Consider the following 57,671-nt stretch of genomic DNA (forward strand, 5'->3'; position numbering starts at 1 on the left):
TACTTGCGGAAGATTTTACTGAAGAAGACGCTGCGGAGTCACTAGAAGACACATCTGAACTAGATGAAGTAGCTGATGTTGAATTAGAAGCTGAGCCAGAGTCTGACATTGCTGCAGATTCAGATGAAGCAGAATTAGCTGATGAATTCACTGAAGAAAACGCAGAAAAACAAGCTCAAGAAACTGACGACGAGCTTTCAGTTGAGCTAGACGATGATTTACTTGCGGAAGATTTTACCGAAGAAGACGCAGAGCAGTCACTGGAAGAAACATCTGAAGCAGATGAATTAGCAGATGTTGAATTAGAGGTTGAACCAGAATTAGACGCAGTTGTAGACCTTGATGAAACTGAAACAACTGATGATTTGGACTGGGATAGTTTATTAAATGACGAAGATGAATCAGATATCGACTTATCAGTAGATGAAGATTTTGATATCGAGTCGCTGTTAGAAAGTGAACCAGAGCCATTCGATCAAGATGTTATCGCGCAAGACAATGCTCAAGATCAAGCAATTGAACTTGATGCTGATATGCAAGAAGTTGCGGACTTCGAAAATGCAAATTTTGATGAGTTATTAAATGAATTATCTTTAGATGAAAGTTCACCTTCATTAGAATCCACCGACGATTTAGACATGGATAGTTTACTGGCGGATGAATCAGTAGACGAAAACGATGTGCTTATTGAAGATGTTGCCGAGATTGATAGTAACTCTGACGATTGGGTCGATGTCGATTCACTGTTAGAAGAACTTGAAACTCAAGAAAGCAGCGAAGAGCCATATACCAAACCTATTGATGATGTTGGGTTAGACGATTTTATTGCCAAAGAAGACATTCAAAACGTCGATGTGGATCTTGAAAATGCCAATGGAATGCAGGCTAAACTCGATCTCGCGATTGCCTATATGGAGATTGACGATACAGATTCAGCGCAATCAGCGCTTGAAGAAGTGATTAAAGGCGGGGATGCAGAGCAACAAGCTGAAGCACAAATACTGCTGGATAAATTAACAACTTAAATTAGCATCTAACCTAGTATGGCAAGCAGACTAAAACCTGCCTGCCACTACTTTATATTTTTTCGCATCGCAGCCGTTAGGCTCGCCATATCATTATTTCTCATCGCATTTAAAATCAACCTATGCTCATCAACCAAGTGAGAAGATGATTTTATTCTTTTGTAATTCATGCGCATACGCATAACAATGGGATACCAAATGTTGGTTAGATCTTCACCGCCCGCCAACTCAACTAAATATTGATGGAACTCAATATCTGTTTTAGTTACCTCAGTAAATTCCTGCTTATCGAAATACATTTGCATACGATCAATAATTTCTTCAAGCTCAGCAAGTTGTCGCTCATTGATGCTTAGCATGGCTTGTTTAACTGCATACTCTTCAATTTTTCTTCTAAGATTGATGGCTAGCTTTTGCATTTCAGTGGGTAACGGACTATTGACCGAGGAACCAATATTACTACGGCTTACCAATAAACCTTCTTTGGTTAGTTTAAGCAACACATCTCTTATTGGCCCTCGAGAAACGCCAAAGCGTTCAGCTAAGCTTTGCTCATTCAATTTGGTATGCGGTTTTAACGCCCCAGAAATAATGTCAGAGCGAAGCGCATCAGCAATTTGCTCTCTAACAGGAATAATTTTATTTGCTCGCGTATTCATTTAAATCTCGCATTGGTTTTTGTTAACTGTTTACTTTTGTTTTTTAACTTGGTTTTAAAGTAATTTTCGCCATTCGTCAAATAAAATTAAACAATCTCTGGTAAAAACGAACAAATTTAATAGGTGAGGTTATGCAAGAAAATATGTTAATTATATGTTTCTGCAAACCAAGAGCTATCAACGTCTAACATGGGTTGAAAATATTTTATTGTTGATGGTTTAGATTGACTCTCCATGGTTAACTAAAAAATGACGGTAAATCAGTTTTTTAGATTCATTTTAAAAATTAAATGCAATAATTTATGTTGGTATATTTAGCTTTCTAATGAAGATCTATTCAAAACTTGCAATATAGCTAACTGCGACTAATTTAATAAAATGTTACTCAAAGTATAAATTTACTTTGAAATTTTGGTTGATTTGGTGGATTGTTGACAATATACTGTTTGTATGTATTTTGTTAACTCTATCGCTTAATACATATTACTTAAGTACACAATCAGAATAAATAAGCACCCAATTGGGCAGTTTATTTTTTGATAAACCCTCAGTGGAGAGTAAGAGATGTCAACAACAAGAGAACGATTCAAACTAAGTGCTCTTACGCTTGCCGTAATGACAAGCATGAGCATGCAAGCGGTCGCAGCAGAAGATGACTCAGCAGACAAAGAGCAAGAAGAAGATGTTGAAGTTATCGAAATTAAAGGTTTTAGAGGGAGCTTAGCTAAGTCAATTAATGACAAGCGTTTCTCGAAAAACATCGCAGATACTATTAATGCGGAAGACGTAGGTAAAAATGCCGACCAAAACATTGCTGATGCCTTAGGTCGTGTAACAGGTGTGTCTATTGTTAGCCGTGATGGTGAAGGCGCGCAGGTAACTATCCGTGGTGCATCATCTCAGCAAAACAACATTACCTTGAATGGTCAGCAACTAACTTCAACTGATTTTAGCCAAGCGGTTGATTTAAGTTCGTTCTCAGCAGATATTTTGTCTCGTTTAGAAGTTGTTAAAACCTCTAGCGCTGATCACGATGAAGGTTCACTGGGTGGTAGTGTTAACCTAGTGACAATACGTCCATTAAATCGTGATGCAACCCGCACCGGTGAAATTCAAGGTCGTTATAATGATTTAGCTGAAGAAACTGATCACAAAGTTCAGTTTACTATCACAGAAAAGTTCCTAGATGATACTTTAGGGGTTGCATTTACTGCCTATAACGAAACAAATACCATTCGCCGTGACCAATACCGTATTGATAATTTTGTTGAATCACTCGACTTTTTAGCAGCAACAGATCAAAACGGCAATGTATTAAATAATGTTCGTGGTATAACTCACTCCGCAACCATGTATGAGTTGATTCGCAATAATACCGACAGAACGGGCATGACTTTAGGTTTACAGTGGTTACCAGGTGATGCAACAGAGGTGATGTTTGATGTAACCTACAGTGAGCAAGATTATGAGCGCACACTTGATGGCTTACGCACCCGAACAAGCTCAAGTGCTGGGTTTGTTGAAGGTGAATTGAATGTACCAAACTATAGCAAGAATGCTGATTATACTTCGCCGTTTACCGACCCTTTTGCAGATTGGATTGGTATTGACACTGAAACTAATACATTAACTAAGAATGTGGGTCGTTTTGGTCAAGGTGACATCACACGTTCAGACGGTGGTGACAAACAAAGTAATTTAAGTACAACTTTAGACATCAAACATTCTTTGACTGATGATTTAGAAATGAGCGTGAAGCTAGGTTATTCACGCAGCAAATCAAATAGTATTCCAGATAATGCATATACAAATATGCAAAACTTCCATCAAGTACCGGGTCCTTTATTGTATCGTGCAGGTAAAAATGTGGTTCCTGTGGGTTACGACTGTACTATGGGTGACTGCCAAATTATTGCTGGCAGTAACATTAGTAATTTAGGCACGCATGTTAGTTCAGAAGGTTTTGTTGACGAAGAAGGGATCGCACGTGCAGGTTGGTGGGACAATGAAAACGTATTAACAGGCTTTAATCCTGCGGATTCAAAAACTTTCCATTTAGGTTTTATTTCGACCAGTGATGTAACTGTACAAGATGAACTTGCGAATGCACAGTTAGATTTCGACTGGTATGTAGATCTTGGCCCAATTACTACTTTAGAGTTTGGTGTTAAATTAAGTGAACGTGAAAAGTTTGTCGATAATCAAAACTATCGTTTCTCTTCTTCAAATCAAACCGCGGTATTTGAAGACCCACAATCGGGCGAAAAATTTATCATTCAAGCAGGTGGCCTAGCGGATATTCGTGCAAACTTAATTGCTCGTGACGACGGTTTGGGTGTTGACGATTTTATGCAAACTCTAGGGTATGAATCAAACAATATTACCAATGGGTTTGTACCAATTGACATTAAAAAAGCACGAGATCTTATCTTAAGTGCAGAAGACACTGTGTATAACGTTGATGATACCGAAACGCGTAAAACCAACTTAGATACACAAGCGTTATACCTAAAAACCAACTTTGAACTACTGGATGGCAGATTAACGGGTGACTTAGGTGTACGTTATGTGAAAACCGAAGTTGAAACTCAAGGTTTTGCTGGTATGTCTAAATTCAGTCACCGTGATTTTAATTTAGCTCGTGAGTTTGAATTTAAAGATTTAATCGACCTGCGCGATACCTCTTTACCAGAGTGTTATGATGTCGGTGAACGTGACCAAGGTTACGAGAAAAAATTCAGCCGTGTAGATGGGTTGGGTTGGGATACCTCTTCTGGGCCAGAACCATCACAGTGGACAAAAATTCCAGATCAAGGACCATGTCACGACCCGTTATACGCCGACTGGTATGCCGTTAAATCTTCCGACCCTAGTGCAACTGTTTATCCAGATGACTGGGCTGATGAAAGTTTGCGTGGTGCAGATTTACCAGCAATGGGTTGGGATTACATGTGGCGTTATGCTCGAATTGACGGCACACACTTTAATGAATTTGGTGATGCTAGCTTGACTAGTGCCCCTTGGACATTAGATCCAAATGCAGCAATTGCAGCGAACGACACTGTTGCATTTGTTCCAAATGAAGTGAGAGACACAAGTGTACTTTCTCTGCCAGCTACAGGCTCTCATTCTTATACAAACTTATTACCAAGCATTAATTTGAACTTTGCATTTACCGATGACTTAGTTGGTCGTTTTGCAATGTCTAAAACCATGACTCGACCTGAGATTGATCAATTACGACCTGGTTTCTCAATGAAACAAAACACCTATTGGTCGGGAACAGATTCAAACGTCGGCAGTAGCTTAACCATGTTTAACACTAAGCTAGAGCCACTTGAATCTAACAATATTGACCTTTCATTAGAGTGGTACTTCAACCCAACGTCAATGTTGAGTGTTGCTATTTATCAAAAAGACATGAAAAACTTTACTGATACAGTAAACGACTTGTACTACATTCGTGACTTCACTCAAGATGAAGGCGCAGTTGATGCAAGCACACTTAAGTTGGCGAGAGCGACTCTGGCCGATGAAGATGATGAGTTATTGAAAGACTGTTTATCATTGATTGGTGTTGCTGACTACGCATTTAACTCGGCAAATGAAAACGCGTTGACCAATAACTACGACTTACTTTGTGACACCTATAATGTTGCGGAATATGTCAATGGTGATGGTGCAACCATTACAGGTATAGAGTTTGGTTACTCACAAACTTATGACTTCTTACCAGGGTTCTTAAGTGGTTTAGGCGTTTCAGCCAACTATACTTACCAAAAATCTCAGTATGACACTGATTATGCTGATGAAGAAAAAACCATCAAGTTGCCTGAGTATCCGGTAGCGGACACACCAGAGCATACTTATAACTTTACAACATTTTGGGAACAAGACGGCAATCAAGTTCGTTTAAGTTACCGTGGTACAACTGACACGCTTGTGGGTATTGATTGGAATACTGGCTTGCGTGGCCGAACTTGGAACCAAGGTAGTTTATGGAACGAAGGTCGAGATTCATTAGATTTATCTGCAACTTACAAAGTTAATGACAATGTATCGATTAGTTTCCAAGCAGTTAACTTATTAGATTCAGAATATCGCCAGTACTTCACCAGTCGTACTTTACCTGTTGAGAAAGTCGCTGCTGATAACGAAATGGGTTACACCTATGTTGAGTATAACGAAGGTAACCCATTAGAAGGTGATGCGCCTAAGTCTCGTACTTATGTCAATTACAAAACAGGTACGACTTATCGTTTAGGTGTTCGAGTTAACTTTTAAGAATTAATAGTGTGAGCTTTGAATGCTCACATGTTAAACAATGGTGTAAAGCATATGAATATGATGAAAAAAACACTTTTAGTAAGCGCTGTATTAACTGCACTTACAGGTTGTGAAGAAGATTACAAAGGTAAACCAGCTGCGGGCGAAAATGTGGCGCCAACTCACTCGGGCAATATTTCAGCGACTTTCCACGAGAAAGACTCGGTTAAGCGTGTGTATTTATTGGGTACTACGCAAGGCTTAGCGACAGGCAAAGATGATAATGGTACTTTGGTTGCGACCGACGCCAATGGTGACTATTTACAAATTAAAAACTTACAAGCAAGCACTGAAGACTTAACCGGTTTTGCCATTAATGATGGCATTATTGTTGTTCGTCCGTCAGAGCTGGTTGATAGCTTAGATACGGGTGAAACTAAATCAGTCACATTTACTTACGAGATTTCTGATGGTGACTTGTCAGTTGCACGTACTGCTACAATCAATGTAGAAGGCGAAGATTTTGCGCCCGAGGTCAGTGCAATACCACTGGTTGCGAACTATACCAAGGATGTGACCAGCGGAAACGTAGACTTGTTGTTGGGTGTTACTGATGCAGATAACGAGCCATTAACTGCTAGCAATATTCAAGCAGACTCAAATAATCCATTTGACATCCCTGTATCGATTGATAACAACCAAGCGAGCTTTGATATTGCGAGTGTAAAAAATCAGATACCAGATGGTCAGAAGTTAACTTTTTCATTTAGTTACGATATTAAAGATCACAACCATACGGTTAGCCGGAACTTTACCGTTAATTTGTTAGGTGTATCTGATGTACCAGGCGCGCCGCTAGTTGGTAATTATTTTATCAATGACACGTTGGACGAAACTGCAGAAATAAAAACTTACGATTTAATTGAAGGGGCGATTGATCGAGAAGGTGATGCTATTGTTGTTCAAGACTTTACGGTAAACGGTGACGCAGGATTGGTTTACGGTTTTGAATTAAATGGCACCGACTTAACCTTTAATCCTAGAGCCTTCTTATCAGAGGTTGCAGCCGGTGAATCTAAGCAATTACTGGTTAAATACAAGGTTGCAGATGATAAAGGTAATATCTCTGATGGCGAAAAAGAACTTGCGATTACCTTGAATGGGGTAGAAAGTAATATCTTTGCACAAAATGGTTTTGACTATAATTTTGAGTCATCAAAATCTCTGAGCGAAGATGGAACGGGTTGGCAAGTTCAAGGTTGGCCTGGCGGAGCTGTCCAGAAATTGGCGGCGTCGGCAAGGAGTGGGAGCTTTGGACTAAGCTTTGCCCAAGAATCGGCTGTTAAGTTACCAATGAAGTTAGAGCCTCAACGCCAATATTATTTGTCTACATGGTACAAAAAATCGAGTACCGCTAAACCAGATTTTTTCTTGGTTCAGCCTGAAGGCGCAATATTGTGGAATAATGGGACTCGTCCATGGTTAGCTGCAGCTGATTCATGGCAGGAGGTGATTATTCCAGTCGATAGCACAGATAGCAAATATTCAGACATGACACTTGAAGCTGGTGGGTTTTTATACATCCTAAATGGTTCTGGGGTAGAGTGGACCGACGCTCCTTCCGATATAGATGATGTGAGTTTTGTGGATATTACCAACTTTGGTGGCGAAGCTTATACTGCGTTGGAAACTGGTGTCGGCTCATTTGAAGACCCAGCCGCTACAATTGCCACAAATGGTGAAGGTACAGTTGAAATAAAAGCGTCAGCAAAAAATTCAGGCGAATATGGATTATTTGTGGATACTTCCGGTAAAACTGAATATGCGGTAAATGTTGAACTACCAATTAAAGCGGGCGCTATTAAAGCTGGTGGTCGATATATGCTTGAATTTGATATGCATCATATCAATGGTCCTGAGGCTGCATCTACTGCTTATGATGTAACGATCAGTACTGCAAATGGCCAAGTATTAGCTTATGGTAGCACCTGGGGTAACTGGTATCAGACAACTCGGGTTAATATCAATACTGAAGCAGCAACCGGCTCACCTGATTGGGCCAATGAAGAAGTTAAGTTAACAATTTTGTTAAAAGCAGCAGATGCGCAGTTTAATATCGACAATGTCAGATTGTATGATATTCCGTAAGCTTGTGCATATATGTTAAAACTGTTAAAAGGCTTCGGTTTTATCGACTGAAGCCTTTTTTATTTGGCAAGTAGATTGATTATGGCGATAGTTAAAAGTATTACAATTGTGGGTGGTGGCTCTGCAGGTTGGTTGACTGCAGCTATTATCGCAGCCGCGCACAAACACCGTGTTGAAACTGGTTCTTTGAAAATAACCCTATGCGAATCACCGAATATCCCAAACATAGGCGTCGGCGAGGGTACCTGGCCAACTATGCCTAATACTTTGCAGCAAATTGGTATTTCAGAATCTGAATTTATTCAACGCTGTGATGTATCGTTTAAACAAGGCTCTAAATTTGTTGGTTGGGGTCAAGATGATGGCCAAGGCTTTTACTACAATCCTTTCGATTTACCCCATGGTTTTGCTGAAGGTTTATCTGTTGAGTATTGGCACCACAACAAACTAACTGATTCACTTGCTAATGTGTTTTCTGCTCAGCAATCAATATGTGAGTTAAACAAAGCGCCAAAACTTATCACTCATCCAGAATATGCACACGCTTTAACCTATGGTTATCATTTAAACGCGGGTGCTTTTGTTGAACTATTGAAAGAGCATTCTCTTAACAAATTGGGTGTTAAGCATATATTGGCAAATGTTGAACATGTAGAGCTGGCAACTAACGGCGAAATAAGCCAGCTTCAGCTTGACAATGGTGCAACACTATCGGCGGATTTATTTATTGATTGCACTGGCTTTAAACGCCTACTAATTGCCCAAGCATTGCAGGTTGATTTTAGCCCTTTAAAAAGCTGTTTATTTGCAGATACAGCGCTTGCGACACAAGTTGATTATGCAAGTACGAATGATCCTATCAAGTCTTATACCCAATCAACCGCGCAAACAGCTGGTTGGGTTTGGGATATAGGTTTACCCAGCCGTCGAGGTGTCGGTCATGTATTTTCAAGTGACTTTCAAACAGATGATGCAGCCGAACAAGCTTTAGTTAAATACATTCAGAATACTGGTGGTCAGCCAGCTAACTGTAATATACGAAAAATCAGCTTTACCGCTGGCCATATGAAGAAATTTTGGCATAACAACTGTGTCGCAGTCGGTTTATCTGCTGGCTTTTTAGAGCCTTTAGAGGCATCAGCATTGGTACTGATTGAACTGTCAGCTGCGAAAATAGCAGAAGTTTTGCCCGCTACAACGGAAGTGATGCATATCGCGGAAAATCGTTTTAATCAAACCTTTAAATATCATTGGCAGACGGCGGTCGATTTTTTAAAACTACATTATTTAATGAGCGCTCGAACTGATGAATTTTGGCGAGAGAATAGAAATTCGGAAACTGTGTCTCCACATTTGCAAGCGTTACTGAACCTGTGGAAACATTCGGTACCAAAGATGCTCGACTTTCCAGCCAAAAATGAATTGTTTCATGCGGCAAGTTATCAGTTTGTCTTGTATGGACATAACTACAAGAGTGAATTATTGTTTGAGCTACCCGAACATGAAAAAGCTTATGTGCAGCAAATTATACAACATAATAAACAGCGAATAGCGCAATTAACCAGTGCACTACCAAGCAACCGAGAATTAATAAACAATATTAAAAAATATGGCCTTTCTAGGGCATAATTAAGCAAAATAAAAGCAGGCATAAACTTAGGAAACACAATGACAGATAAAAACGTACAGTTATTAGATAAAACAGTTCACCGCACTTTAACCATAGATACCACTATGGTGGATTTTCCAGAAAACCACATGAATATGGCAATGGTTGTGGTAAATGAACTCAGTACAATAGTGCATGAATACCCTGTTTTTATCGCCAAAAATCCACAGACAGGCCAGTTTATGTTGGGCGCTTTGCTTGGTTTAAAATCTGGGCAGAACTTATTTATCCAAGATGGTAAATGGCAAGCAACTTATTTGCCGCTAGAAGTGTTGCGCCGTCCGTTTCAAGCTATGTTTGACCCAGAAAAACCACAAGAAGGTGGCCGCATTGCAATTGATCTTAATCACCCTCAGGTAGTCAAAGATGGTCAAAAAGTATTTGATGACAAAGGCGAAGCAACAGAGTACTTAAAACGCATTCAGCAAACCTTTGCTGCGTTAATGGCCGGTACTCAGCAAACAACTGAAATACTCACTCAAGCGGATAAAATGGGGTTAATTGAAGGCATTAATATCAATGTTGATTTGCCTGATGGCGAAAAAGCAGCATTAAATGGATTATTTGCTTTTAATCAAGAAGCCATTAGTAAATTGTCAGGGGATGATTTAGAACTAGCGCATAAGTCGGGTATCCTGCAAGTGTGTCACTTAGTTTTGAGCTCAGGTCTTCATTTAGAAAAATTGGTTAAGTGGGCAAGTTAAACAAGGTTTTTACTTTTTCTTAAATTGATATTGTGTATACTGTTGACAATGTTGTTTTCGGGTTTACAGTATGCACAAAGTTCTTTTACCTCTAATTACCGTCACTGTTTTAGTCGCTTGTGTTATACCAAACAAGCATTCGAAAACACCTCTCTTTAGCCACTCAATCGCACTTTTACAAAAGTATTACAACCCAGTTATTTTAGGCTCAGGTAAGCAGCGCTTAATTGTAGTTCCAGAGTTGCAAGGTCGAGTGATGCAAAGTACTAACAACATAGATAAAGATCACGCTTTTGGTTGGATAAACCTAGAATATTTATCTAAACCACATACTAATGCAAATGCGGCTATCGGCGGGGCAGAGCGTTTATGGTTTGGCCCAGAAACAGGTCAATATTCGGTATTTTTTGAGCCTGGAAAGCGACGAATCGCGGATAACATTCGTTTGCAGCCAGCCATGTCTACTCAAGCTTTTAATGTTGTTGAGCAAACTCATAAGAAGGTCATAATGCAAGCTGATATTCAGCTGGTGAACCACAGCAACTTTATATTTAATGCGAAGGTTTTACGCCAAATTGAGTTACTAGATGAACAGCAAATAGAGCATCAATTAAGTTTGCAGCTGCCGAGCAACATTGAATACGTGGCTTTTGCTGCTGAAACGCAATTGACCAATATTGGTGATACAGCATGGGCTCAATCAAACGGGTTATTATCTATTTGGCATTTAAGTGCATTTGAACCAAGCGATAGCACAGTGGTTGTTGTGCCCTTAAAACAAGCAATTGAAAGTGCTACAGAATACTTTTCGCCAATAAAACACAGCCACACAAGGCTAACTGACAATTATTTATTTTACAAAGCGGATGCTGAATATATGAATAAAACCGGTATTGCAGCAGATGCGACTCTACCAGTTATGCTCAGCTACGACCCAACTCGAAACCTTGTTACCCTGATCACCTTTAATATTGATGCTTCGGCCGATGCAACTTATGTCAACTCCACTTGGGTTGGCAATAAGGGCGATTACGAAGGTGAAATCATCAATATCTTTAACGACGGCCCTGATGATTTTGGCAATTATTTTGGCCCATTCTATGAGTTGGAAACTTCGTCAGCAGCTTGGCCGCTTAAACCTAACCAAAGCCAACAGCATTGGCAGCGCACTTATCACTTTCAAGGAGCGACTGCCGAGTTGGACAAAATTACTTTGCGTTTGGTTGGGCTAACGACAGCGCAAATAAAATCAGCTTTTAAACATTAGCCAATACCAGCAGTGACGCAGCAACGACAAACATGCAAGCAAAACAGCGATTCACCTTGATTTGTTGCTGTGGAGAGCTCAGCAGTTTGAGTGAGGTAGCTGCTAAACCTGTATAGCCGCCCATCACCACTAAATCGACAGAGACCATAGTCAAAAGCAAAATTACATATTGAGTGGAAATTGGCAATTGCATGTCAATGAATTGTGGGATTATCGCCAGTAAAAAAACAATGGCTTTAGGGTTTGTCATATTAACCAAAAAGCCTTGTAACACCAACTTGTTGATCCCAACTTTTGCTTGGTTGTTAGTGTTGTCAAACTGAATGGACTGAGGTTGAACTCGCCACTGTATGTAAGCTAGATAAATTAAATAAGCAGCACCAAACCATTTTATCGCTTCAAACAAAGTAGGGGAGTTGGCAACTATGCTCCCTATACCCGCCGCAACTATTAGCATTTGCACTATTATGGCCAGCTGCATGCCGATTACATTCCAATAAGCCGTTTTAAAGCCGTATTTTAGCCCACTAGACATGCAAGCTACAGCACCTGCGCCAGGCGATAAACTGATAAATATGCAACTAATCAAATAAGCTAGCCAGATATCTATATTCATAAAATTTGAAAACCTTTAACGCCAGAAGATAAGCTTGTTGGTCCACGACTAACAAATGTCGCTATAGCGACATTGTGTGGCGATTGTAGCAGAAAAGCGCCATTGTGTTGATGGTGTCGGCTACAACACAATGACGATATAAGAGGGGAGCTATTGTTTTTTACAACCCGTATTGCCTTGTGGCAATCCAACTAAATAAGTCGCAGCAATATCAAATTCCATTTTGCCCTGTGTTGAAATCATAAATATGTCGGTTAGGTTTTTAAAATCAAATTGACCATCTTGATTAAAACAGTTCAGTGGAATGGTTAAATTACTCCACTCATCTTTGGGTAAATTTTTGATTAATGCATTTAATGGTAATTCACTTTTACACTCATTTTTCCAATTACAACGCATACCGATTTTAGCAATAGAGTTTGGATATCTATGCACGCGAACTTCAAGGTTTAATGCGGCTTGATCTTCAACTGAAGAAATATCTACTTTGTGCCCATTTAATGTCAAAATTGAGAACCAAGCTGAATCGGCGTATTTACCACGCCACTTTACGTTTATCGCATCACCTTGTTTATTTCGCTTGGTTGGGGTAACACTTAGGTTACCTTTTTTAGTTTTACCTTGTTGGTTTTCAACTTTTTCACTCCAACTAAACGCGTTACCTAACCCGAGTTTCCATGGGGACACTGGATTCCCTTCCACAATGTAATCTGTTAATGGATTATTTGCGTAACTGATACTTGCGACAGCGAGTGATGATGTTATAAGTAAAAAGTTAACAATGTTTTTGGATTGTCGCATGATTGCGGAAAGGTATAGCATGTTAAACTCCATAAGCATGAGTTGGTTGTCGATTGTAGAATGTATGAAGCTACATTTACTTTTAGAATTATGTAAGTTTTCGCTGATAATGCAAGCCTTACTGACTTGATGTCATTTTATTTCTGGACTTTTATAGCAAAAACTTTAAATTTATTTAAAAATTAGCAAAAAATACCATTGCATTTTGCCGTGAGGTCTTATAGATTGGGCGCTCTCGAAAAAATCAGATGTTAATAACTGAGGAATAATAATGAATAAATCGGAACTCGTTAAAAAAATCGCCGATGGTGCTGAATTATCTCAAGCTCAAGCAGGTAAAGCGTTAAACGTATTAATGGATACAGTAACCGAAGAATTAGCTGCGGGTAACCGTGTTGAGTTAATCGGCTTTGGTACTTTTAGTGTTAAACACCGCGCGGCACGTACAGGTCGCAACCCTTCAACTGGTCAACCAATTGAAATCGCCGCTGCAAATGTACCTTCTTTTAAAGCGGGTAAAAACTTAAAAGACGTTTGTAACGCCTAATTAAGTGATTGGGTCGTTTACTGGAATACGGTGTCGGCCCACTGATTGACTCCTTGCCTGCCTTTATCTATTTCCGTTGTTTTAAAAAATCTTATTTCCGCTAGAATAGTCACATTTAAGTTTGTGGAATCTGTCTTTTGTTATTTCAGCAGTTTTCTTTTGAAAATTATCAATACTTAGCCGAACAACAGCAAATTATTCTAAATTATCGTGCGGATGATTATCAGTTTGCTGAGACTTTAACGTTTGATTTCGCCCAGCAATCTTTTCCTGTATTGGATGATAATATCGATAAGCTGCTAAATTACCTGTTAATTGCGGCTGGTGTTAGTTATTTTAAGCTGAGCCCGTATGCACAAGTTCAGCACGACACAATACCACTTTCAACATTAGCCCAGCAATTTTTTACTCAATTATATCGTTTGGGTTTAGCTGAATTTGCTTATCGAAATAAGTTAGACTTAAGCCACAAGTGCTGTTTTGGCACAGCTGACAAAAACGTTTCAAAACCACGGGCAGAAAAAAAGCGCTCTCGAGCCGTAACACAACAGCATAAAGCACTGGTACTGGTTGGTGGTGGCAAAGATTCGTTGGTTTCTATTGAGGCACTTAAAAAACAGGATGTAGAGGTAATTTTATTCGCAGTCAATCCTGCTCAGCCAATTATTGATTGCGCTAAAGCTGCAGGATTGCCTTTGATACAAGTTAAACGCCAGTTAGACGAGCAACTGTTTTACCTCAATGAGCAGGGAGGATTAAATGGTCATGTGCCCATTACCGCGATTATTAGTTTTATAGCCAGCTTTGTTGCTATCGCATTAGGTTGCGATTATGTTGTGACTAGTAACGAAGCATCCGCTAATGAGGCGACTGTCGTTCACAACGGTATAGAGGTTAATCACCAGTACAGTAAGTCATTAGCGTTTGAGCGGGATTTCAGCCAATTGCTTGCAAGCGAATTAAGTGTGCCATTTCGGTATTTTTCATTACTGCGTCAACAAACAGAAATGCGCATTGTCCAACAGTTTTGCCAAACGGACAAATATGACACTGTATTTACCTCATGCAACAAAGCATTTAAATTACGTGAGAAAAAATCCGATCAGCGTTGGTGTTTGGCATGCCCTAAATGCCAGTTTGTGCATTTAATGTTTGCTGTAACTGATATTTCTGAGCAACGTATGATGGCGATTTTTTCTGGCAACCCACTGTTAAACATAGATTTTATTCCCGATTATCAGTCGCTTGTTGGTTTAACTGCTGAAAAGCCATGGGAATGTGTTGGTGAAAAACTTGAATCTGCCGTGGCTATTTATTTATTGTCTAAACGAACCAACACGAAAAATTGGCCTGTAGTTAAAAACCTTGCACCTCAGGTAATACAAAACTATGGGGAACAACACTTACAGCAGAGTGCAATTGAGTTGATGGCACTACGTGACTCACATTTTATTCCTGAACAATGGGCACATATATTTGCATAGCAAGGACAATTTAATGAGCGAATATTTAATTTGGGGTTTTGGCGTTGAAGGAAAAAGTGCGGCTGATTACCTAGTTAAACAGCAGCAAACTTTTAGCTTATTAACGGATAATTTTGACCAAACCACAGATAATTATGCCAAGCAAAATGCAATCAAATACTTTTATGGTGAAGAGGGTATTCAGCAGGCAATAAATCAGCGATTTAAGTATGTAATTAAAAGTCCTGGTATCAGTTTGTATCGTCCAGAGGTTCAGGCGTTTAAACAAGCGGGCAGCAAAATTACCTCAACGACCCAAATGTGGTTTGAAGCGCACCCAAATGCCAAAACCATTGTAGTGACTGGCACTAAAGGCAAAAGCACCACGGCGAGTTTACTGCATTACTTGTTTAATTTATTCGATGTGGACAATGAGCTTGCGGGTAACTTAGGTCGGGCTATATTAGAAGTTACCCCTGTTGCGAATAGTTGGACTATTTTAGAGTTGTCGTCTTATCAATTGGCTGATTTACATAGTCAAGTAGATGTATTTTTATTGCTTAATTTATTTCAAGAGCATGTACCTTGGCATCAAACAGCCGAACAATATTATTTAGATAAAACCCAGCTAGCACGTGATAGTTTGGCTGATGTCGTGGTATATAACGCCCAATCCAATTTATCTGCTCAATATCTGGGGCTGGATGAGTTATCACATGGTGTAAGTAAAGTTGCGTTTGCAGATGAGTCAGGATTTTATATTAAAGATGACGCGCTCTATTTCAAAGGTGAAGAATTAACGCATAACTTTAGGCTTAAAGGTCAGCATAATTTGAAAAATTTAGCCGCCTGCTTAGCCATTGTGAATTCTCTAAAACTTGATTGGCGACCGGTATTAACTCACCTGAGTGGTTTCACAGCACTTGAGCATAGGTTACAAGAGGTACAGGGCACGAATTCTGTATTGTATGTAAACGATAGTATTTCCACCACACCAGACTCCACTTTATGTGCGCTTGATTGTTATAAAAATCAAGAGATCAATTTAATTTTAGGTGGGGCTGAGCGCAGCCAAAATTATGCCGAGTTAGTTGCAGCGCTAGATAACTATCAACTGAATAAAATTCTATTGTTAGGCGAAACAGGTAAACGCATATATCGCCAATTGCCCTCAAATTTAGCCTGCAAAGCGCAATATTTTGACCATATGGCTGTCGGCATGGCATGGATCAATCAGCATGCTAAAGCAGGTCAGGTGGTTTTGTTGTCGCCTGCAGCGCCTAGCTTTGGTGAATTTGTTAACTTTGCCGAACGCGGCAATTTGTTTTTGTCGTTCTCTCGTTAATTGGACTTCGGATTTTTAGTGGGAACGACAAATATGCAGCTAAAAGAGCCTTATCCTAGCTCGTGGATGGGGGCTTGGTGTTTGAGATATTCGACAATACCCGACGGATAGAGTATTTTTTTACCATTGAGAAAGTCTTCTATGTTAACCCATTTAGCAATAAAACTCGTACCCTCTTCGTTGCACTGAATGTTATCCTGTTGGTAAATTTGTTTGTCTTTAAATTTAGCAGACAACAATAAAACGATTTGATGGCCAGCTATGCCATTAAAAGTGAATAAATTCTCAAAGGTTGTCAGGTAGCTGCCGACTTCAATCTCTGTTTGCATTTCTTCTTGAAACTCGCGAATAACAGTTTGTTGCGCTGTTTCTCCAAATTCAATACCGCCACCGAGTGGGCGATAAAAAGTTTCATTTTTAACTTCGTCTACACCTTCAGCAACAAAAATTTTCCCTTGGTGTTCAATTAGGCAAATTGCGATATTTCTTATATTCATTATTGTCTTATTTTTATAGGGTCAATTAAGCTGTTTTAAACAGTTCTAATAAACCGTCTGCGGTTAAATCTTTCACTGAATCCACTTGTTCTTTTGCAAACATACTTTGATTTAGGTGCTTTTTATTTTCTTGCATCAGTAGCACTTTTTCTTCAATGGTATTTTCGCAAATTAGCTTATATACAAACACTGGTTTTTTCTGGCCGATACGATAGGCTCGATCACTCGCTTGCGCTTCTGCTGCTGGGTTCCACCATGGGTCGTAATGAATAACTGTATCAGCAGCGGTTAAGTTTAAGCCAGTCCCACCCGCTTTGAGCGAGATTAAAAACACTGAAACTTCACCATTTTGAAAAGCGTCGATTTGTGTTTGGCGATCGCGCGTTTCACCAGTCAGTTTAGAATGCTCTATACCTAGTTCTGTGAGTTTGCCTGAGATAATATGCAGCATTTTGGCAAACTGCGAGAATATTAATATCTTGCGGCCTTCTTCTAACATTTCTGGCACAACATCAATTAAATACTCAAGTTTGGCGCTTTGCTCAATTTGCTGAGTGCTTTCTAAATCTAATAACTGTGGTGCACAACATATCTGCCTAAGTTTTAATAGTGCATCTAGGCACTCTAGGTGGCTCTTCGCCAAACCTTTAATTTTAAGAATATTGCGTACTTTATCTTCCATGCTGGCACGGATTGCTTCGTATAAAACGCGTTGCTCATTTTCAAGCGAAATGTGTTTAATGATTTCTGTTTTTTTCGGCAGCTCTTTCGCCACTTCTTCTTTTTTACGCCGTAATACAAACGGATGAATTTTACTGTGTAATCGGTTTTGCGTTTCTTTATCTCTCAATTGCTCGATGGGTTTTCGATACTCTTTGCTAAATTTATTTAGAGTACCTAAGAAACCCGGCATTAAGAAATCAAATAATGACCACAATTCGCCTAAGTGGTTCTCGATTGGGGTGCCGCTCAAACATAGCCTTTGATGAGACACGAGCTGTTTAATGTTTTGGGTCATTTGCGCGCGCGGATTCTTAATATTTTGTGCTTCATCTAACACTATCAAGCTGTACTCGTGCGCGAGCAAATATTCAAAATCTCGATTGACCAAAGGGTAGGTGGTTATAACCACTTGGTATGATTCAATGTCGTCCAAGACTTTTTGTCGGTTTTGCCCGTAAGCCGCTGTTACGTTTAGCTCTGGTGTAAACTTATTTGCTTCGTTTAGCCAGTTACCGACTAAACTTGTTGGGCATATCACAAGTGTGGGCTTATCTAGCTTATTTTGTAGCCGCATAGACTCCAGCAGACATAATGTTTGTAAGGTTTTTCCCAAACCCATGTCATCGGCCAATATTCCACCAAAATTATATTCAAATAAAAAGCTTAACCAATTTAACCCTTGTTGCTGGTATGGGCGTAATTGGGCATTAACCGTTGTAGGGACTTGTATATCTTTAATACCGTCAAAACTTTCCAACAACTGTGCGAGCTTGCGTACGTGTTGCCCACCAATACAGGAATTAATTTCAGGAATTTGGTTAAGAATATGCGCTTGACGATTAGAAAATTTAGCCTGTTTATTGTTGGCTTCTTGTAAAATTGCCAGCACAGGCTTGAGTGATTCGATGTCTACCTTAATAAACTGATGGCGATTCAAGGCGATTTTAACTCTACCTGTTTGATTCTTCCAATTCTCAGTTTGTTTCAGCCAATTAATCAGCACTGGAATTAAATCAATTTTTTGCCCATCAAAATCAATTTTTAAACCCAGCTTAAACCAATCGTGGCTTTCACTAATTTGATATTCAAAGCTTGGGTCTTGGATAACATTAATTGGCTGAACACCTGGTTCAAATTCTATTTTCCACCCTTGAGACAACAATAGTGGGAACACCTCTTCAAATATGTTCAACCAAAATTGGTCGTAACGAACGCCAATTTCACTGTTGTAGAAAAATTCAAAGTCTTGGCTGGTTGAGCTCCCTTTAGTATGAGCAAAACCATAGGACTCTAATAAGTAAAATGCTTTGCGTTCAATTGAAGGGGTACGTTGAATTTGAATAATTTTATCTTGGCGTTGCAATTGCACAAATGGCGCACTGATTAAGCTCATCGGAATTTCATGGTCACCATATTGCAGACGCAATTTAGCAATATAGCCAGCTTCATTTAAACCGATTCTTAAGATAGGTGTCAGTTTTTCTTCTACAACTTCAATCTCTTGTTGCAAAGGTAAAACAATCGAGCATTCAGGCCAGTATGTATTCTGCCATACTGAGAAATCTAATAACTCACTTTTGTCTAGCTCTGGCAGGTGTGCCAATGCAGATAAATTAAACCCAGTAAGGTTGTGTTCTATAATGCCCATGGTGCCTTTTTGGGGGTCAATATACCAAGGGGTTTCGCTGGCAATTAAAAACCAGCGTTCACATTTATCCAGTTGCATTTGCAACTTATGTTTGCCGTCTGGCTGTTTTTTCCACTGCAAATTGAGCTTGCGTGGCGCACCATATTGCAAAGGCTTTGATTTATGGCTTTGCCAATAACAGCGCTTTGATTCGAGTAGCAGTGGTAATGCATCGCTTGCATTTTTACCAATTAATAACCTTTGCGTAGAGGTTTTTTCTCCAACTTGGTGGTTGAGCACTTTTAATATTTCAGCATCTTCAGCATTTGCTTTGCCATTGATGGATTGTAGTTGCAATTGAATTTGGGTAAAGCCACTGTTTGGTTCAACAATTGGCGCGAGAACAAAGTTCAACAAAGCATCAGAATGCGCGATTAATTTTGCAAAATAACCATTGTTCCAATCGGGTTGTTTATGCAATTTTTCTTGCCACTGTAAAAATGCGCTAACGGGCGAACGGCTAATCAAGTTTGCAGCTTCAGCGGCTATCAATACCGCGACCGCGTGCTCGCAACTACCACTGTTGTCACATGAACACAGTGACGACAGGTCTGCTTTATCTATCGCGACTCTATACAACTGGCTGCGTGTTTCTACTACACCAGTTACAGTATTTAGTGAGGAAATAGGTTTAAGTTTTTTAACCTGATCTTGCAGATAAAAATTTAATCCCTTTTGATAGGTGGTTTCTCCAAACTGTTCAACCAACTCTGCGTCATATACATTCATCAATACTAAACCTGCTTGTCCGGGTTAAAATTATGCGCCATCAGCCAGTCTACCAAACAAATCTAATAATTTGACCTATTTAATGATAAATTCATTTAAAAAAATCACCTTTACTTTACTTAAGGGTCGGAAGGGTTAGAATGTGCAGCCCTATGTGACTGTGGATGATAATTGTGAATTTTGCTGATTTAGAACTAGACCAAAGCCTATTAACGGCGATTGAACAACAGGGTTATGCTCGTCCCACCGTTATTCAAACTCTAGCGATAGAGCCTGCACTTGAAGGTAAAGATATTTTAGCCAGTGCCCCGACAGGCACAGGTAAAACCGCGGCTTTTGTTTTGCCAGCTCTTCAGCACATACTAGATTTTCCCCGCCAACGGCAAAATAATGGCGTTCGAATATTAATCCTCTCGCCAACACGTGAATTAGCTGAGCAAACCTTTAAAGTTGTGCGTCAGTTAAGCCAATTTACTGAAGTGACTAGCCGTTTAATTACCGGTGGTATTAATTATGGTAAACATAAAGAAATATCCGAAGGTAGCGTAGATATTGTGGTCGCAACACCAGGTCGATTGCTTGAATATATTGAGGATGAATCGTTCGATTGTCGAGATATCGAATGGTTAGTATTGGATGAAGCTGATCGCATGCTAGATATGGGGTTTGGCCCGACTATGATGCGCGTCAGCGGAGAAGCTCGTTGGCGTAAACAAAGTTTGTTATTTTCAGCAACTCTAGAAGGTGAAGGGGTTGAGCGCTTTGCTAAGCAGGTTTTGAAAGATCCTGTGATGGTCGAAGCCGATTCACCGCGCCGTGAAAAAGCAAAAATTCATCAATGGATTCATTTAGCTGACTCTCGACCTCATAAGTTAGAATTGTTGGTTCATTGGTTGGCTAGAGAAGAAGTCACAAAGTCTGTTGTATTTGTAAAGACGCGCGAGCGAGTAGCCGAACTAAGCGGACAACTCACAACAGCTCAATTACCTTGTTGTTGGTTACAGGGCGAAATGCCGCAAGACAAGCGACAAAAAGCGATAAAAGCATTTTCATCTGGACATAAAAAAATATTGGTAGCGACTGATGTTGCGGCACGAGGTTTAGATGTAGCAGATGTTAGCCATGTATTTAACTTTGATATGCCTCGTACAGCCGATGTGTATGTGCACAGAATCGGGCGTACAGGACGTGCGGGTAAAAAAGGCACGGCGATTAGCTTAGTAGAAGCGCATGATATGGAAATATTGGGCAAGGTTGAAAGGTATATTCAAGAGAAGTTACCGCGTCGTGTTGTTGAAGGTTTAGAGCCTCAAAACCGTGAAGCTAAGATACCGTCAAAGAAACCCAAGAAAAAAGTACGTGGTTTGTTGAAGAAAAAACAACAGAAAGCTAAACAGAAGAAGCGGGCTAAAAAAGCTTAGTGACTTACATAAGCGCTAAACAAGGATAAACAGGCCCTAGGTAAACGATCCGGAGAGACGGGGAGTACTCACCGGACCGTTCTGGCTAAATTTATAGATTGTACCCACGCTCTTCGTGGCTGGTAATATCTAGACCTTGAACCTCTTTTTCATGATCCACACGTATACCTTTGGTAATCATGCTAACCACTTTGAGTAAAACAAAACTAACCACTGCAGTGTAAGCAAGCGTTGCAAGTATACCAATGGTTTGAACACCAAGCTGCTGGCCTATGCTAGTATTGTCACCACCAAAACCATAACCACTAAATATTCCTAATTCGGTCGAACAGAAAATACCAGCCAAGAAAGTACCTAAAATACCGCCTACGCCATGCACTGGGAACACATCTAAAGAATCATCAATTTTCCACTTTTGCTTAATTAAATTTGTAGCATAAAAACAAACAATACCTGCGGTTATACCAATGACCAATGATGCCGCAGGGCCGACATAACCTGAAGCAGGTGTAATAGTACCTAAACCGGCAACCATACCAGTAACAATACCCAAGACTGACGGTTTACCGTATTTAGCCCATTCTAAACCTGCCCAAGTTAACGCACCTGCAGCTGCAGAAATATGGGTAACTAAAATGGCCATAGCAGCATCACCACTTGCAGTTAAAGCACTACCACCATTAAAGCCGTACCAGCCAACCCATAGCATGCCAGCGCCTGCGACAGTCATGGTTAAGTTATGTGGGATCATAGAAGCGCTGCCGTATCCATGACGGTTTTTAATAACAAGTGCGGCCACTAGAGCGCCGACACCAGCTGTGATATGAACAACGGTACCACCGGCAAAGTCGAGCAAGCCCATTTGTGCTAACCAGCCGCCGCCCCATACCCAATGGCAAACGGGTAAATAAACCAATATTAACCATGCGATAGAAAATAATAATACAGATGAAAACTTCATACGCTCGGCAAAACCGCCGACCATAAGGGCAGGGGTAATAATGGCGAAAGTCATTTGGAAGACGAAAAACAGGGGTTCAGGGATTGAGCCACTCAGGGTTTCTTTTCCAACACCTGATAAGAAGCTTTTAGAAAAATCGCCAATAAAGGCATTGCCTTCACCAAATGCTAGGCTATAACCAAAAGCTAACCAGACGATAGAAGCCAAACAGCCAATTGCAAAACATTGCATTAAAACCGATAAGACGTTTTTGCTGCGAACTAGTCCAGCATAAAAGAAAGATAGTCCAGGCAAGGTCATAAATAAAACTAATGCTGAGGCAGTTAAGATCCAGGCTGTGTCACCTGTGTCTAACCCTTCAGCAGAAGCAGTCAGAGGGAGTAAGAGCAAAAGTGCAATAATCGCTCGCATAATTAAAGTTTCCTAAGTGTTATTCCAACTAGGTTGGGGTCAGTGCTAAATAGCGTCAGGACCTTGTTCGCCTGTGCGGATGCGAACAACTTGGTTTACTGACGTAATAAAAATCTTGCCGTCGCCAATTTTGTTTGTCTTCGCAGCTTCAATAATCGTATCCACTACATTATCAACTCGCTCATCATCAATGACGATTTCTAGTTTGCATTTAACAACAAACTCAATTGAATATTCTGTACCACGGTAGAGCTCAACATGGCCTTTTTGTCGACCAAAACCTTTGACTTCACTAACCGTCATGCCTTTTACGTCGATTTCACTCAAGGCTGCTCTAACTTCTTCAAGTCTATGGGGTTTAATTATTGCTGTGATCTTTTTCATTTAACTATCCCAATTTTCTGCATTATTTTGCATTGGTTGTTCACTAAATCGGGGCGAAGGATAACAGAAAAAGCACCTTTGTGGATCAATTGTTACAAAAAAAGTGATGGGTTTGAACTCTTATGGGGCAAGTTTGGCTAAGAGTTTTTGAGTATGCTTTTTAATGGGGAGAAATGAATTGCAGTCGGCCATTTTGGTGTGTTACCAAGGGACACAAGTTCGGGTATTAACACTGTTCGAGTTAACAATGCCCCTGTTAAACTTTTTAAAAAAACGTTAAATTATAACTAAAACTATGACTACGGAGCTGATATGGATCAAAGTTACTTTGCGGTAGAATCGCAGTTTGCCGAAAACTGTTTGGTAGATAACGACAAATATCTGGAGATGTACCAATCTTCGATAGAAAATCCTCAACAATTTTGGGCGGAGCAAGGAAAAAGGTTAGATTGGATTAAACCTTATACTCAGATTAAAAATACCAGTTATGCGCCTGGTGATATTTCAATTAAATGGTATGAAGATGGCCAGTTAAATGCTTGTTATAATTGTATCGATCGACATTTACCTGAAAAAGCCAATCAAATAGCGCTGATATTCGAAGGTGATGAACCGTCGCAAAGCTATTCAATTACTTATCAACAATTACATGACAATGTTGCACGATTAGCCAATGGTTTAAAATCTTTGGGGGTAAGCAAAGGCGATAGCGTTGCTATTTATATGCCTATGGTATGTGAAGCTGTGTATGCCATGTTAGCTTGTGCACGAATCGGCGCGGTGCACTCTGTTATTTTTGGTGGCTTTTCGCCTAAAGCAATTGCAGATCGAATCGTAAACTGTAACGCCAAAGTCATTATAACTGCTGATGAAGCCAGAAGAGGCGGTAAAACCGTGCCGTTGAAAGCGAATGTCGACGAGGCGCTTAGCCGTGATGATGTCACTAGCATCACTAATTGTCTTGTATTCAAGAACACGGGGGCTCAAGTTGCGGTTAATTCATCTGTTGACGTGTGTGCTGAAGAACTGATGGCAAAAGTACCAGCTGACTGCCCACCAGAAGTCATGAACGCTGAAGATCCTTTATTTATTTTATATACCTCTGGGTCGACCGGCCAACCAAAAGGTGTCATGCATACAACAGGTGGTTATTTAGTTTATGCGTCTATGACGCATGAATATATATTTGACTATAAAGCTGGTGATGTTTATTGGTGTGCCGCGGATGTTGGTTGGATCACTGGGCATAGTTATGTGGTGTATGGTCCTTTAGCAAATGGCGCTACTCAAGTGATCTTTGAAGGGGTCCCAACTTACCCATCGGCTTCGCGTATCGGTGATGTAGTGGATAAACACCAAGTGAATATTTTATATACTGCACCAACTGCAATTCGTGCGTTAATGGCAAAAGGTGATAAGGCATATGCCACAAATAATCGTAATAGCTTGCGTATTTTAGGCAGTGTTGGTGAACCTATTAACCCGGAAGCTTGGGCTTGGTACTATCAGAATATAGGTAACGGCCAGTGCCCAATTATGGATACTTGGTGGCAAACGGAAACAGGCGGCATCATGATTACGCCATTACCAGGCGCCACAGGATTAAAACCAGGCTCTGCAACCCGACCATTTTTTGGTGTTAAACCTGCTTTAGTGGATTCTGAAGGTCAAATTTTGTCGGGCGCAGCCAGCGGGAATTTAGTTATCCTAGACTCATGGCCCGGGCAAGCACGTACCATTTATGGCGATCACCAGCGTTTCGAGCAAACCTACTTTAGTGCATATAAAAATATGTATTTCACCGGGGATGGTGCTCGCAGAGACGAAGATGGCTATTATTGGATTACTGGTCGTGTCGACGATGTATTAAATATCTCTGGCCATCGTTTGGGTACCGCTGAAATTGAAAGTGCTTTAGTGGCCCATCCAAGTGTCGCTGAAGCCGCAGTGGTTGGTTTCCCGCATGATATCAAAGGCCAAGCAATTTATGCTTATGTGACTCCAGTTGAAGGCACTGAGTTGTCCGAGACGTTAACAACAGAATTACGCAATTGGGTCAGAACAGACTTAAGCCCAATTGCTACGCCAGAGCTCATTCATTGGACTGCAGGTTTGCCAAAAACTCGTTCAGGTAAAATTATGCGTCGTATCTTACGTAAAATTGCGGCAAACGAGTTTGAGCAACTCGGTGATACCTCTACGCTTGCAGATCCAAGCGTGGTCGATGCTTTAATTGAAAATAGGCTGAACAAGTAGTCGAACATATAGCTTGCTGAGCAACTAAGCCAAACTCGCTGTTTGGCTTAGCGTTTGCTTAATGCTGTTAACATTAATACCCAGAAACACAACACCAAATTAAACAAAGGGATTTGTAAATTAGCAGGCATGGTATAGATAATGGAAACAGCAGGGATCCAAACCAACCAATTTGAAATTATCACGCTTGGCAATGTGGTGGTAAAGAATGTTTTGTTGGCGGCGATTAGTGTCTTTTTATAACTAAAGTTATTTTCCAACCATAAATAGCAGATTGTGATACTTGGCGCAGCCCACATTGCACTGTAAACAAATTGGTCCATAGCTGTTTTCTTAGCAATCGTTGCAAACGTATTGTCATAGCCAAACCAATATCCTTGTAGTTGGTAAAAGAAATCGACTTCAACGCCTTTAATACCCCAAAACAACAGATAGAAAGCGACCAGTTTACTGATGGGTAGCTGAGGCAGGGCTCGAATGCGGTACAGGTATAAAAAAGGGATCAATCCACCAAATAGCGCTGTTGCGACAAAAGTGTATCGCCAACCATATTGCACCTTTAATTGAGCGATTGTTTCAAACATAACTTGGCTACTAGGTTGATAAAAGTATAGCCATACAATGGCTAGCGCGAAAAGCTGCAGTATGATGCCTGGCAGCAAATTCTGTTTTAAAGCATGTTTGATTTCTCGAAATAGGGCGGGGCTGTTCATATTTATACGGCACTTTAATCGAATTGAGCACAGTTTATGTGTGTAGAGATAAATCTCAAGTATAGGAAGTGCTTATCAAGGTGAAATTTTATTGATACGATTTGGTTGAAAATTAATCTGTTTTAAGTCGTTTGCTGGGATATTAAACAAAAACTGTACAAAACTTGATGGTTCAGTAAAAAAACTTAAATTATTGCAGAAAAAGGTTTGACAATATTTTGAGAATCATTAATATGCGCCCCACGAAAACGGTGAGATGGCCGAGAGGCCGAAGGCGCTCCCCTGCTAAGGGAGTATAGGGTTTGTAGCCCTATCGAGGGTTCGAATCCCTCTCTCACCGCCATTTCGTAAATTTGAAAATGCGCGCGTGTAGCTCAGCTGGATAGAGTACCTGGCTACGAACCAGATGGTCGGAGGTTCGAATCCTTCCACGCGCGCCACTTTTCAAATATGCTTTCAAGATAAGCGCGTGTAGCTCAGCTGGATAGAGTACCTGGCTACGAACCAGATGGTCGGAGGTTCGAATCCTTCCACGCGCGCCACTTTTCAAATATGCTTTCAAGATAAGCGCGTGTAGCTCAGCTGGATAGAGTACCTGGCTACGAACCAGATGGTCGGAGGTTCGAATCCTTCCACGCGCGCCACTTCTCATGTTTCTTCATCCGGTTGATGTCATTAAATGAGCAGTGTTGAATAGATTGTGTAGGTGATAAGTTTATTTATACACCTTAGAACTGATTTAGAGTCAGTTCCAATTAAAAAACGCTGAATTTGTTTACAACCGAATCTGATATATTCCCAAACAAATTTAGCCTTGTACGAATTATAACCCGCGGATAAGTGTATCTTTTGCCCGTGATTATTGGGGTTGAGGCGGAAAATAAACAAAAAGTACTAAAAAAGTGGCTATGTTATGCTACTTTCAATTAAAATGGCGACAAAAGCTGTGCTTTTTGTTTATTTTCTTAACTTTAAACAACCCGTTTGACCAGCTTAAATAATTATGCTGGTTGAATATTGTACGGTAACTCGTTACCGTTGGGTTTAACTTAACTAACTTGAGACGATATATGGAAAACAATTTAAGCTCTGTATTGCTTGAAGCTGCAAACCTATTATTTATCGGTATGAGTGTTGTCTTCGTTTTTTTGGGGATTTTGATTTTTTTAATCAAATTGATGTCACATCTGTTCGCAGGTGAAATTCCAGCCCCTAACAAAGTGAATGTTCCTAACCGACCTTCAGTAAAGTCAACCGGCGCAAACCAAGACAAAAAAGTGGTTGCTGCTATTTCAGCTGCTGTCCACCAGTATCGTCAAGACAATAAACAGTAACCAGGAGAACCAACATGGCAAAACCACTTGCAATTACGGATGTGGTACTAAGAGATGCACACCAATCATTATTGGCGACGCGTTTTCGTTTAGACGACATGCTGCCTATCGCTGAAAAGCTGGATAAATTAGGCTACTGGTCGATTGAAAGTTGGGGTGGCGCAACTTTTGATTCTTGTATTCGTTACTTAGGTGAAGATCCATGGGATCGTATTCGCGAATTGAAAAAAGCGATGCCTAACACTAAACAACAAATGTTGTTACGTGGCCAAAACTTACTTGGTTACCGTCATTATGCTGATGATGTTGTCGAAAAATTTATTGAAAGAGCACACACCAATGGTGTTGATGTATTCAGAATCTTTGACGCAATGAACGATGTGCGTAATTTGCAAACAGCAATCAAATCAGCTATTCAAGTTGGTGCTCACGCTCAAGGTACACTTTCTTATACCGTTAGCCCTGTCCATACCATGGATATGTGGATTGATATGGCTCGTCAGTTAGAAGATATGGGTGTGCACTCAATCTTTATTAAAGATATGGCAGGCTTGTTGAAACCTTATGTTGTAGAAGAATTGGTTACACGTTTAAAAGAAACGGTTGATGTGCCAATTGCAATGCAATGTCATGCAACAACTGGTTTAAGTACTGCGACATATATGAAAGCAATTGATGCTGGTATCGATATGTTAGATACCGCTGTATCTTCTATGAGTATGACTTACGGTCACACCGCAACAGAAACCATAGTTTCTATTGTTGAAGGCACAGACCGTGATACAGGGATCGATTTAGCTGCAATGGAAGAAGTTGCAACTTACTTCCGTGAAGTTCGTAAAAAGTACGCTAAATTCGAAGGTGCACTTAAAGGTGTTGACGCTCGTATCTTAACCGCTCAAGTGCCTGGTGGCATGTTAACTAACATGGAAAACCAGTTAAAAGAGCAAGGTGCTGCAGACAAGTTAGATGACGTATTAAAAGAAATTCCGCGTGTTCGTGAAGATTTAGGTTTCATTCCTTTGGTTACACCAACTTCACAAATTGTTGGTACTCAAGCAGTATTAAATGTGTTAACTGGTGAACGCTACAAGTCGATTACTAAAGAGACTGCAGGTGTTTTAAAAGGCGAATACGGTGCAACCGCTGCGCCTGTAAATAAAGAACTACTTGAGCGAGTATTAGAAGGTGGTGAGGCAATTACTTGCCGTCCAGCTGATTTAATTGAGCCTGAGTTAGATAAGTTAACTGCAGAGTTAGATGGTTTAGCTAAAGAGAAATCTCTAAAATTGGCGGATGAAAAAATTGATGATGTATTAACTTACGCGTTGTTCCCGCAAATTGGCTTAAAATTCATTGAGAATCGTAATAACCCTGATGCTTTTGAGCCAGTGCCTACAGCTGAAGAAACTAAATCTGCAAAACCAACGCCTGCTGTTGCACAAACAGGTCCAGCTTCATACAGCGTGCGTGTTGACGGTAAGGTATATGAAGTAGACGTTGCTCCAAGCGGAGAGATTAAAGACATTAAATCTGTTGGTGGCAGTGACGAATCTGTTCCTCAGTCAACTTCTGTTTCTGGTGCTGAAACGTTAAATGCTCCATTATCAGGTAATATTTTCAAAGTGAATGTAAATCCAGGCGATCAAGTTGCGGCAGGCGATGTAGTTATCGTTATGGAAGCGATGAAAATGGAAACTGAAATCCGTGCAGCAAAAGACGGTGAAGTTGTTTCTGTTCATGTTAAAACGGGCGACTCAGTTCAATCTGGCGACCCAATGATTAGCCTTGCATAAGGAATTACGATGGAAGGTTTAGCGACTCTTTGGGCTTCAACTGGTATTGCCAATTTCCATTGGCAACAGTTGATTATGATTGCAGTTGGCTTTGGTCTATTGTACCTAGCTATTTCTAAAAAGTTTGAGCCGTTATTATTGTTGCCGATTGGTTTTGGTGCAGTATTAACCAATATCCCTGTAGCTGGATTTAGTGATCCAGGTGGGGTGTTGTACTATGTTTATAAAATTGGTATCGATACTGGTGTATTCCCACTGCTGATATTTATGGGCGTAGGTGCAATGACAGATTTTGGTGCGCTAATAGCAAACCCTAAAATGTTATTGCTAGGTGCGGCGGCACAAGCTGGTATTTTTGCAACTTTATTTGGTGCAATCTTACTCAACGTAATTCCTGGTTTTGATTTTACTTTGGCGGATGCGTCAGCTATCGCGATTATTGGCGGTGCGGATGGCCCTACGGCGATATTCTTAGCATCGCGGCTTGCACCAGATTTACTCGGTGCAATTGCAGTGGCAGCGTATTCTTATATGGCTTTAGTGCCAATTATTCAGCCGCCTATTATGAAAGCATTAACCAACAAAGAAGAACGTAAGATTGTGATGGAGCAGTTACGTCCTGTATCACAACGTGAAAAGATTATTTTCCCGTTAATGGTATTAACCATTGGTTTATTGTTACTTCCTGAAGCAACCCCATTAGTTGGTATGTTCTGTTTAGGTAACTTGATGCGTGAATGTGGTGTAGTTGACCGCTTAAGCAAAACTGCTCAAAACGAATTGATTAATATCGTGACCATTTTCTTAGGTCTAGCAGTTGGTTCTAAATTATCTGCAGAAGCTTTCTTAACCGTAGAAACTCTCGGTATTTTAGCGCTTGGTGCGGTTGCATTTGGTATTGGTACCGCTTGTGGTGTACTTATGGCTAAATTGATGAGCAAATTATCTGGCGGTAAGATTAATCCATTAATCGGTGCAGCTGGGGTATCTGCTGTACCTATGGCGGCTCGTGTAGTTAATAAAGTAGGTTTAGAATCTAATCCGCATAACTTCTTGCTAATGCATGCAATGGGGCCTAATGTGGCTGGTGTACTAGGTTCAGCAGTCGCTGCTGGTATCTTGTTAGCCCTAGTTGGTGGTTAATCACGTAATGGTTAGATAAGATTTAAAAAACCCGCTTCGGCGGGTTTTTTGTTAGTGAGAAAAATATCCTTAAATAGAAGGTACAAACTTAATACACATGATTGTGAATGAACTGCAGTGCACGTTGTTCCATCCAGTAATTGCCTTTAAATAACTTATTCCCACCGACGTAGCCAACATGGCCACCTTTGTTGCTTACTTCGACCGTTACCTTATGTGACAAGTCATTCGTTGTGGGTATGCATGAATCACACAAGAAAGGATCATCTTTGGCTTGTAAGATTAATAAAGGCCTCTCAACATCTTTTAAAAATTGCATGCCAGCTGAGCGCCTGTAGTAATCTTCTGCATCTTTAAATCCGTGCAAGGGCGCTGTAATTAAATCATCAAATTGCCATAAGGTTTTTATATTCCGAAAGCTATGTGCGTCAATTTTAAGGTACTGGCTGATATCGACTCGTTGCATTTTCCGCGCAATATTATCCATCATCATATCTAATAGATATTTTTGATAGATTTTTGATGTGCCTTTCATAATGTATTGGCAACTGGCAGACAAATTAAGTGGCGGACAAATGGCGACACTTGCTTTGAACGGATTATAGCTACCTTGCTCACCCGCATATTTGCACAAGACGTTTCCACCTAAGGAAAAGCCAATTGCAAATAAAGCACTGTTTGGGTATTGAGTATGCAAATAATTGGCAATATAGCTTAGATCAGAAGTTTCTCCAGAGTGGTAAGCTCGTGGTAGACGATTTGCTATACCACCACAGGAACGAAAATGGAGCAAAACACCTAGGTCACCTTTATCTCGTATCGCGTTGAGCATACCTCTGGCATAAGTGCTGTTAATCGAGCCTTCAAGGCCATGCAGGACTAAAACGATATTTCTGTTTTCATCTGCTTTTGGCAATTCGGTCCAGTGCAGATCTAAGAAGTCACCATCTGGTAATTCAAGTCTTTGTGTGCTGGTTGGACACTTGAGTTTGCGTCTTTCTATTTTTTGCCATATCGTTTGCATATGACGGTTGCGCAACCACCAAGCGGGTTTAAAATGGCTTTCAATTATCATAAGGCTTAGTCTTCACTGATAAAGTTTAACCAAGCCTTCAATGCTTGTTTAAAGTCAACTAAACCACAGCCACACAACAGCGCATCATCACTTAATGTTGGCACATTTTGTTCTGGCGTTTCATCGTCTTCGCTATCATCAGCAACGGCATGGTTTGGGTAAGCTTGAGCGTTTAACGGCTTTGCGTTATCCATTAGTTGGACTTCAGATTGCTCTAAAATTAATTGATGGGTTTTACCTTGAACAAGATGTTGCTGAATTTCCTTTCGCTCTAGTCGAATAATAATGTTGAGTACTTCAGCAATTTTATGCTTGTTAGTTGAAAATTCGTCGGTAAACCAATAACCAAAACTTTCTTGTTCACTTGAAAACTCGGCTGTGTAAACGCCGTTTGCATCTCTAAAAAAGTCGAATTCCACTTAACTTCACCTCAATAATATCTCCGGAAGTGGAATTTACCACAACCGGAACATTATTGTCGCGAAATTAGTAAAGACTTATTCTATGGGTGGCTTGGCATTTTTGATATTTGTGACAATAAGCCAGACATAATAGCTGCACAGGCCTAAAACCACAGCTAGACCAAGTAAAGAACCCCACACGACTGGATCACTCATTATATTGTTCATAATAACCTCCGACTCTTAATACACTTTTAGTATAGGAACAAGTTGAGTTGGGTTATTTGCTGTAGATCAATAAATAGGGCAAATTGACCTTTTTGGTATATTTTTGCAGAAATTTGTATGCTCCAACCCAAACGGCTATCGACAAAGCTCAACAGGCTTAGACTTTTTTCGAAGAGTGTGTTTGTTGCCAGCCATTATGTAGTTTGACGAGTAGTTTTTGACAAGCTGAGTAATTTGATTGTTCGGCTAAACCAAGCAGTTGGCTATAGAATTTTGTAGACTGTTCGGCAAACTCGGGCCAAATAGTTTTATCTATTGAGTTGTGGAGTAACAAGATGACCTTGATTAACTTGGGCTGATTGTGTTGTTGGCAAGCTTGAATGCCATTTTCGATCGTCACGAGCAACCGTTTGACTGCAGGATCTGCAGTCAATTGGTTGAGTTGGTATGCATTAATAGCATGCGGTTTTTCCACCAAAGTGAACCCTGTAAATTATAGACCAACTACTTCTTGAGCAGACTGATTAGCTTGTGTTTGCTGAGCTAACGCAGGCTCTGAGTTAACTTGCTCTAGCACTCTATCAAGCTCTTGTTGAGCTGCCTGCTCGTTGGCATTTTCCTCGGCCGACAATTGCTCACTGGTGGATACCTGAGTGTTTTCAACATTAGGGGAGGTCGCTAATTCAGCTTGCTCCGCTTCAGCTAATGCAACTTCTTCACTTTGCAGTTGGCGCAATAACTCAGCACTGCTGGATTGCACTTGTTGCGAATTATCTACTTCAGCCATAACAAAGCCTCCTTATATTGTTTGCAAGGATAACTAAAATATAGCTGTTATTTTGTACAAATAAAAGGCAATCATTGCATTTTTTGCTCAGTGCTTGTTATGCAAACCTGACCTGTTCAAAGCTATCGACAACTGCTGTCGCGTTATTCGCAATGTTCTGCTCTATTGGCAGGTAATCAGGAATAATAATGGTTTGGCAACCAGCGCGGATAGCGGATAACGCCCCCGGGTTTGAGTCTTCAAACGCAAGGGTGTCGATTGGCTCGACATTTAGTGCTGCACAAGCTTTTAGATAGCACTCAGGATCGGGTTTAGCAAGTGTAACGTCTTCAGCACAGACTAAAGTATCGAAGTAAGGCAGATAATCGGTATTGCTAAAATTTTTAATCGCTACTTCGCGTCGGGTAGAGGTAACTAAAGCAATAGGCAAGTTCTTATCAATACATTGCTGGAAGAATTTATCAAAGCCTAACTTGACTTGTAAGTTGTGCATTTTTAATTGTGCAACAGAGTTTTGGTGTGCGGCAATAAAATGCGTCATATCAACGCCGGTGTCAAACATTTCACTGGCGATTTGATAACATTCTGCCGAGCGCACACCTGCAAATTTATCGTACATTTTTGCGGTGAAATATTGATTAAATTTAGCCGCTGTATCCACCCACGCTTGGCAATATATAGTTTCACTATCAAATATAGTACCGTCCATATCAAACAGTAGCGCTTTTGCATTAGGTAAAATTAATGGCGTCATAAAAAGTTAGTCTCGAATAACTTTTTGTTTATTGCCATCATCGTCTATTGCGACATATGTGAATTCACCCTCACACACTTTAAAGCTATCTTTATTCTCCATGTCACGTAATACTGGCTCTACCCATACTTCTAAACGTATTTTCATTGAGGTATTGCCTATTTTGCTTACAGTGCCGTAACAGCTAAAAATATCACCTACATGTACAGGGCTAATAAATAAAATATTGTTTACAGCTACTGTAACTGTCCGGCTTTTTGCAACCGCTTTTGCAAGCATGCCGCCTGCTATATCCATTTGCGACATTATCCAGCCACCAAAAATATCGCCGTTTGCATTGGTATCAGCCGGCATTGCTTGTGTTCTTAAAATTAATTCGCCTTCAGCGCAGGATTTTGTATCGCCCATTATTCACTCTCTAGCATCTTGGAATGGTTCAATTACTTCTAAGTTTATTTTGTAAACCTATGAAAATAATCTAGTCTGATAAAAGTATACGTTATTTATTAAGAATTGTGCGCAGTGATGCAATTTAGTCTTAAAAAAGTTTATTACTCTCTACAGTCATCTAACTTATAACGTGTGCTGGGCTTTCAAGTCAAAGAATTGCAGGGTTAAAAATAGCGTACATCGAGGAACAAAATTTGAAATATTCTGAACAAGTTCTACAACAATCAAAAGAACAAAGAAATTAATCAGCTGTCTGAAAGGCTAATCAGTGCGATAGGTAGATTTAAAATAAACAACCAAGAGAATGTTTATGAATTGATAACCAAAAAAATTGGTTGCGGGAGCTGGATTTGAACCAACGACCTTCGGGTTATGAGCCCGACGAGCTACCAAACTGCTCCATCCCGCGACACTTTAAACAGAAGTAACAGCTCTTTCTTGTGTAATAAGAAATTGGTTGCGGGAGCTGGATTTGAACCAACGACCTTCGGGTTATGAGCCCGACGAGCTACCAAACTGCTCCATCCCGCGACACTGTTACTTGCTAGCAGTATCAGCTGCTAACGAGGCGTGCATACTAATGTATTTTTATTTTAATGCAAGCCTTTATGTAAAATTTATGACTGTTCGGTTGAAATCTGTACGATTGTACTTGTTTGCAACAAAAAACAAGCGAAATGTTTAATATGTTTAACATCTGTCTAATGTTTGATGGTAAAAATGATAGATAAACTAATAGCAAAGAAAGTGTTTGGCTTTTAACCAATAATAGGTGTTTGAAATATATCTGCTTTGTAGATGGATATATAACTGGTAAGACCATTGAAGTGTGTTAATATTATGTAAGAAATTAATAAGCAAGTTTGGTGGACTGCTCTATAGTTATCAAAACTGTTTTGTAAATTGACATTAGAGGATGATGAATTTAAGAATTTCAATTCAATTCCTCTAGGCACAGTGGAGTGTTTATGCTGATTAAATCCAATAACTTAAAATATAGCGCCATATGCTGCGCGCTTGCTGTGAGTTCTGTCTCATCGGTCAATGCTGCTCGTTTTAATCTAGGTGATTTTGAGGTCAACTTTGATTCGCAATTTACACTTGGTACGAGCTATAGGGTAGAAAACAGGGATTGGTCTCGGATAGGTAAAAATAACCAAACAGGGGTTAATTGGTCAAATGCTAATGGACCGTATAATACAGCAGTCAATAATGTTTACACTGCACAAGATATATGGGATTTACCCGGTTCATATTCCGCCAATGGAGATTTAGCGAGCCTAAATCACGATCCTGGTGAAGCGTTTTCTCGTGTTTTTTCAGGTACGCATGAATTGAGTATCAGTCAAAACAATTGGGGTGTTTTCAGTCGATTTATGTATTTTTATGATGATGCAGCTCATGACTCCAAAGCATGGAAACATCCCCTTACTGGTGAATCATACGATTTGTGCCGCGATAAACGTGCCAAAGAACGGTTGTGTGAAGACATTAGATTATTGGATGCATTCGTTTATTTAGATTTTGATGTTGGTGATGTACCTGTATCGCTTCGTGTGGGTGATCAAGTTGTGAGCTGGGGTGAAAGTACATTAATTTCTCACGGGATAAACTCGATCAATCCGGTCGACATCACCCGTTTACGCGCCCCAGGTGCTGAACTAAAAGAAGCTTTCATTCCTGTCGGTATGGTTTGGACGTCGGTCGGCTTGACTGAAAATCTGTCTATTGATGCTTATTATCAATATGAATGGGAAAAAACCATATTGCCAGCAGCAGGCAGCTACTTCTCAACGAATGATTTTGCAGGTAATGGTGGCTATTATAATGCAGTACAGATTGGCTTTACCCAAAACCCTGATATTAATGCACCTTATTTAGCAGAACAGTTAAACACTTGGGTAAAACAATCGTTGGCGGCCAATAAAAACGATATCGATGCGCAAATGGCAATTTTAGCCAATCCAGCAAGTGCAGAACAAGCTCAAGCTGCAGCCGCAGAGTTTTACGATTTAACCTCTGCCTATTATGTTAATGCGACAAAAGTGGCTATTATGGCGCAGCCACACGAAAACCGCTATCCAAAAGATTCGGGTCAGTATGGCTTGAAATTCACTTATTATTCACCTGAGTTAAATGATTCTGAGTTTGGATTGTATTATCTGAATTATCATAGCCGCAGACCAGTTATTTCCGGCCGAGCATCAAACTTTGAAATATCATCTGTTTATTCTGATGTACAATATATTTTAGGCAATGACATTTCACTTGAAAACACCAGTCAACTAAAAGCATTTACTCAAGCATTTTTAGAGTATCCAGAAGATATACAGCTTTATGGATTTAGCTTTAATACCAGTATTAATGAAACTGCATTGGCAGGTGAAATAGCTTATCGTAAAGACGAGCCATTCCAAGTCGATGATGTAGAATTATTGTATATGGGGATGCCCGAACAGTTAGCGAATGCTGGGCTGAGAGCTGATTTGTCTGGGATATCTCAGCTAGAGCATGTGGAGTCTGGTGGCATAGCACAGGGGTACATTCGCTTAGATTCAGTTCAAGCGCAAGCAACTTTAACCCATTTATTTGGTCCTAATTTAGGTGCAGATGCAATTGCAGTTGTATTTGAAATGGGGGGAGTACAGGTTAAAGATATGCCAGACCCAGATGTGTTGCGTCTGAATGGCCCTGGCACAGCGCGCGCGGGTAGCTCGACCAGCAAACAAGGTCTGCAACTAGCACTATCGAATGGAGCGGAAACAACGCCTTTCCCAACCGAAACGGCTTGGGGCTATCGAGCTTTGGCGCGTTTTACCTTTAACAATGTTTTTTCAGGCGTGAATGTATCTCCAAGAGTCGTTTTCTCTCATGATGTTAAGGGGATCACCCCGGACCCAATGTACTTGTTTGTTGAAGATCGCCAATCAGCAGCATTAAGTGTTAACTTTGATTATCAGAATAAAATTCAGTTTGATATGGGTTACAACGCATTTTGGGGTGGCGTAGGTCAAAGCAACAGCTTTGCTGACCGAGACTATGTATCATTCAGCGTCAAATATTCAATTTAGGGTGTAGATTATGAAGTTTTGTAAATCAATTCTAACGACCGCTATGGTTCTTTCTATGTGTGGCTACAATGTCCATGCAAAGGTATCAGAACAAGAAGCAAAACAGTTGGGGACCAGTTTAACCCCTATCGGTGCTGAAAAATCTGCCAATAAAGATGGCAGTATTCCTGCGTGGACTGGCGGGATAACTCAAGCTCCCGCTGGTTATTCAGTTGGTGATCACCACCCAGATCCGTTTTCACAAGACACAGTTAAATTTGTTATTACCTCGGCGAATTACCAACAATACGCAGATAGTTTAACACCTGGTCAAGTTGCGTTATTCAAAGCGTACCCTGAAAGTTTTAAAATGCCGGTTTACCAAACACGTAGGTCGGCGTCTTTACCTCAGTTCGTTTATGATGCAACGGTAAAAAACGCCACTACAGCTCAATTGGTTTCAGATGGTGAAGGTGTTGAAAATGCAATCATTGGTGTTCCTTTCCCCATTCCAAAAAATGGCTTAGAAGCTATTTGGAATCATATTTTGCGTTATCGTGGTGAAGGTGTTGCGCGCTGGGGTGGTCAAGCTGGGCCAACCGCCAGTGGTGATTATACTATGATTGGCTTTGATGAGCGGGTGATGTTTTTATATTCGCAACAAGATATGACTTCTGAGAAGATAGCGCAAGACAATATTATTTCAATGTTTAAACAGGAAGTTACATCACCAGCACGTTTAAAGGGAACTGCCTTGTTGGTGCACGAAACATTAGATCAAGTTAAGCAGCCTCGCCAAGCATGGACATATAACACAGGTCAACGCCGTGTTCGTAAAGCACCCAATATTGCATTTGATGCACCAGGAACTGCGTCTGATGGCTTAAGGACAACAGATGATTTTGATATGTTCAATGGCTCACCAGGTCGTTACAACTGGAAGTTAGTTGGTAAAAAAGAGTTATATATTCCGTACAACAATTATGCATTGCATGCTGAAGGTGTGGATTATGATGAGATTTTAAAACCTGGGCATATTAACCCTGAGCTAACACGTTATGAAAAGCATAGAGTTTGGGTTGTTGAAGCAACTCTGAAAAATGGCATGCGCCATATATACAAAAAACGTGTGTTTTATATAGATGAAGATAGTTGGCAGATTGCTGTTGCGGATGCATACGACGCGCGTGATGAACTTTATCGAGTTAACATGACCTATGCGGTTAATTATTACGAAGTGCCTGCAACTTGGACCACTCTTGATGTATATCACGATTTAAACTCTCGTCGTTATTTAGCTTTAGGTTTAGACAACAACGAAAAAATGTATGACTTTGATGTTGAGTTAAATAAACGTGACTTCACGCCGCAAGCATTACGTAGGCAAGGGTTAAGATAATACATATATGCTAACTCTACTTCGTATCGCGAGTTTATGTATCGGCCTATTCAGTTGCTCGTTGTTGGCTAGACCGATACTTATGTTGGATGTTGTACAGCATAACCATTACCTTTTAGCCGCGGCTGAACGTGGATATGTGGCAAAGCTGAATATTCAAGAAAATGATAAAGTCACCTTAGTCAAAACACCAACTGATGCCATGTTGACGGCAATTACCCTAGCAAAGGATGATACTCTGTGGGCGGTTGGGCATGAAGGTGTTGTATTACGTAGTGTTGATTCAGGCAACTCTTGGCAGTTAGTTTATCAACATCCAAATGGCGGTGTTTTGTTTGATGTTCAATTTATTAATGAACAACATGGTGTGGCAATTGGTGCGTATGGTTTATTTCTACGAACAATGGATGGCGGCAAAACATGGCAGCAAGAGTTCCATGATGGATTATTACCGCCGGAAGATAGAGAGTATTTACAAGCTTTAAGAGCTCAATCTGAAGAAGATTATCAGTTTGAGCTTGCGAGTATCTTGCCTCACCTGAACCGAATCACCTTAGTCGAAGATAAGTTATTTGTGGTTGGAGAGCTTGGTTTGCTTGCGGTTTCAACTGATAGCGGTAAATCTTGGCACAGATTAAACTTTAGCTACCAAGGTTCGCTATATGATGTGACTGCTACTCGTCAAGGTATTTGGGTTTCAGGAATGCGCGGCAATTTATATTATATCGAGCAACAACAGCTAACAAAAGCTACGTCAGATCCAGCTGCAAGGATTAAGGACAAAAAAATAAATTTCCCTGAGCCCGTTAATATCAACACAATTGCATGTAATCAAGGTGCTTGTTTGCTTATAGGCAATAGTCAAACAGTATGGAAACTAGACAACAGCGAAGTGATTGTGGTGGATAAGTTTAAAAGCAAGAGTTTTGTATCAGCGCTTATTGTTGATAACAAGTTTGCTTATCTCGTTGGTGAAAATGGATTTCAAAAACTGCAGTATGCGAATTAGTTGAGGAAAATGTGTTAAGTAAGTTAGTTGATTTTTTACAAAAGTGGATATTTGCCAATCGTGTACTGATTATTGCAGTGTTTACTGTGCTTACGTTCTTGCTCGGTTACTTCGCTAGTCAAATAAAGCTGGATGCGGCCTTCACCAAAAATATTCCGCTTGAACACCCATATATGCAAACCTACCTAGAGTACGCAGATGATTTTGGCGGCGCAAATAATATTTTGATCTCAGTTTGTGATGCTTCGGGTGATCTCTATAATCCTGAATTTTTTGACAAACTAAAAAAGGTCCACGACCAACTCTTTTTTATTTCTGGCGTAGACAGATCAACGGTTAAATCATTGTTTTCTCCTGCAGTTAGGTACACAGAAATTGTTGAAGAGGGCTTTATCGGTGGCCCAGTTATACCAGCTGATTATGCAAATACTAAAAGCGACCTAGCAAAGGTTCGCCGCAACATTGAAAAGTCAGGCCAAGTAGGTCGACTTGTTTCTGGCGATTATGCTTGCGCAATGGTGACAGCGCAGTTGCTTGATGTTGACCCTACTACGAAAAAACCAATTGACACGATTAACTTTGCAAAAACGTTAGAGCAAGAACTTAGGCAGAAATTGCAAACTGAACAACACTCTATCCATATCATCGGGTTTGCTAAAATGGTGGGGGATGTGGCTGCAGGTGCAAAAAATGTACTGATGTTTTTTGTAGTCGCAATGGTGATTACTTGTGTCTTAGTTTATTTATTCTGCCACTCAATTTTGCTAACCGCGTTACCAATTTTGTGTTCAGTTATCGCTATGGTCTGGAAAATTGGCTTGTTATCTTTACTTGGTTTTGGTTTAGACCCTATGTCGATCCTGTTACCATTTTTGATATTTGCGATTGGCGTAAGCCATGGTGTGCAAATGATCAATAGTATTGGCAAGCGAGTTGCTAGTGGGGCAGGGGCAAAAATCGCGTCTAAGAAAAGTTTTAAAGCTTTGTTTTTACCTGGTTTTGTAGCGTTACTGTCCGATTGTATTGGTTTTATCACAATTTTAAGTATCGACATTGGTATTATCCAAGAATTGGCAATTGCCGCGTCAATTGGTGTTGGTGTTATTATTCTAACCAATTTGATTTTACTGCCTTTACTGGTTTCTTACATACACTTCCCGCACGATTATGAATCTCGTATTGAATCCAGCAAAATGGCGGTTCTGTGGCCAAGTCTAGTTAAGATTACTGAGCGTAAATTTGCGCCAGCTTTGGTTTTGGTGATGTTAGCGCTTTTTGCATTTGGTTGGACTTATTCAGCCAATATGAAAATAGGCGATTTGCATGCTGGGGCGCCCGCTTTGCATGAAGATTCAACCTACAATCAAGATACATTTTTGATCACAGAAAAGTATGAAATTGGGGTTGATATACTTTCAGTTATCGCTGAAACAGTGCCAGATGCGTGTACTGAGTTTGAGATCATGAAGCAGATTGATGATTTTCAATTCAGACTTGCAAATGTCGAAGGGGTGCAGTCGAGCATTAGTTTAACCAGTGTAACTAAAACCATTACTGCGGGATATAATGAAGGTAATCCGAAGTGGCGTGTGTTACCGAAAGATACTGCATCTATGGCGCAATCAGTCGCTCGTGTGCCAACTAGCAGCGGACTGCTAAACACAGACTGTAGTGCGATGCCTATTTTACTGTTTTTGCAAGATCACAAAGCCGAAACAATCGAGCGAGTTATCGATGTTGTGAAAGCGGAAAAATCAAACTATGAAACAGACAAGCTTAAATTTAAGCTTGCTTTGGGCCCTGCGGGTGTCATGGGCGCCACAAACGAAGCAGTAGCTCAAGCACAAATACCTATGATGATTTACGTTTATCTAGCGGTGTTTATTTTATGCTTATTGTCATTTAAAAGTTTACGAGCAACGTTAGCGGTAATTATTCCTTTGTTTGTGGTTTCAACTCTAGCACAGGCGTTAATGACTAAGCTAGATATTGGTTTAACCGTTTATACCTTGCCTGTTATTGCTTTAGGCGTAGGAATTGGCGTCGATTATGGTATCTACATTTTGTCTAACATGATGGGTAAACTTAAACAAGGTATGAAGTTATCTGAAGCGTATCGACAAGCTTTGATCGAGCGTGGTAGTGCAGTTATATTTACTGGCATTACTTTAGCCATAGGTGTGAGTACTTGGGTATTCTCCGACTTAAAGTTTCAGTTAGACATGGGAATTCTTCTAACCTTTATGTTTTTAGTCAACATGCTTGGTGCAATATTCTTTTTACCGGCAATTTGCCGCTTGTTTTGGTGGCGGCGCTAGCTAATTTTTGATTCAGAGTTCAGCTTGGCTTAGCCTTAGGTTACAATACTGACTTTATGGACCTACAGGTTAAAAGAAAACAATGAGTCAAAAGTCAGTTTTTGTTCAATCTTTGCAAGTGAACAATGATAAGCCATTTGTCCTTTTTGGTGGTATGAATGTGTTGGAATCGCGAGATCTTGCGATGCACATTGCAGAAAGCTATAAAGAAGTGACAGATAAACTCGGTATTCCATACGTGTTTAAAGCGTCATTTGATAAAGCGAACCGTTCTTCAGTCCACTCCTATCGTGGACCTGGTATCGACGAAGGTTTGAAAATTTTTGAAGAGATCAAAAAGACCTTTAATGTACCGACTATCACTGATGTGCATGAAACTTTCCAAGCTGCTCCAGTTGCTGAAGTTGTCGATGTTATTCAGTTGCCAGCGTTCTTAGCACGCCAAACTGATTTAGTTAAAGCCATGGCTGAGACAGGTGCTGTAATTAATGTGAAAAAACCACAATTTATGTCACCATCTCAAGTCACCAACTTGGTTGAAAAATTTGCTGAATCAGGCAATGAAAAAGTTATTTTATGTGAACGTGGAAGCTGTCATGGTTACGACAACCTAGTGGTTGATATGTTAGGTTTTGGGGTTATGAAAGAGGTATCAGACGGCAGTCCGATTATTTTCGATGTGACTCATGCACTGCAATGTAGAGATCCTATGGGGTCGGCTTCTGGTGGTCGCAGACATCAAACCGTTGAGCTAGCTCGCGCCGGTATGGCGACTAAGATAGCGGGTTTGTTTATGGAAGCACATCCAAATCCTGCTGAAGCAAAATGTGATGGTCCTTCTGCTTTCCCATTAGCACAACTTGAACCGTTTTTGGCTCAAATCAAAGCACTTGACGACATGGTCAAAAGCTTTGACCCTATCGATATCCCACGTTAATCGTGTTGCAGGATAACTGGATCTCTTACTCTGCTACTTGTGTAGTTGTATCGTCTAGTTGTTCTGCTGATTTTTCATCTTTAGTTAAGATGGCTTTGTTTACAGATATTTCAATTGCATCTGCTACTTTTACATCAGCAACTAAACTTGCAACTTCTAATTTAATATCTTTTACCAAGTCAGCTTCAACTGAACTCTTTAAAGAATCACTTGTGTTTGCTGTTGCAGTAAAGCTAACAAAAGCAACAACTGATACAAAACTTTTTAATACTGACATAGCGTACTCCTTAATCACTTTAACATTTAGTGTGTTTTGTAATAAACTTTCATTTTTCATTAACATTTGCTTGTTGTTTAAACTAATTTTGTTCTCTCAACGGTTTTAAGTATACTATCGTGTAATTAAATTACAATATTGAAAGCAAATAACTATATTTCGTTTTGGAATAATAAACGCTAAGTCACCGAGATATTACATTTTTAGTATCAAAGTTATGTTAAATATTTATTGAGCTAAAGATATTTGATGTTAGTGGGGTTTTTCTGTAAGCATTTGATTTTATTTTGTTTGTTTTTTATTTGGAGGTTTTTCTGTGACAGATGTTAAATTAATATTAGCACATGGGGCTGGTGCAGGTAGCCAATCGGAGTTTATGCAATCAGTTTGTAATAAACTTACAGAGTTCACAAAAAGTGAAAAGAATTACCAACTAGAGGTTATTTTGTTTGATTTTCCTTATATGCAACAAATACATACTACAGGAAAAAAACGCCCGCCCGACAAGATGCCTAAGTTGGTAGAAGCTTTTAAGCAGCAAGTTTTACACCTTGGTGAAGACGACATTGTTTTTGTCGCTGGTAAATCTATGGGCGCTCGAGTGGCACTCGAAACAATCTTGGCGACGGATAGAAATATCCGAGGGGCGATTGCGCTAGGTTATCCTTTTTATCCGCCTGGTAAGCCAGAGAAGCATCGGCTTGAATTAATCAGTAAAACGACTAAGCCTTGTTTAATTGTTCAAGGTGAGCGAGATACATTTGGTAATCGTGATTGGGTCTCGCAGCAGGCCTTTAGCAACAATATTAAAGTTAATTGGCTAAAAGCTGCCGATCATAGTTTAAAACCGCTTAAATCGTCTGGCGTGACGCATGAGCAAGCATTGGATTATGCTTGCCACACAATAATTGAGTTTATAAATGAATATGTATAGAAATATAGTGCAAGGCTTTGCTGGGTTTGCTGGGGCAACTGCCGTTGCATTTGGGGCTTATGCAAGCCATGCTATTTTATCCGACCAAGCTAAGCTATGGTTAAACACTGCTGTGTTTTATCAACTGGTCCATGCTGCTTTATTATTTACTTTGGTTTACTTTTTACCAAAAAATCGCCTGAGCTTGCTGATTTTAAGCTGTTTCTCGGGGGCAATATTATTATTTTGTGGAAATTTATATTTACTGGCATTTTCTGTTGTTACAATTGGCACATTAACACCAATAGGTGGCAGTCTGTTTATTCTTGCTTGGCTGTTACTAATGGTCTCAGTGTTTTTTAAAGGTAAATAAATGTCTCGTTATATCTTGTATTGCCGCGCAGGGTTTGAAAAAGATTGCGCTAACGAAATTCAACACCACGCAACAGAAGCTGGGTTATTTGGTTTTTGCCGAGCAAAAGATAATTTTGGTTATGTTGAATTTGAGTTGACTAATGGTGAGGATAGCGCTCTTTTCAAAAAGGTTAAACTAGATAAGCTAGTCTTTACCCGTCAGTGGTTTTGTTTAATAGAAGAGCTATTTGACTTAGATCCAAGCGACAGAATTTCACCTATAGTCAAAGCGTTGGCAGGGCATGAGTATGCTGATATAACGCTAGATTATGCTGATACTAACGAAGGTAAAGCGGTTTCCAGTTTTACCAAAAAGTTTGTAGTGCCATTGCAAAAAGCACTAAACAAGCAAAAGGTCGTTCAAAATAAAGCCGAAGCGGTTTTACATATCTTTTTGTTTAACTCGCAACATATCCTGCTGGGGTTTAGTCCGTGCAACAACAGAAGTGATCTGCATTTGGGGATTAGACGCTTGAAGTTTCCAGCATCAGCTCCAAGCCGGTCGACCCTGAAACTAGAAGAGGCTTTCCATTATTTTATTGCTAAAAGCGACTGGCCAACAAAATTATCAGGTGGCTTAAATGCAGTTGATTTAGGTGCAGCACCTGGCGGTTGGACATATCAATTGGTCCAACGAGGTATGATGGTAAGTGCGATTGACAACGGCCCCATGAATAAAGACTTGATGGAAACAGGCCAGGTGAAACACTTACGTGAAGACGGATTTAAATACGAACCGAAAAAACGTAATGTACATTGGCTGGTTTGTGACATGGTTGAGAAGCCAACACGGGTTGCAGCATTAATGGTGAAATGGATAGTAAATGACTGGTGTAAAGAAGCGATTTTTAATTTAAAGCTGCCAATGAAACAGAGATATCAACATCTTGCGCAAGTGGTCGAGCAAATGGAAGTCGCACTATACGAAGGTGGCGTGCGATATAAGCTTCAAATAAAACACTTATATCATGATCGTGAAGAAGTGACCTGTTATTTAACACGAATATAGCCAAGCGATTTGGGTACATGATGTACAAACCTGATCAAAGTTTTACTGATATCGCGGATAAATTCGCCGACAACATTTATAAAACTACAAAGGGACGCTTGCGCCTAGCTGTGTTACAGCACGACCTTGCTCAGTTGGGATTGGCTGCATCTAATGATAGGCATATAGAGAGCTGCGCAATTCTGGATGTGGGCGCTGGCTTAGGCCATATGTCGGTCTGGTTAGCACAGCAAGGTCATAGGCTAACCGCGGTAGAAGTTGCACCCAATCTGCTGGATACCGCTAAAGCCTTTGCCCAATCTGCTGGTGTATCTGTTGATTTCCACTGTATGCCTGCACAAGATTATGTTGCTCAAAACCTAGACAAGCAGTTTGATTGGGTTGTCTGTCACGCAGTACTTGAATGGATTGCTCAGCCTCAATTATTTATCGAATGTTTATTCAAAGTACTCAAGCCTGGCGGTAAGTTGTCGATAATGTTTTTTAATAACAGAGCTAAATTAATTGGCAACTTGCTATATGGCAACTTCGATTATATTAGCAATGGCTTGAAAGCGAAAAAGCAGGTTAGGTTAAACCCTAATTATCCGCAAGAGCCTCAACAAGTCTATACTTGGTTAGAGGCATATGGTGAAATTGTTCACAAGCGCGGTGTGCGAAGCTTTCATGATTACATGTTAGATAGAAGCATGTGGCAAAGTCACTTTGAGCAAATTGTAGAAAATGAGTTAGCAGTTTCAGACACTGAACCATTTATCTCAATGGGGAAATATATACATGTTGTGGTGGAGAAAAACACAGATTAGGTTTGTGGTTATTTTGAGCTCATTCGTTTGGCTGCTGAGCGGTTGCGGAGAACGAGAGCACTACGCCCCAGTTGACTTACTCAAGGAAGTTGACCGATATATGGCTCCTGAGTTTGTTAAAGGTGTGTGGCGTTACCGAGGTGCACGAGCAATAGATGAAGGCATTGCCGTGTATATTCAGATCCCCGACAGGCTAGATATCTCCGAAGCACAGCACAAAATTTATTTAATTGAAACCATTTGCCCAAAAGCTGAAGCAATTAACTTTTGGCGAAAATTAATCAGATATGACTTTTATTTGCGTACATATAATTATGTTGAGCGGAATTATATTGAAGCAAAATGCCCCAAGCCGTTTAACCTCTAGCTAAATTATCGACTAAGCTTTATCAATGATTTGCAAAGTTTGATGTGTTGCCTAAAGGAGTGCGGATATGCATTCTTTACTGCAAGAGTATTTGGCCAATTTAATTTCGAAGTCTGATAGTGTGTTTAAGCCTATATGTTTTCAACTTAGCTGTGGTACATGGGTATGGCAACACGCTGCGGGTATTTTAGAGTTTATTCCAGCGAGATACTTCGAACACTCAGTTATTTTAACTGCGGGCGTACATGGTGATGAGACGGCACCGATTGAAGTATTAGATCAAGTCATTCGCGATATTGCCCACAATGAATTGAAGCTGCAATACCATTTAGTGGTTGTTTTTGCTAATCCTCAGGCCATTCGACAAGGTATACGCTTTGTTGATACTAATCTAAATAGACTGTTCGCAAGCGCGTACAATTCACAAAGTGATGGTCCACCCCTTGGTTTGGATAATTATGAGTACAGACGAGCGGCTCAATTAAAACAGGCTTTACACGTTATTTTTGCTCGAACGGCTTTTACACACCGGATCCATTTGGATTTACACTGCTCAATTAAACCTTCGATTTATCCGGTATTTGCGGTCAAACCCTACACAGAGGTTGGGAGAGCACCTGTCATTTACAACTGTCCTATCGTTTATCCTGTTGAGGCACTGATTCATTCAAGGCGCGCATCGGCTACATTGAGCTATTACACAACAAATTATTTAGCCGCAAATGCGGCGACGGTAGAATTGGGTCAAGCCGCTCCTTTGTATAAAAATCCACCTGCAATGCTGAAATCTATCTACTCGAACATACGTGTACAGTTAGCTCAGAATTTTTCGCAGCCGAGGTTTTGTATCTTAAGCGACAAGCATTTTGTGGTTAAAGCTGAAATTATTAAACAAAAATTAGACTTTCGTTTCGCTGCTGATCTCCAGTTTAACAACTTCCACCCTATAGCGAGCGATAGGATTATTGCTTATCAAACGCGTTTTCAACCTATATTTGCAAAGGCCAATCAGCGGATTTGCTTTGCCAATCAAGCTGTTGAGGTAGGGCATAGGGCGGCATTAATTGTTGAAAAATTAGCTTAGTTGCGGGTGTTTGTGTATTTTTCGTTAAAAAAAGGTTTTTTTATATAGTGAGGTGTGGACATTTTATTTTGATTGATTAATATATCCGTCATATTAAAGTTTGGTTTTTAGCCGAATAACGTCATCTAAAGCTTACTCAAGCTAAACAGTTTTTGGATTAATACTGTCATAGAGGGAAGGATACTTTGTTGTACATTAAACTCAAATCTGCAGTTTCATTTGTGTCTTTAATCTGTTTGTTACCTTCTTTATTTTTTGTTTGTCATGCCGCTGATATTGAAGATGCTGAATTGTTATTTGAAAAAAGACAATATGCCCAAGCACGCAGCGAATTTGAAAAGTTTGCCAAGCATGGCCATGCGAAAGCTCAATATTATTTAGGCATCATGTACTACCAAGGCAAAGGTGGGCCTGCCGATATCTATCAAGCATATGCGTGGTTTTCTCTCTCCGATGAAAATGGCTTTAGAGCAGCAGGTGAAGAAATTCGCCGTATGCGTCGTGAAATTCCTTCTAAACGTCAAGCCAAGGAGGTCGCTGAATCTTTAGCACAACGCTATAGCAATGCTGCGCTTGCACGCAAGTTGTATCCGGATTACGACGGTTCGTTAGGTACAATGCCGCCAGTTTCAGTCAAGCCACTTAAAGCCGTGCCAGCTGACAGCAGTGGTTTCGTATTACTGCAGGGAGATATTAACGAGCAAGGTCAGCTATTTAATGTTGCTGTAGTGCAAGCTTTGCCGAATAACAAATTTGAAAAATCTGCGATTGAGTATGCATTATCACAAGAATACACGCCATTAATCGACAACAATGAATTACTTATAAATGAGAATGTTTTAGTTAAAGTTGAGTTTCGTGCGCAAAGTGAAAGTAAACATAGAACTTATCACAAATTATTAGATACCTATCACAGGTCTTTATTAGCCAAAGCAGAAAATCATGATGTAGAGGCGCAAATTGCGTTGGCTCAGCTAATGAGTAGCGGGATTGTTAAATCTCATAGCAGCGAAGTTAGTGCGGTACCGGTTTATTGGTATCTTCAAGCTGCTATAAATGGAAATGCCAGTGCAAAATATCAGTTATCCAAACACCTTGAACTTGGGGTTGGATGTTTAGCCAATCAGCAAAAAGCAACTTATTGGCTTGAGCAAAGTGCATATCAAGGCTATCCGAGTGCTCAGTTTGAGTTGACACGTCAACGTTTGGCAAACAAGCCATCAAAAAGACAACTTCGTAAGTTGGTTAATACTCTGGAACAGTTGGTGGAAGATGACCATAAAAATGCCCATCAAACATTAGCACTTATTTATGCAACTTCTAAATATGACGACTTTTATTTTCCTTTTAAGGCAGGCTTGATGGCAAAAGACGGACTATATGAAGATCCAAATAACCCTGATTATCACGCTATTTTAGCCGCCTCATATCTCGGACAAACTTCTGTTGATAGAGCTTATGAATATTTCTATCTTGCATTAAACCATGCTATTGAGCGCAATGTACCGCTTAAACCTTATGTTGAGTTAGCCAATGCGCTAGAAATTACCTTAGATACCAGAGGCCTTGAGTTAGACGAAGCGGCTGAAAACGAGCTTAAAAATACCCAACTCGTGTTTACTAAAAAAGATCTTAAGCCGTTATCTCGTCCATTCCCAGAATACCCTGTTGATGCAATGCGCGATGCAGTTGAGGGGTGGGTTAGAGTTAATTTTACCGTGAATGAAGAAGGCAAGGTTGAAGATGTCAAAATTGTTAGCGCATCGCCCGAGCAAGTGTTTGATGAATCAACAAGGCGGGCAGTTGCTAAATGGCGTTATCAGCCACCTAAAGTAAATTCTCAACCAACGCGAATTGAAAACGTAAGTGTGAAACTTGATTTCACCATCAAATAAACAACATGCTTAATTTAGCTCAACAAATTGCCAAACAATTCACATTTACTTCGCATTAATCGGGCGGAATAGGTGGTATAATCCCTGCGAATTGTTTAATTGGAAGGGACCCTATGTTTAAGTTATTTTTTCAAAATAAGTCATCTAAAACGTCTCAAGCGTCGCCTGAACTTAGTAAAGTGAAAGCATATCGCAGGATTGTGATTCGGTCGGTGTATCTTCAGCAGCATCCAAATAATACGAGTGAATCTGAGGTTAAGTGCAAGGACTGTGGTTCAGAGGATATCAAAGAATGGGGCTTATTAAAACGAGATGATCATAAGCGCGTTCATAGTTGCAGCGACTGCGGACAAATATTATTTCGAACAATAGACCGTTTACCGCAAATAAAGGTAGAGCAAGTAGCTGACGAAAATTCTGAGCAAAAGGCGCCATACAGCTTAGTCAGTTGTTAGACTGACCAAGCTGAAAAAGTTAGTTTAACGCTTTTGCACTACCAAACCTTTTAAATAAAAGCCTTCTGGATAATTCAGTAACACCGAATGGTCTTTAGCCTGAGTTAGTTTTTCAATAATATGCGCTTCAACCTTTGCGTCTAATGCGGCATCCGCGACCACTTTTTGAAACAAGTCAGCACCAATTAATCCAGAACAAGAAAATGTTAACAGTACGCCACCAGGTCTAAGAATTTGCAAAGCTAACATGTTAATGTCTTTGTAACCGCGGCACGCGCGGATCACTTGACCTTTATTCTCAGCAAATTTGGGTGGGTCCAAAATAATACAATCGAACTCTTTACCTTGCTGCTTGTATTGGCGCAACTGTTTAAATACATCAGCATTCAGGTGAGTGTATTGCTTTTCGTTCAATTGATTGTGCTGGTATATTTTTGCCGAGGTATCTAAAGCCAACTGCGACACATCGAGGTTGGTTACGTGTTTTGCACCAGCTGTCAATGCGTGTAAACCAAAAGTGCCAGTATAGCTAAAGCAATTTAACACTTGTTGCCCTTTACAGTACTCGGCAGCAATTAAACGATTATCTCTTTGATCTAAATAAAAACCCGTTTTATGTCCTTGTTCTACATCTACAAGAATTTGATTGCCAGCTTCGTTAATCCAGGTGGAGGTGTTTGGTCCTGGTTTTAACCACCCTGATGTAGGTTTCAAGCCCTCTTTCTGTCTGACGTCGACATCAGAGCGCTCGTAAATGGCTAAATCGCTAAATATTTGTTCAAGTGCAGCCACTATATCTGTTTTGTGTTTTTCAACACCAGCAGCGAGAAACTGACATACCAAAATGTTGTTATACAAATCAATTGTTAAACCTGGCAAGCCGTCTGACTCACCAGCAATTAGCCGGTAGGCATTACTATTAGTTACGACTTGCTGTTTAGCTTGGTAAGCACGGTTAATTCGCTTAGCAAAAAATGCTTGATCAATACTTTCGTCTTGATCGAATGTCCATATTCTGGCTCGAATTTGTGAGTGTGGTGAGTAAGCCGCTCTTGCCAGCCATTGGCCATTTTTGGCGTAGACTTCGACTGTATCACCTACTTTGGGGGTGCCATCGACTTGGGCAATGGCACGTGAAAATACCCATGGGTGGCGGCGCAATACCGATTTTTCGCGTTTGCTTGCGAGGGTAATTTTATATGTGTCGGCCATATTATTTAACTCGCATACCTGGTTTGGCACCTTGATCTGGATGCAATACCCATAAATCTTGGCCGCCAGGACCGGCTGCTAGAATCATACCTTCGGACATGCCAAAACGCATTTTTCGTGGTTTTAAATTCGCGACAACGACGGTTAATTTGCCAACTAGGTCTTCAGGTTGATAAGCTGATTTTATCCCAGCGAATACTTGGCGTTGTTCGGTGCCAATATCAACCTGAATTTTTAGCAATTTGTCAGCCCCCTCGACATGTTCAGCGCTAACAATTTTGGCAATACGTAAATCAATTTTGGCAAAGTCAGCAAATTCGATTTCAGCGGCAATTTCTTCATTACCTTTTTTGGCTTCTTGTTTGCTAGCTTTTGCCGGCTGCGCTTTTTTGGTTGCGGGCGTGCTTTGTTTCGATGCCTCAATTACTTTGTTTATAGTTTTAGTATCTAAACGCTGCAATAAAGGTTTAAACTTATTGATAGCATGGCCAGTTAACAGGGTATTGTGTTTGTCCCAAGTTAGCTCGTCGTTTAAAAACACTGCAACTTCATTAGCTAGTTTGGGTAATACAGGCTGCAGATATATGGTTAATACTCTGAATAAGTTAATGGCTAGAGAACATACTTGATGTGCTCGCTCTAAACTAGCTTGTTCTTTTACTAACACCCAAGGGGCTTCGTCCGCAATAAATTGATTTGCTTTGTCTGCCAACGCCATGATTTCACGTATTGCTTTGCTGAAATCTCTTTGTTCGTAGTGCTGAGCAATGCTATCAGCAGCCGATGCAAAATCTTCTATCAACTCTGGTTGTAAGACGGTATCACTCAGTTTTCCGTCAAAAAACTTAGTGATAAAACCAGCACAGCGACTTGCAATATTAACGTATTTACCAACTAAGTCTGAGTTAACACGTTTAGCAAAATCGTCTAAATTCAGGTCTAAATCATCGACTCTTTGTGTTAATTTTGCCGCGTAATAATAACGTAAATATTCTGGGTTTAAGTGGTCTAAGTAAGTTCGCGCTTTAATAAAGGTGCCTTTTGACTTACTCATTTTTTCGCCATCAATGGTTAAAAATCCGTGGGCGTGTACACCCGTTGGTTTTCTGTATCCAGCACCGTCTAACATTGCAGGCCAGAATAAACCATGAAAGTTAATAATGTCTTTACCGATAAAGTGATGTAGTTCTGCAGCTGAGTCTTGTTGCCAAAATGCATCAAAGTCAATGCCTTTTTTATCACATAAGTTTTTAAAACTGCTCATGTAGCCAATCGGCGCATCTAGCCATACATAGAAAAACTTATCAGTTGTACCTGGGATGTTAAAACCAAAATAAGGTGCGTCTCGGCTAATGTCCCAACCACGCAGACCATCACCAAACCATTCGAGTAACTTATTCGCAACTTGTTCTTGCAGCGCGCCAGATTTTAGCCAGCTTTGCAGCATGTTTTGGAACTGGTCTAATTCGAAAAAGTAATGCTCGCTTTCTTTTAAAACAGGCGTGGCATCAGACACAGTTGATCTTGGGTTTTTGAGTTCAGTCGGCGAATAGGTTGAACCACATACGTCGCAATTGTCACCATATTGGTCTGCCGCACCACATTTAGGGCAATCACCTTTTACATAACGATCGGGTAAAAACATTTTTTTGACCGGATCGAAAAGTTGTTCTATCGTCCGTTTACCAATATGACCTTTTTTATCTAGTTCAGTGTAGATAGATTGAGCCAATATTTTATTTTCTTCAGAATGAGTCGAATGATAGTTGTCAAATTCTACCAAAAAGTCAGCTGTATCTTGCATATGCTCTGAACGCATTGCTTCTACCATTTGCTCTGGGCTCATGCCAAGCTCGTCAGCTTTTAACATTATCGGTGTACCGTGAGCGTCTGATGCACACACAAAATATGTTTCATGGCCGCGAGATTTTTGAAAACGCACCCAAATGTCTGTTTGAATATGTTCCAACAAGTGGCCCAAATGAAGGGAACCATTGGCGTATGGTAATGCACATGTAACAAGGATTTTTCTGCTGTCAGTCATATATTTTGGATAGAAAAGTTAGTAAGGTTTGTGAATTGGGTGAATACTACTGAAAATAGCAGTTAATTTCATCCGCAAACTGACTTTTAGGCGTTATTTATTGTGTTTAAGCAAATTTTTAATCGAAAAAAATCACAGAACAAATCATCAACAAGCGAGTCGGACGATATCGAGGCATTTAAGCGTGTGCCGTCAACCCTTAATCGGCCGAGTACTAATGTCCGAAGCAATATTAAACATGTTGTTGCGGTTGGTTCTGGTAAAGGTGGGGTTGGCAAATCGAGTGTGAGTGTGAATTTGGCGCGCAGCTTAAACTGCTTAGGCTTCAAAGTTGGTGTATTGGACGCTGATATTTATGGACCATCTGTGCCAATTATGCTCGGTTTGCAACACCAGCAACCGGATGCAATTGATGGCAAATGGATGAAACCACCGACTAGCCAAGAGGGCATTGTCAGCAACTCGATTGGTTATTTAGTACCAGCTGAAGATGCAGCAGTTTGGCGTGGCCCTATGGCGAGCCGAGCCTTGATGCAGTTATTTAATGAAACCTTATGGGGTGAACTTGACTTCTTGATTGTTGATTTGCCACCGGGTACAGGTGATATTCAACTGACGCTCACTCAGCAAATGCCAGTTAGTTGTGCTGTGGTTGTAACAACGCCACAAAACATCGCGCTGGCTGATGCAGAAAAGGCGATTGCTATGTTTGCTAAACTTGATATTCAAGTTGCAGGTGTTGTTGAAAATATGAGTTTATATACGTGTGCTGAATGTGGTCACAGTGAAGCTATTTTTGGTCAATATGGTGGGCAAAAGCTTCAGGAGAAGCATAAAGTTCCGCTGATCGCACAATTACCATTAGATATAAAAATGCGCGAAACTATGGATAATGGAGACGGAACAGGGTTTAATAACGCACCTTATTTTGTCCACTTTGAACAAATGGCGTTAAAGTTGGTTGAACAATTATCAAAAATTCAGCCAGCCAAACAAGTTGGGCAACATATTCCCAGTATTCAAATAAAAGATTAGTTGAGCAGATTCCATGCGATTATGTGATAAAGATATTATTGCCATGTTAGATGAAGGCAATATCAATATTCAACCTCGACCCGATGAAGATATGATCAGTGGTGTCAGTGTTGATATTCGACTAGGCAATAAATTTAGAGTGTTTCAAGATCATGCCGCGCCATTTATTGATTTGAGTGGGCCTAAGCACGAGGTTAATAAAGCACTAAACTCAATAATGTCAGATGAAATCGAAATCGCTGATGGAGAAGCTTTTTTCTTACATCCAGGAGAGTTGGCGTTGTCTATGACTCATGAATCAGTGACTTTACCTGATAATATTGTTGGTTGGTTAGATGGGCGAAGTTCACTCGCGCGTTTGGGCTTGATGGTGCACGTAACGGCCCATCGCATCGATCCAGGCTGGTCTGGTCAAATTGTATTGGAATTTTTTAATAGTGGTAAATTACCTTTAGCTTTAAGGCCTAAAATGAAAATAGGCGCATTAAACTTCGAGACTATGAGTGGCAGTGCATTACGCCCATACAATAAACGCGAGGATGCTAAATATCGTGATCAAAGTGGTGCAGTCGCGAGCAGAATCAGCGAGGATGACAAATCGAGCTAATTAACTCGGTTAAAGCTTGGCGGAGCTTTTTTTCATCGTGGCGGTAGGTGACTTCGCAATCGGATAATTCTGCTTGTGCGTGTGCGCAAGCCACTGATTGTGACAGGCTAACCTGGCTGGTGGTTAATCCAGATAAAACACCATTGATAACTAATTCTGGTCTGCATTTTTGCAACCAAGTTAATCTTTCCTGCAAACTTGTGTGTTGGCACGCACCGTGTTCAACACCCAGGTTATCTATAAAAATGACTTGAGCATTTGATTTGGTTATTGCTTGATAGATATCGTCTACAAGCAGTGCTGGCATCACACTGGTTAAAAAGCTGCCAGGTCCTAGCAATATCACATTGGCATTATAAATGGCTCTTAGTGCCCTTGAAGGTGCAGTCACGGTATCGGTTAACGACAACGCATCAGGTAAGCAACTTTGGCTATCAATGGCTGTTTCTCCATGAATTTGTTGTTCGCCAAAGTGGCCGACTAAGTCTGTTGGTCTTTCCGTCATTGGGTAAAGCTTGCTTTCAATTTTTAACAAGCGCCGCACGATTTCCATAATCTCCACTGGTTTTACATCAAGTTGCTCCAATGCAAAAAATATTAGATTGCCTAAACAATGTTTATCGAGTTCACCACCATCAAAACGGTAGTTGAGCAACTTTGAGCCTAATTGACTTTGCGCTAAGTGAGCAATGCAATTTCTTAAATCTCCCCAAGCAATGGTATCGTTGTTTTCTCGCAATTTGCCTGTCGAGCCGCCATTATCTGTAGTGGCAACTATACCGGTTAAGTTTCCACCTAAATCCACAAAGGTATTCAGTACTTTTCCGAGTCCATGGCCGCCGCCAATAGCAACAATGTTTAGATACTTTAATTGCATTCCTATCCAGTTGTCGATTACTTGAGTGGAGGGCCATTGTCGCTAGAAAGCTAATAAAATCAAGATAAAGGTTTGTATTTTTTCCAAGAGTTGACTTTAATCTAAGATAATTTACTTTTTATTTACAAGAGTCTGGCTTAAACAGTATTTTTGAGTTACTTTTAACTGGTCTAATCAGTATGTGAGCAGGTAATAACAACAATATTGCACAGAATTATTTACTAAATGTGTTGTTTGCCTGTTAACAATGCGGCCAAAAAAGCAGAGGAATAAAATGCAGAAATTTAAACTTGGATTAGTCGCTTTTTCTATCGCCATGTTGGGCGCGTGCGACAATGAAACGTTAGAAGACCGACAAAATAATTCAGACATTGAACCTGTTGTTGCTAAGTCGCGTGTTAGCTATGACCCAAGTGCGTCAGTGTTGTCTGTACCAAACGATTTACTCTTTTCCGATACCCAAGATGGCACGCTGAATCTGCCTGTGGTGGATGCAAACGATTTTACCGATCCAACAGTGGCTTTGTCTTCATTAGATGGTTGGTCGTATCAACAGCCTTTCGCGATTAATTTTGATTTACCTAAAGCTGCGGATGGATTGGATGAAACATCAGCACAAACGCCAGGTACTGTTAGAATTTTCAAAGCGATAATGGGTGGCTCGCAAGACCCTAATCATACTGAGTGTGCAAATGTGCCGCGAGGCGCTGCTTGTAAAATTGTTGCTGAATTAACATATGGCACGCACTTTGTTACTACAAAAGCCAACGAGCAAGCTATTGCGGTTGTACCGTTACAACCATGGGAAGCTGCCTCAACCTACATTGTTGCTGTGACCAACATGCTTGAAGATGGTCTGTCTCGACCGGTGGAGCCATCTGCGACCTATGTGACAGTTAGACAAAATATTAATACTCACCCGTTAGGGAGTGAATCACAGTTAGCATTACAGGGGGCTATTAATTCCTTTGAGGCTGCCATCTCAACTCAGGGGGTTGATGTCGACTCTGTGATCTTAACAGCAGCAGTTACAACCCAATCAGCCACATCTTTAGTTGCGTTAAAAAAGTTAATGGTCAGTAATCCTGCCGCGATGCCAAGTATGGAACTACCTGTGTCGACTGGTTTAGATGTAAAAACAGCGTTAAACCCACAATTAGACTCTTGTCAAAATATTTTAGGCAAAATACAAACTGGGACTGCAACCGCTACAGAGCAAAGTTTTGTTGGGTTTTGTGGCGCTCAGTTATATCAATCAAACATTACCTTACCTTATTTTAATGGTGTTGCCAGTACTGATAGTCCGTTGGGCGCAACTGGAGATGGCGCTTGGTGGCGTGCCATGTGTGATAGTGGCGTGATCTTGGCGGGTGCACAAGCCAGCGGGATTGACTTTTCAACGTTAACACCTGGTGCAAATGACAGTGCATGTCAGCAACTTGGTTTACGTGACTTAGGCTTAGATACTGAGCGTCATATCACTCAATACAACCCAGTTCCTGCGGTTAAAAGTCTAGTCGATACCAAAGTACAAGTAACAGTGCCTGATAGCACGTACGTTAGTGTATTTAATCAAGCTCCGATGCAAATGCCAGAGAGTGGATGGCCAGTTGTAATATTGCAACATGGTATCACCAGCAATAAAGAAAATATGCTAGCGTTGACAGCTGCTTTAAGTAAAGCAGGGTTTGCGACAGTAGCCA

The 57,671-nt window shown here is 40.4% G+C and carries 49 protein-coding genes and 6 tRNA genes (1 of these 55 running past the window's edge); 34 read left to right on the forward strand and 21 right to left on the reverse strand.

The annotated features are described in order from the left end of the window. Window positions 1-1,025: FimV/HubP family polar landmark protein (locus tag DS2_RS05360; protein WP_035013649.1), on the forward strand; the 1,025-nt coding region annotated here is incomplete at its 5' end. 47 nt (window positions 1,026-1,072) lie between these two features. Here DS2_RS05360 and DS2_RS05365 read toward each other — a convergent pair. Next, complete coding sequence (locus DS2_RS05365; protein ID WP_035013650.1) at window positions 1,073-1,684, reverse strand: GntR family transcriptional regulator; 612 nt, start codon at window positions 1,682-1,684, stop codon at window positions 1,073-1,075. A gap of 564 nt (window positions 1,685-2,248) precedes the next feature. Here DS2_RS05365 and DS2_RS05370 point away from each other — a divergent pair. The 5 genes from DS2_RS05370 to DS2_RS05390 all read left to right on the forward strand — a co-directional run bounded on the left by DS2_RS05370 (window position 2,249) and on the right by DS2_RS05390 (window position 11,738). Further along, complete coding sequence (locus DS2_RS05370; RefSeq protein WP_035013651.1) at window positions 2,249-5,968, forward strand: TonB-dependent receptor domain-containing protein; 3,720 nt, start codon at window positions 2,249-2,251, stop codon at window positions 5,966-5,968. A gap of 54 nt (window positions 5,969-6,022) precedes the next feature. After that, window positions 6,023-8,098 carry a hypothetical protein gene (locus DS2_RS05375; RefSeq protein WP_152537546.1) on the forward strand — a complete coding sequence of 692 codons (2,076 nt, stop codon included), beginning with the start codon at window positions 6,023-6,025 and terminating at the stop codon, window positions 8,096-8,098. Between the two features lie 81 nt (window positions 8,099-8,179). Continuing rightward, entirely contained in the window at window positions 8,180-9,727 is a 1,548-nt protein-coding gene (locus tag DS2_RS05380; protein ID WP_035013653.1) for a tryptophan halogenase family protein, read from the forward strand. A 39-nt stretch (window positions 9,728-9,766) separates the two neighbouring features. Next, complete coding sequence (locus tag DS2_RS05385; protein WP_035013654.1) at window positions 9,767-10,471, forward strand: SapC family protein; 705 nt, start codon at window positions 9,767-9,769, stop codon at window positions 10,469-10,471. 70 nt (window positions 10,472-10,541) lie between these two features. Further along, the gene (locus DS2_RS05390) at window positions 10,542-11,738 is read left to right on the forward strand and encodes a DUF6786 family protein (protein WP_035013655.1); all 1,197 of its coding nucleotides are present in this window, start codon (window positions 10,542-10,544) and stop codon (window positions 11,736-11,738) included. Here DS2_RS05390 and DS2_RS05395 read toward each other — a convergent pair. Together DS2_RS05395 and DS2_RS05400 are read right to left on the reverse strand one after the other, a co-directional pair. Continuing rightward, window positions 11,728-12,354 carry a LysE family transporter gene (locus DS2_RS05395; RefSeq protein ID WP_035013656.1) on the reverse strand — a complete coding sequence of 209 codons (627 nt, stop codon included), beginning with the start codon at window positions 12,352-12,354 and terminating at the stop codon, window positions 11,728-11,730. The two genes, DS2_RS05390 and DS2_RS05395, sit on opposite strands and share 11 nt — an antisense overlap. A 150-nt stretch (window positions 12,355-12,504) precedes the next feature. Next, on the reverse strand, window positions 12,505-13,176 hold the full coding sequence (locus DS2_RS05400) for a putative glycoside hydrolase (protein ID WP_235188549.1): 672 nt from the start codon (window positions 13,174-13,176) through the stop codon (window positions 12,505-12,507). Window positions 13,177-13,426: 250 nt separating this feature from the next. Between DS2_RS05400 and DS2_RS05405 the strand changes: the two genes are divergently transcribed. The 3 genes from DS2_RS05405 to murD all read left to right on the forward strand — a co-directional run bounded on the left by DS2_RS05405 (window position 13,427) and on the right by murD (window position 16,510). Then, window positions 13,427-13,702, forward strand: coding sequence for an HU family DNA-binding protein (locus DS2_RS05405; protein WP_035013658.1), 276 nt, complete (start codon window positions 13,427-13,429; stop codon window positions 13,700-13,702). 137 nt (window positions 13,703-13,839) lie between these two features. Beyond that, the gene (locus DS2_RS05410; RefSeq protein ID WP_051479643.1) at window positions 13,840-15,186 is read left to right on the forward strand and encodes a hypothetical protein; all 1,347 of its coding nucleotides are present in this window, start codon (window positions 13,840-13,842) and stop codon (window positions 15,184-15,186) included. Window positions 15,187-15,199: 13 nt separating this feature from the next. Continuing rightward, on the forward strand, window positions 15,200-16,510 hold the full coding sequence (gene murD / locus DS2_RS05415; protein ID WP_035013659.1) for a UDP-N-acetylmuramoyl-L-alanine--D-glutamate ligase: 1,311 nt from the start codon (window positions 15,200-15,202) through the stop codon (window positions 16,508-16,510). 50 nt (window positions 16,511-16,560) lie between these two features. Here murD and DS2_RS05420 read toward each other — a convergent pair whose 3' ends face one another. Together DS2_RS05420 and DS2_RS05425 are read right to left on the reverse strand one after the other, a co-directional pair. Continuing rightward, window positions 16,561-17,007, reverse strand: coding sequence for an NUDIX hydrolase (locus DS2_RS05420; RefSeq protein ID WP_035013660.1), 447 nt, complete (start codon window positions 17,005-17,007; stop codon window positions 16,561-16,563). Between the two features lie 25 nt (window positions 17,008-17,032). Next, window positions 17,033-20,146, reverse strand: a complete 3,114-nt coding sequence (locus tag DS2_RS05425) for an SNF2-related protein (protein WP_035013661.1) — start codon at window positions 20,144-20,146, stop codon at window positions 17,033-17,035. Window positions 20,147-20,319: 173 nt separating this feature from the next. On the opposite strand from DS2_RS05425, the gene srmB reads away from it, so the two are divergent. Then, window positions 20,320-21,567, forward strand: a complete 1,248-nt coding sequence (srmB, locus tag DS2_RS05430; protein ID WP_035013758.1) for an ATP-dependent RNA helicase SrmB — start codon at window positions 20,320-20,322, stop codon at window positions 21,565-21,567. Window positions 21,568-21,658: 91 nt separating this feature from the next. On the opposite strand, the gene DS2_RS05435 is transcribed toward srmB, so the two are convergent. Further along, window positions 21,659-22,939, reverse strand: coding sequence for an ammonium transporter (locus tag DS2_RS05435; protein ID WP_035013662.1), 1,281 nt, complete (start codon window positions 22,937-22,939; stop codon window positions 21,659-21,661). A 45-nt stretch (window positions 22,940-22,984) separates the two neighbouring features. Next, window positions 22,985-23,323, reverse strand: coding sequence for a P-II family nitrogen regulator (locus DS2_RS05440; RefSeq protein WP_035013663.1), 339 nt, complete (start codon window positions 23,321-23,323; stop codon window positions 22,985-22,987). A 312-nt stretch (window positions 23,324-23,635) separates the two neighbouring features. On the opposite strand from DS2_RS05440, the gene acs reads away from it, so the two are divergent. Beyond that, window positions 23,636-25,579, forward strand: a complete 1,944-nt coding sequence (gene acs, locus DS2_RS05445) for an acetate--CoA ligase (protein ID WP_035013664.1) — start codon at window positions 23,636-23,638, stop codon at window positions 25,577-25,579. Window positions 25,580-25,626: 47 nt separating this feature from the next. Here the strand turns inward: acs and DS2_RS05450 are convergent, their stop codons facing one another. Beyond that, window positions 25,627-26,163, reverse strand: a complete 537-nt coding sequence (locus DS2_RS05450) for a hypothetical protein (protein WP_235188550.1) — start codon at window positions 26,161-26,163, stop codon at window positions 25,627-25,629. A gap of 379 nt (window positions 26,164-26,542) precedes the next feature. Here DS2_RS05450 and DS2_RS05455 point away from each other — a divergent pair. From DS2_RS05455 to DS2_RS05485, 7 genes are all read left to right on the forward strand, one after another. Further along, a tRNA-Ser gene (locus DS2_RS05455) sits at window positions 26,543-26,635 on the forward strand. A gap of 20 nt (window positions 26,636-26,655) precedes the next feature. Next, a tRNA-Arg gene (locus DS2_RS05460) sits at window positions 26,656-26,732 on the forward strand. 25 nt (window positions 26,733-26,757) lie between these two features. Beyond that, window positions 26,758-26,834, forward strand: a tRNA-Arg gene (locus DS2_RS05465). 25 nt (window positions 26,835-26,859) lie between these two features. After that, window positions 26,860-26,936, forward strand: a tRNA-Arg gene (locus tag DS2_RS05470). A 426-nt stretch (window positions 26,937-27,362) separates the two neighbouring features. Continuing rightward, the gene (locus tag DS2_RS05475) at window positions 27,363-27,626 is read left to right on the forward strand and encodes an oxaloacetate decarboxylase subunit gamma (RefSeq protein ID WP_035013666.1); all 264 of its coding nucleotides are present in this window, start codon (window positions 27,363-27,365) and stop codon (window positions 27,624-27,626) included. Window positions 27,627-27,640: 14 nt separating this feature from the next. After that, window positions 27,641-29,422: a sodium-extruding oxaloacetate decarboxylase subunit alpha gene (gene oadA, locus DS2_RS05480; RefSeq protein WP_035013667.1), complete on the forward strand. Its 1,782-nt coding sequence runs from the start codon at window positions 27,641-27,643 to the stop codon at window positions 29,420-29,422. 9 nt (window positions 29,423-29,431) lie between these two features. Continuing rightward, window positions 29,432-30,565: a sodium ion-translocating decarboxylase subunit beta gene (locus DS2_RS05485; RefSeq protein ID WP_035013668.1), complete on the forward strand. Its 1,134-nt coding sequence runs from the start codon at window positions 29,432-29,434 to the stop codon at window positions 30,563-30,565. Between the two features lie 88 nt (window positions 30,566-30,653). Here the strand turns inward: DS2_RS05485 and DS2_RS05490 are convergent, their stop codons facing one another. The 9 genes from DS2_RS05490 to DS2_RS05525 all read right to left on the reverse strand — a co-directional run bounded on the left by DS2_RS05490 (window position 30,654) and on the right by DS2_RS05525 (window position 34,791). Further along, the gene (locus tag DS2_RS05490) at window positions 30,654-31,640 is read right to left on the reverse strand and encodes a hydrolase (RefSeq protein WP_035013669.1); all 987 of its coding nucleotides are present in this window, start codon (window positions 31,638-31,640) and stop codon (window positions 30,654-30,656) included. Between the two features lie 5 nt (window positions 31,641-31,645). Then, window positions 31,646-32,059: a YacL family protein gene (locus DS2_RS05495; RefSeq protein WP_035013670.1), complete on the reverse strand. Its 414-nt coding sequence runs from the start codon at window positions 32,057-32,059 to the stop codon at window positions 31,646-31,648. A 78-nt stretch (window positions 32,060-32,137) separates the two neighbouring features. Next, window positions 32,138-32,269, reverse strand: a complete 132-nt coding sequence (locus tag DS2_RS21030; protein WP_419177433.1) for a DUF3149 domain-containing protein — start codon at window positions 32,267-32,269, stop codon at window positions 32,138-32,140. A 157-nt stretch (window positions 32,270-32,426) separates the two neighbouring features. Continuing rightward, a complete protein-coding gene (locus tag DS2_RS05500; protein WP_035013671.1) occupies window positions 32,427-32,744 on the reverse strand; it encodes a hypothetical protein in 318 nt (105 codons plus the stop codon). Between the two features lie 18 nt (window positions 32,745-32,762). After that, window positions 32,763-33,056 carry a hypothetical protein gene (locus DS2_RS05505; protein ID WP_035013672.1) on the reverse strand — a complete coding sequence of 98 codons (294 nt, stop codon included), beginning with the start codon at window positions 33,054-33,056 and terminating at the stop codon, window positions 32,763-32,765. A gap of 97 nt (window positions 33,057-33,153) precedes the next feature. Next, window positions 33,154-33,810, reverse strand: coding sequence for an HAD family hydrolase (locus tag DS2_RS05510; protein ID WP_035013673.1), 657 nt, complete (start codon window positions 33,808-33,810; stop codon window positions 33,154-33,156). 6 nt (window positions 33,811-33,816) lie between these two features. After that, on the reverse strand, window positions 33,817-34,218 hold the full coding sequence (locus DS2_RS05515) for an acyl-CoA thioesterase (RefSeq protein ID WP_035013674.1): 402 nt from the start codon (window positions 34,216-34,218) through the stop codon (window positions 33,817-33,819). Between the two features lie 374 nt (window positions 34,219-34,592). Next, window positions 34,593-34,669, reverse strand: a tRNA-Met gene (locus DS2_RS05520). Window positions 34,670-34,714: 45 nt separating this feature from the next. After that, window positions 34,715-34,791: transfer RNA gene (locus DS2_RS05525), tRNA-Met, on the reverse strand. Window positions 34,792-35,228: 437 nt separating this feature from the next. Between DS2_RS05525 and DS2_RS05530 the strand changes: the two genes are divergently transcribed. The 5 genes from DS2_RS05530 to kdsA all read left to right on the forward strand — a co-directional run bounded on the left by DS2_RS05530 (window position 35,229) and on the right by kdsA (window position 42,973). Then, window positions 35,229-37,331: a DUF1302 domain-containing protein gene (locus DS2_RS05530; protein ID WP_035013675.1), complete on the forward strand. Its 2,103-nt coding sequence runs from the start codon at window positions 35,229-35,231 to the stop codon at window positions 37,329-37,331. A 10-nt stretch (window positions 37,332-37,341) separates the two neighbouring features. Then, complete coding sequence (locus tag DS2_RS05535; protein WP_035013676.1) at window positions 37,342-38,709, forward strand: DUF1329 domain-containing protein; 1,368 nt, start codon at window positions 37,342-37,344, stop codon at window positions 38,707-38,709. A gap of 7 nt (window positions 38,710-38,716) precedes the next feature. Then, entirely contained in the window at window positions 38,717-39,718 is a 1,002-nt protein-coding gene (locus DS2_RS05540) for a WD40/YVTN/BNR-like repeat-containing protein (protein WP_081754197.1), read from the forward strand. Window positions 39,719-39,729: 11 nt separating this feature from the next. After that, complete coding sequence (locus DS2_RS05545; RefSeq protein ID WP_035013677.1) at window positions 39,730-42,036, forward strand: efflux RND transporter permease subunit; 2,307 nt, start codon at window positions 39,730-39,732, stop codon at window positions 42,034-42,036. Between the two features lie 82 nt (window positions 42,037-42,118). Then, entirely contained in the window at window positions 42,119-42,973 is an 855-nt protein-coding gene (gene kdsA / locus DS2_RS05550) for a 3-deoxy-8-phosphooctulonate synthase (protein ID WP_035013678.1), read from the forward strand. Between the two features lie 25 nt (window positions 42,974-42,998). Here kdsA and DS2_RS05555 read toward each other — a convergent pair whose 3' ends face one another. Continuing rightward, window positions 42,999-43,250, reverse strand: a complete 252-nt coding sequence (locus tag DS2_RS05555; protein ID WP_152537547.1) for a hypothetical protein — start codon at window positions 43,248-43,250, stop codon at window positions 42,999-43,001. A gap of 316 nt (window positions 43,251-43,566) precedes the next feature. On the opposite strand from DS2_RS05555, the gene DS2_RS05560 reads away from it, so the two are divergent. From DS2_RS05560 to DS2_RS05595, 8 genes are all read left to right on the forward strand, one after another. Further along, window positions 43,567-44,184: an alpha/beta family hydrolase gene (locus DS2_RS05560; protein WP_035013680.1), complete on the forward strand. Its 618-nt coding sequence runs from the start codon at window positions 43,567-43,569 to the stop codon at window positions 44,182-44,184. Next, complete coding sequence (locus DS2_RS05565; RefSeq protein WP_051479645.1) at window positions 44,171-44,536, forward strand: DUF423 domain-containing protein; 366 nt, start codon at window positions 44,171-44,173, stop codon at window positions 44,534-44,536. The genes DS2_RS05560 and DS2_RS05565 overlap by 14 nt, the downstream gene beginning before the upstream one ends. Beyond that, entirely contained in the window at window positions 44,537-45,586 is a 1,050-nt protein-coding gene (rlmM, locus tag DS2_RS05570; RefSeq protein WP_035013681.1) for a 23S rRNA (cytidine(2498)-2'-O)-methyltransferase RlmM, read from the forward strand. A gap of 20 nt (window positions 45,587-45,606) precedes the next feature. Then, a complete protein-coding gene (locus tag DS2_RS05575; RefSeq protein ID WP_035013682.1) occupies window positions 45,607-46,392 on the forward strand; it encodes a methyltransferase domain-containing protein in 786 nt (261 codons plus the stop codon). A gap of 100 nt (window positions 46,393-46,492) precedes the next feature. Next, window positions 46,493-46,759 (forward strand): hypothetical protein, encoded by a 267-nt coding sequence (locus DS2_RS05580; protein ID WP_035013683.1) that lies wholly within the window; start codon window positions 46,493-46,495, stop codon window positions 46,757-46,759. Between the two features lie 67 nt (window positions 46,760-46,826). Further along, window positions 46,827-47,843 carry a succinylglutamate desuccinylase gene (locus tag DS2_RS05585; protein WP_035013684.1) on the forward strand — a complete coding sequence of 339 codons (1,017 nt, stop codon included), beginning with the start codon at window positions 46,827-46,829 and terminating at the stop codon, window positions 47,841-47,843. A 188-nt stretch (window positions 47,844-48,031) separates the two neighbouring features. Next, window positions 48,032-49,738, forward strand: a complete 1,707-nt coding sequence (locus tag DS2_RS19685; RefSeq protein ID WP_051479646.1) for a TonB family protein — start codon at window positions 48,032-48,034, stop codon at window positions 49,736-49,738. 113 nt (window positions 49,739-49,851) lie between these two features. Then, the gene (locus tag DS2_RS05595; RefSeq protein ID WP_035013685.1) at window positions 49,852-50,193 is read left to right on the forward strand and encodes a hypothetical protein; all 342 of its coding nucleotides are present in this window, start codon (window positions 49,852-49,854) and stop codon (window positions 50,191-50,193) included. Window positions 50,194-50,217: 24 nt separating this feature from the next. Here the strand turns inward: DS2_RS05595 and DS2_RS05600 are convergent, their stop codons facing one another. Further along, window positions 50,218-51,405 carry a class I SAM-dependent rRNA methyltransferase gene (locus tag DS2_RS05600; RefSeq protein ID WP_035013686.1) on the reverse strand — a complete coding sequence of 396 codons (1,188 nt, stop codon included), beginning with the start codon at window positions 51,403-51,405 and terminating at the stop codon, window positions 50,218-50,220. A gap of 1 nt (window position 51,406) precedes the next feature. Then, on the reverse strand, window positions 51,407-53,449 hold the full coding sequence (gene metG, locus DS2_RS05605) for a methionine--tRNA ligase (protein ID WP_035013687.1): 2,043 nt from the start codon (window positions 53,447-53,449) through the stop codon (window positions 51,407-51,409). Window positions 53,450-53,551: 102 nt separating this feature from the next. Here metG and DS2_RS05610 point away from each other — a divergent pair, with 102 nt between their 5' ends. Then, window positions 53,552-54,484, forward strand: a complete 933-nt coding sequence (locus DS2_RS05610; protein ID WP_035013688.1) for an Mrp/NBP35 family ATP-binding protein — start codon at window positions 53,552-53,554, stop codon at window positions 54,482-54,484. A gap of 13 nt (window positions 54,485-54,497) precedes the next feature. Next, entirely contained in the window at window positions 54,498-55,091 is a 594-nt protein-coding gene (gene dcd / locus DS2_RS05615) for a dCTP deaminase (RefSeq protein WP_035013689.1), read from the forward strand. Here the strand turns inward: dcd and DS2_RS05620 are convergent. Continuing rightward, complete coding sequence (locus DS2_RS05620) at window positions 55,066-55,968, reverse strand: gluconeogenesis factor YvcK family protein (protein ID WP_035013690.1); 903 nt, start codon at window positions 55,966-55,968, stop codon at window positions 55,066-55,068. The genes dcd and DS2_RS05620 overlap by 26 nt on opposite strands. A 274-nt stretch (window positions 55,969-56,242) precedes the next feature. Between DS2_RS05620 and DS2_RS05625 the strand changes: the two genes are divergently transcribed. Then, window positions 56,243-57,671: the 5' portion of a VolA/Pla-1 family phospholipase gene (locus DS2_RS05625; protein WP_035013691.1), read on the forward strand. Its footprint extends 1,040 nt past the window's final position; only the first 1,429 of its 2,469 coding nucleotides appear in the window; the start codon lies at window positions 56,243-56,245; its stop codon lies beyond the right edge, outside the window.

The organism is Catenovulum agarivorans DS-2 (assembly GCF_000568405.1).
GTDB lineage: Bacteria > Pseudomonadota > Gammaproteobacteria > Enterobacterales > Alteromonadaceae > Catenovulum > Catenovulum agarivorans_A.

What these genes read in the sequence shown, in the direction of transcription:
- DS2_RS05435 (WP_035013662.1), bottom strand. Translation starts at nt 22,939, where the DNA reads ATGCGAGCGATTATTGCACTTTTGCTCTTACTCCCTCTGACTGCTTCT.
- DS2_RS05400 (WP_235188549.1), bottom strand. Translation starts at nt 13,176, where the DNA reads ATGCTATACCTTTCCGCAATCATGCGACAATCCAAAAACATTGTTAAC.
- DS2_RS05490 (WP_035013669.1), bottom strand. Translation starts at nt 31,640, where the DNA reads ATGATAATTGAAAGCCATTTTAAACCCGCTTGGTGGTTGCGCAACCGT.
- dcd (WP_035013689.1), top strand. Translation starts at nt 54,498, where the DNA reads ATGCGATTATGTGATAAAGATATTATTGCCATGTTAGATGAAGGCAAT.
- murD (WP_035013659.1), top strand. Translation starts at nt 15,200, where the DNA reads ATGAGCGAATATTTAATTTGGGGTTTTGGCGTTGAAGGAAAAAGTGCG.
- DS2_RS05395 (WP_035013656.1), bottom strand. Translation starts at nt 12,354, where the DNA reads ATGAATATAGATATCTGGCTAGCTTATTTGATTAGTTGCATATTTATC.
- DS2_RS05370 (WP_035013651.1), top strand. Translation starts at nt 2,249, where the DNA reads ATGTCAACAACAAGAGAACGATTCAAACTAAGTGCTCTTACGCTTGCC.
- DS2_RS05380 (WP_035013653.1), top strand. Translation starts at nt 8,180, where the DNA reads ATGGCGATAGTTAAAAGTATTACAATTGTGGGTGGTGGCTCTGCAGGT.
- DS2_RS05555 (WP_152537547.1), bottom strand. Translation starts at nt 43,250, where the DNA reads ATGTCAGTATTAAAAAGTTTTGTATCAGTTGTTGCTTTTGTTAGCTTT.
- acs (WP_035013664.1), top strand. Translation starts at nt 23,636, where the DNA reads ATGGATCAAAGTTACTTTGCGGTAGAATCGCAGTTTGCCGAAAACTGT.
- DS2_RS05585 (WP_035013684.1), top strand. Translation starts at nt 46,827, where the DNA reads ATGCATTCTTTACTGCAAGAGTATTTGGCCAATTTAATTTCGAAGTCT.
- DS2_RS05450 (WP_235188550.1), bottom strand. Translation starts at nt 26,163, where the DNA reads ATGTTTGAAACAATCGCTCAATTAAAGGTGCAATATGGTTGGCGATAC.
- DS2_RS05530 (WP_035013675.1), top strand. Translation starts at nt 35,229, where the DNA reads ATGCTGATTAAATCCAATAACTTAAAATATAGCGCCATATGCTGCGCG.
- DS2_RS05425 (WP_035013661.1), bottom strand. Translation starts at nt 20,146, where the DNA reads ATGAATGTATATGACGCAGAGTTGGTTGAACAGTTTGGAGAAACCACC.
- DS2_RS05505 (WP_035013672.1), bottom strand. Translation starts at nt 33,056, where the DNA reads ATGGCTGAAGTAGATAATTCGCAACAAGTGCAATCCAGCAGTGCTGAG.
- DS2_RS05510 (WP_035013673.1), bottom strand. Translation starts at nt 33,810, where the DNA reads ATGACGCCATTAATTTTACCTAATGCAAAAGCGCTACTGTTTGATATG.
- rlmM (WP_035013681.1), top strand. Translation starts at nt 44,537, where the DNA reads ATGTCTCGTTATATCTTGTATTGCCGCGCAGGGTTTGAAAAAGATTGC.
- oadA (WP_035013667.1), top strand. Translation starts at nt 27,641, where the DNA reads ATGGCAAAACCACTTGCAATTACGGATGTGGTACTAAGAGATGCACAC.
- DS2_RS05485 (WP_035013668.1), top strand. Translation starts at nt 29,432, where the DNA reads ATGGAAGGTTTAGCGACTCTTTGGGCTTCAACTGGTATTGCCAATTTC.
- DS2_RS05385 (WP_035013654.1), top strand. Translation starts at nt 9,767, where the DNA reads ATGACAGATAAAAACGTACAGTTATTAGATAAAACAGTTCACCGCACT.
- DS2_RS05595 (WP_035013685.1), top strand. Translation starts at nt 49,852, where the DNA reads ATGTTTAAGTTATTTTTTCAAAATAAGTCATCTAAAACGTCTCAAGCG.
- DS2_RS05580 (WP_035013683.1), top strand. Translation starts at nt 46,493, where the DNA reads ATGGCTCCTGAGTTTGTTAAAGGTGTGTGGCGTTACCGAGGTGCACGA.
- metG (WP_035013687.1), bottom strand. Translation starts at nt 53,449, where the DNA reads ATGACTGACAGCAGAAAAATCCTTGTTACATGTGCATTACCATACGCC.
- DS2_RS05420 (WP_035013660.1), bottom strand. Translation starts at nt 17,007, where the DNA reads ATGAATATAAGAAATATCGCAATTTGCCTAATTGAACACCAAGGGAAA.
- DS2_RS05390 (WP_035013655.1), top strand. Translation starts at nt 10,542, where the DNA reads ATGCACAAAGTTCTTTTACCTCTAATTACCGTCACTGTTTTAGTCGCT.
- kdsA (WP_035013678.1), top strand. Translation starts at nt 42,119, where the DNA reads ATGAGTCAAAAGTCAGTTTTTGTTCAATCTTTGCAAGTGAACAATGAT.
- DS2_RS05535 (WP_035013676.1), top strand. Translation starts at nt 37,342, where the DNA reads ATGAAGTTTTGTAAATCAATTCTAACGACCGCTATGGTTCTTTCTATG.
- DS2_RS05565 (WP_051479645.1), top strand. Translation starts at nt 44,171, where the DNA reads ATGAATATGTATAGAAATATAGTGCAAGGCTTTGCTGGGTTTGCTGGG.
- DS2_RS05515 (WP_035013674.1), bottom strand. Translation starts at nt 34,218, where the DNA reads ATGGGCGATACAAAATCCTGCGCTGAAGGCGAATTAATTTTAAGAACA.
- DS2_RS05540 (WP_081754197.1), top strand. Translation starts at nt 38,717, where the DNA reads ATGCTAACTCTACTTCGTATCGCGAGTTTATGTATCGGCCTATTCAGT.
- DS2_RS21030 (WP_419177433.1), bottom strand. Translation starts at nt 32,269, where the DNA reads ATGAACAATATAATGAGTGATCCAGTCGTGTGGGGTTCTTTACTTGGT.
- DS2_RS05575 (WP_035013682.1), top strand. Translation starts at nt 45,607, where the DNA reads ATGTACAAACCTGATCAAAGTTTTACTGATATCGCGGATAAATTCGCC.
- DS2_RS05405 (WP_035013658.1), top strand. Translation starts at nt 13,427, where the DNA reads ATGAATAAATCGGAACTCGTTAAAAAAATCGCCGATGGTGCTGAATTA.
- DS2_RS05365 (WP_035013650.1), bottom strand. Translation starts at nt 1,684, where the DNA reads ATGAATACGCGAGCAAATAAAATTATTCCTGTTAGAGAGCAAATTGCT.
- DS2_RS05440 (WP_035013663.1), bottom strand. Translation starts at nt 23,323, where the DNA reads ATGAAAAAGATCACAGCAATAATTAAACCCCATAGACTTGAAGAAGTT.
- DS2_RS05600 (WP_035013686.1), bottom strand. Translation starts at nt 51,405, where the DNA reads ATGGCCGACACATATAAAATTACCCTCGCAAGCAAACGCGAAAAATCG.
- DS2_RS05620 (WP_035013690.1), bottom strand. Translation starts at nt 55,968, where the DNA reads ATGCAATTAAAGTATCTAAACATTGTTGCTATTGGCGGCGGCCATGGA.
- DS2_RS05475 (WP_035013666.1), top strand. Translation starts at nt 27,363, where the DNA reads ATGGAAAACAATTTAAGCTCTGTATTGCTTGAAGCTGCAAACCTATTA.
- DS2_RS05375 (WP_152537546.1), top strand. Translation starts at nt 6,023, where the DNA reads ATGAATATGATGAAAAAAACACTTTTAGTAAGCGCTGTATTAACTGCA.